The following is a 57,671-nucleotide window of genomic DNA, read 5'->3' as shown; positions in this document are numbered from 1 at the left end:
TCATCACGATGGCGACCTGCACGGCAAACCAGAAAAGCCCCCAGGCATACACGATGGGAATGCCGCCCACGATGTACGTGGCGTTCGGGTCGTTGATATCCGGATTGATGAGGCGCAGGCCCGGACCGGGGCCCATCAGCATGGCAAACACCATGGCCACGGTGAGGATCAATCCGAGCCGTTTCCTTTTTTCGGCGCCGGCTTGTTGTTGCGGCATGTCTTATTCCGTTCGGTTGAGCGAAGCGCTGTTCCAGGCTTCGAGCGGTGTGTACGGGGCGGGATCGAAGACGGGGCGGTACCCAAAGGGCGCGGACATCACGCTTTCGGTATAGATACGCCCTTCCTGGATGCGCAGCGTGGGGAATCCATCCTCATGCCGCGCGTACAGCGTCGAGTGGTGGGTTAATACGTCGTCCCAGACCTCCGGCGGATACATGCTCAGGCCTGTAAAGTAGTGGTGACCGTTGCGCTCCACGTGCCGGATGCCGAGGGTGCATGATACGGCCATATCCTGCAGCATCGCAATCGGGCCGACGCTGGCAAGATCCTCGCCGGTGAGCAGGAAGGGGTGATCCGGGTCGTTTTTACGCAGGCGGGCGAGCAGGCACGCGTTCGCGATCCCCTTGATGACGCCCTTGCAGTTCTTGTGGCTGGTGCCGGCGTAGCCGGCGTCGAGGGCGCGGCTGAGGCTGGTCAACTCGCCGTCCGACTCGTCCATGACGATCGGCAGCGACTCCAGGCCCGAGGGCAGCGCCATGGACAGATCCTGGAACGCGACATCCCGGTGCAGCGGCTGTTCGAGATAGAGGACGTGGTCGAAGAGGGCCTGCACATGCATGTCCTGCAGGAGCGTCGCGAAATAGTCCCGCATGTCGAGCGTCGTGCGGAAGCGCTCGTTGGCGTCGAGTGAGAGGTGGAACGTGCCGTCGACCGTGCGGCTGAGCACGTCCCACAGGGCGCCGAGCCGGGCGATGTCCTGCTTGACGTCGCCGGCGAGCTTCACCTTGAAATACCGCAGCCGGTAGGTCTCGATGGCGGCCTCGAGCGACTGCGGCAGGCCGTCCGTCACGCAGGTCTCCGGTTTGATTTCCCGCTCGCGAATGGGGTCGGCGATGCCCACGGTGTGGCGGATGTACTGGTGCGGCATCGCCTCGAAGGGGAGCAGATCGGCGGGCTCCAGGCCGGACAGCCAGGTGTGGATGCTCCCGAGGTCGATATCGAAGGCGTTTTCGTAGAGCGCGCGCGCAAACGGGAGGTCGAGCAGCCGGCAAAACGCATCGATCACGCCGCGCTCGATCATGCTGATCCCGAACGACTTCAGCAGGGACGGCGCATCGGAGGCTGCCTGCATCCCCATGTAAAGCCGCATCCACAGGGCAAAAACCGACGAGAACCGTTGCCCCTCGATCAGCCGGCTCGCGAGCCGAATCGACTCGATCATCCGCTTGATCTCGGTATCGTAGGTCAATCCGGGCGTTTTTTCGAACCATCCCGGCGGCAGCCCCTCCGAGGTGACGCCGAGCTGGCGGTAGCCATCGACCTCCAGATCCACCTGCAAAAAGAGATGCGGCACGACCGTCAGCGTCGATTGGCCATACTGAAACGGCATGCGGGTGTGCATGTTGAGGATGAAACCCCGGATATCGCGAACGGAAAGCTGCACGAAACGGCCGACCAGGAGAATGATGGGAACGGGCTGTCAAAGATCCGCCCGCGGGGGCAGATAATCAACCGGCAAGGAGCCTGTGGGGGTGTGGGAGTAATTCGTGCTCGTACTCGAGATAGATCGATCGAATACGAGTACGAACCGGATGGGCGATCATGCCATCGTCCAGGCATCCGCAAACGACGCGTGTTGCCGCTAGTGGATCACCCTCAGCATGCTGGTCTTCCGCTGGCCAGCATGTTCGATCCAAACGAGGTAGATGCCGGCGGACAGCGGGCTTACGTCGATGGGCATCCGGTGCGAGCCGGCCGGCAGCCAGGCATCGAGCGGTGTTGCGACGTGCCGGCCGAGGAGATCGTAGAGGAGAACGCGCACCGGACCGGACTCGGATACGTCCAGCCCCACCGTAAAACGGCTATCTGCGGGATTCGGAAAGAGGCTGAACCTATCGCCTGGCGCGGGATCGACCTCCTCCGTCCCTACCGGCGCCACGATGCCGACCGCGTGCCAGCGTTCGCCGTCCCATCGGGCGAGTTGCGAGACCGGGACGCCGCCGGCCTCGGTGAAAAAGCCGGCCGCGTAGAGCGAACCGTCCGGTCCCACCCGGAGCACGTCGACTCTCGAATTTAGTCCACCCCCCAGCGGCTCCCAGGACTGACCGTCCCACCGGGCGATGTTGTTCGCCGGAATCCCCCCAGCGGATTCAAAATCACCGGCGGCATAAACGTATTCGGCATCGGCAGCCAACGCGGATACCCCCGATCCGAACAGAATCTCTCCATCGATACCCGCGCCAAGCGGCTCCCAGGCCGTTCCATCCCATCGTGCGATCCGATTGATTTCCTTTCCATCGATATCGGTAAAACCGCCACCCGCGTACAATGACCCTTCAGGCCCGAAGACGAGCACATAGACGCTCTCCGGACCTGTCGCAAGACCCTCCCAGGCACTACCGGTCCACTTCGCCAGGCCGCCCGTCTCCAGCGTCCCCACGCGATCAAAGAGTCCGGCGATGTACACGTTCTGGCTATCGGTCAGCACGCCAAGTACCGCGTCCATAGCATCGTCCACGATGATGGTCCCCTCGATACGCGCCCCAATGGTTTCCCACTGCGCGTCGCGCCACCGCGCCAGGCTGTTCGCCTCAAAAAAGGTGTCGACCTCGGTAAAATTGCCAGCCACGATCAGGCCCCCGTTGGGATCGGCTTCGATTGCGTAGATGGTTGGGCTTCCACAGCATCGGTGCCGAAACGTCCCAAACGGTTCGAAGCCTTCCGGAGTCCACCGGGCCACCTGTTCATGGTTCGCATGCGGGTCGAGATTTTCGCCCCCGACGTACAGGGTATCCCCTACGAAACGCATGGCGCCGACGTCCATGGTTCCATCCCCAAGCGGCTCCCAGGCGGCGCCATCCCAGCGGACGAGTCCAACAGCAGGCATGCCGGCGACTTCGCTGAAGAAACCACCGACATAGAGTCGCCCTTCCGCGTCGAATTCGAGCGCCGTGATCACGCTATTGAATTGCGGCGGGCCGCCCTGCGCAATAACAGTGCTCACTTGAAAAATAAGCAGGGTGGCCAGGAAGGTGGTTTTCATGGATTCGTAGAAAGACGAACGCGTTCAGGACAGATACTTCGCCAGGCTCAGCTGACGTGGTGGGCGCTCCTAACAGTACGACGCAGCGCCCTATCCGGCAAGGCGGTTCAGGATCTCCGACAGCCGTTCGACGCCGCGCCGCAGTGCTGCCGGCGAGACGGCCGCGAAACCCAACTGCAGCCCCTCACGCCCCAGTGGGCGCAGGCAGGCACCGGAAACCGGGTACACGTCGATCCCGGCCGCTCGCGCCGCGTCCGCCACGGCCCGCGCATCAAGACCATCGCCCAGCCAACCGACCGTCTGCAGCCCCGCCTCGACGCGGACGACCTCCAGCCGGCCGGCGAGCATCCGCTCCGCAGCCTCGGCCAGCGCGCCGAGCCGTTCGGCATAGACCCCGCGCATCCGGCGGACGTGCCGACTGAAATGGCCTTCCGTCATAAAATCGCACAACACCGTCTGATCGAGGATGGACGCATGCCGCTGCGTCAGTGAGCGCGCCGCCGCAACCGGGTCGACCAGCGCGGCCGGCAGGGCGAGGTACCCCAGCCGCAAGCCGGGGAACAGCACCTTGCTAAAGCTGCCGGCATAAATCACGGTGCCGTGCCGATCCAGCCCCTGGAGCGCCGGCAGCGGCCGGCCGGCGTAGCGGTATTCGCTGTCGTAGTCGTCTTCGATAAGCCATGTGTCGGTCGCACGGGCCCACTCGAGCAGGGCGAGCCGGCGGGCGAGGCTCATGCTCATGCCCAGCGGGGCCTGGTGGCCGGGCGTCAGGTAGACCATGCGCACGTCCGGAGCGCCGGCCGGGACGGTCATCCCGTCGGCATCGACCGGGATCGGGACCATCGCCACGTGCTGCGCCTCGAACACCCGCCGCGCGCCCACGTACCCCGGATTTTCAAGCCCCACCCGCCCGCCCGGGTCGACGAGCAGGCGCGTCAGCAGATCCAGCGCTTCCTGGACGCCGGACAGGATGGCGATGCGCTCGGGCTCCGCCTCGACGCCCCGGGAGGTGTGCAGGTATTCGGCTACGGCTTCGCGGAGCGGCAGATACCCCAGCGGCGCACAGCCTTCGAGCAGCGCATGCGGCATCTGGCGCAGGCGGCGGTTCGCGACCCGCGCCCAGCGCTTCATCGGAAAGAGATCGATCGCCGGCAGGTTGGTCCGGAAGGCGCGCGGCGAATGGGGCTCGACGGGAGGAATCAGCACGACGCGCCGGCTGAACGCGGCATTGCCCGGGGTGGCCGTTGCCGGCGTTGCCTTACCCAAAGGTCGTTCCTCCACCTGCAGCAGCGCGTCCGGCAGCGTTCGGGAAACATAGGTGCCCGCGCCGACGCGCCCTTCGAGATACCCCTCGGCCTGAAGCAGCTCGAACGCCGTGACGACGGTCCCGCGCGACAGACCGTACGTCCGCGCAAGCTCGCGCGAGGCGGGCAGCCGCACGCCCGGCCGCAGCCGGCCGCCCAGGATGGCGCCCCGGAGCGCGTCGCAGAGCCATCGATAGGCCGGCTCGTCGGGCGAGCGCGGCGTCAGCACAAGATCGGGGGTCGCGGTTGAAGGCATAATTGGTCCAGTGTATCCATCCATTATTGGTCTTCTATACAGACCAATTCCTTCCTACGTTTGGACCGTTCACGCGTTCTGCCAACGGCCGAACTCACCGATGGCACCTCGCCTCGACCACGCACACCACGCCGCCAGCCAGACGGAATTCATGATGCTCGATAGGATGGAGATAACCGACCGCCTTGACGCCTTCGCCCGCGCCGGACGGGCGCTCGAGGCCGATGCGTCCACCCGCGACGCGCTCTGGGCGATGACGCACGCGGTAGCCCGCCGCTATGTGGAAGACGTCGACACCCTGCCGGCGTTCACCACGCATACCGGTCGCGAGCCGGTTCCACCGATAGGCCCCGGCGCGATGTCCATCCACGCCGTCCGGCGCTATCTGGAGGGGGAGATCTTCCACGGCGGGGCTTCCCCGTCGGCGCCGGGCCATTTCGCGTACCTGACCGGCGGCGGACTCTTCCATGCCGCCCTGGGCGATTACCTGGCCGCGGCGACAAACGCTTATTCCGGGATGGCGCAGACGGGGCCGGGGCTGGTGCAGCTCGAAAACGCGATGGTCCGGTGGACGGCCGATCTGGTCGGCTACCCGGACACCGCCGGCGGCTACTTGGCCTCGGGAGGAAGCCTCGCCATACTGAGCGCGATCGCCGCGGCCCGGGAGGCGCACGGCTTGCGCGCCGCGGACTACCACCGCGCCGTCGTCTACCTCACCGAGCAGACCAATCCGGTGATGGACAAGGCGCTTCGGGTCGCCGGCATGGCCGAGGCGATCATCCGCCGCGTGGCGATGGACGAGCGGCACCGCATGCGGCCTGATGCCCTTTCACAGGCGATCCAGGCCGACCGCGAGGCCGGTCTGCTTCCGTGGATGGTCGCCCCTACCGCCGGCACCACCGACACCGGCGCGATCGACCCGATCGCCCCCCTCTCCGATATCGCCCGCGAGGCAGGCTGCTGGCTGCATGTCGACGCGGCGTATGGCGGCTTCTTTCTGTTGACGGATGAAGGCCGGCGTCGGATGTCCGGCATCGAGCGGTCGGACTCGGTCATCCTCAATCCGCATAAAAGCCTCTTCCTCCCCTGGGGTCTCGGCATTCTGCTGGTTCGGGAGACGCGGTTTCTGCTGCCGCCCCACGATCTGACGGGGGCGTGCCTCCAGGATGCCGCAAACCAGGCGTCGCTCTCGCCGGGAGAGCTGTCGCCGGAGCTGAGCCGACCGTTCCGGGCGCTGCGGATGTGGCTACCGCTCGCCTTGCTCGGCACGGATCCGTTTCGGGCCGCTCTGGAAGAGAAGCTGCTGCTGGCCCGGTATTTCCACCAACGGATCGCCGAAGCCGGCTTCGAAGTGGGTCCTGCGCCGGATCTTTCGGTCGTCGCGTTTCGCCGGGCGCCGGCTGGGGCGTCGGCGGAAGAAGCGGACCGGCTCAATGAGGCCATCGTGGACCGGCTACAACGGGATGGCCGCGTCTTTCTGTCTTCGACCCGCATCGACGGCCGTTTTACGATCCGCCTCGCCGTCCTCGGCTACCGGACGCATCGCGCGCAGGTGGATCTGGCGATCCAGCTACTCCGGGATGCCGCCGATGCCCTTGAACCAGGCACGCGCGCACCCACGTCCGCAGCCAATCCCCCCTGATCGGCGAGGATGCCGGCCGGATTGATGACAGGCCCCGGGCATCCTCACGAGCCGCAATCGCCTTCGCGGAAGGTGCGCACTTCAAGCACATCCTGGAGCGAAAACTCGCGTTCGTAGGCGCCCGTGTTACCATATTGGCCGCTCGGTCCCGGTTTGCCCTGCAGGCGGACGAACACCGGCGCGTTGGCGCGGGTCGAGTCGGCGGCCCGGACGGCCAGGGTCTGGTCCACAAGCCGATCGACGGCGCTGTTGGGGCCGACGACCCACCATGTCTCCGTCTCGTCGCACGGCTGAAAGGCATTGACCTCGAACCCGACATCGTAGGTGCCCTCGTAGACATCGAGATCGCCATCGAGGACGGCACAGCCGGCGATCCACGCGGCGACAAGAATCGGAATGACGTAACGCGTGTATCGCATACAGCGGCCTCGGTTTGATGGGATGGTGCTGGCAACACGCACGGGGGTCCCGCGATGTTACAGCACGGCGTCAGGCCGCGCGTTCCAGATAATCCTGAAGCCAGAGCCGGGCCGCCTCCCAGCGCCGGCGGGCGGTGCTATAGGTCGTGTTGAGCGCAACGGCCGCTTCCTCGAGGGTCAGGCCGGCGAAAAGCCGCATTTCCACCAGCCGGGCGCGGGGTTCGTCGATCTGCTCCAGCCGCTCGACCGCCTCGTCGAGCAGCAGCACGTATTCGGGCTTCGCGACCTCCGGGACATCGATGCGCGCATCGAGCGAGAGGATCTGCACGTCGCCGCCGCGTTTTTGTGCGTTGCGGGCGCGGGCATGGTCGACGAGAATCTGGCGCATGCACCGGCCGCAGATCCCAAAAAAATGGGCGCGATTGCGGGCGGTCGCTTTGTCCTGGTGCACCAGCCGCATGTAGGCCTCGTGGAGGAGGTCGGTGGGTTGCAGCGTGTGGTCGCCGCGCTCCCGTTCGAGCGCGCGCGCGGCGGCGTTGCGCAGATACGGATAAACGAGGCTGAACAGCGCATCCCAGGCCCCCGCCTCGCCGGCTTCCGCCTGGAGCAGGAGCACGGTCACCGTCCCGGGGTCGGCCTCGTCAGAAAAAGCGGATGGAAGCGTGGGCATAGGTGCGAAATCAGGAGTCCGAACAGGTCCGGCGCAATCGGTCGATGGCGGCCTGCTCGCTGCCCGAGTCTTCGAGCGCCTCCCGATAGCGGGCAAACAGCGCTAACACGTCCGGGCACCGGCGCCGGGCCTGGAGCGCTTCGCCGAGGACGCGCAGCGTCGTGCGTTGCGCCTCAATGTCCGGCGTGTCGAGGCGATCGAACTGGTCGAGGGCGAGGGTGGCGTACGCTTCGGCGGAGTCCGGCCGGCCGGCGGCCGCATGCGCGAGCGCCAGCGAGGAGTAGGAACGGCCGATGTCGCGATTGGGTTCACGGAGCTGCGCGGTTCGCGCGGCCAGCGCCTGGCGCGACTTCGCGAGGGCCTCTCCATACCGGCCCACCTCCCGGTACGCCTCGGCGAGCTGATGCCGGCTGGTCGCGACGCGGAGATCGTTGGGCTTCGTCGCCGCGACGAGCCGCCGCTCCGCATCTTCCAGCAACGGAATGGCGCGGGCCGGGTCGCCATCGCAGCGCTGGACGGCGACGCCCAGGTTGTAGACCGTCATGGCCAGACTCGGGTGGCCGGCGCCGAGCACCTGCTCCCGAATCGAGCGCGCCTCTTCGAAGAGGCTGCGTACGTCCGTGCCGCAGCCGCCGTCGAGCAGCGCCACGCCGAGATTGCTCGCCATGGTCGCCGTGGTGGCATGGCGCCCGAGGAGCGCCCGCGACATGTCGAGCGCCTGCTCGAATTCCCGTATCGCGGCGTCCAGCGAATCCGTGAGCCGGTACGCGTTGCCGAGGGAATTGTGGATGACGATGAGATCGGTGTGCGGGGTGTCGCCGTGGATGGCCTCATAGAGGGAGCGCGCGCGGTTGAGGGCCTCGAGCGAGGACGCCAGCTCGCGGCGCATGAACAGCACGCCGCCGAGGTTGTTGAGCGCCGAAGCCAGCCCCCGCCGCAGCGCGGCCTGATCCGCATCGACCGGCGCCGCATCGAACGCCCCGATCGCGGCCCGGAAGAGCGAATCCGCATCGTCGTACCGCGCCTGGGCGAAGGCCGTGTGCCCGAGGAGGTCCAGCACGCCGCCCACCTCCACCCCGCCGGCCCCGTGCGCCTTCACGGTGAGGGCATAGGCCTCCTCCAGATGGACACGGGCCGAATCGACCACGTTGCCGATGAGTTCGACCTCCGCGAGGTGAGCGAGACTCTCGCCGAGCTCTTCGGGGCGCTCGTCCGCCCAGGCGCGCCGTAGCCTGACGGAGCGTTCGAGGAGCGGCGTCGCGTCGGCCGGACGGCCGAGGCCGCCATAGATCCCCCCCACCACATCCAGCATCTCCGCGAGCACCTCGGGCTCATCCCGCAGCGCCGGCAGCAGCCGCTCGCTGCTGCGATCCAGAATTTCGATGGCCGTCAGCGTATCGCCCTGCGCCACGTTGGGATCGGCGGGACGAAAAAGGTCCAGCGTAAAGCTGGCGACCCGCTCGGCGCGTGCGCGGGCCTGCTCCGCCTCATCCCGGGCGCGCGTGACGTTGACGGCGTAGAGCACCCCCATCGCGGCGAGGATGCCCACGACGACCGCCGCTGCGGCGATGCCGGCGCGATGCCGGCGCACGAACTTGCCGGCGCGGTACCCGACCGAATCCGGCCGCGCGAGCACGGGCCGGCCGGCCAGGTAGCGGTCGAGGTCTTCCGCCATCTCCCGGGCCGAGCGGTACCGCCGGGACGGTTCTTTCTGGAGCGCCTTGAGGACGATGGTATCCAGATCGCCTTGCAGCGTCTGGCGGAGCCGGGCCGGCGTGGCGTGACGCGGTGCGCCGGCCTCGTCGGAGACGATCGTCGACGGGCGCGCGGGTTCGGTTTCCAGGATGGCGCGGAGCCATTCGCTCCGAGAGCCTGCCTGCAGGAAGGGCCGGCGCCCCGCGAGCAGTTCATACAGCACCACGCCAAGCGCATAGACGTCGGTCGCCACCGTCACCGGCCCGCCCTCGATCTGCTCGGGGGCTGCATAATCCGGCGTCATGATGCGGGTGCCCGCCGCCGCCGAGGCGTCGTCGTCGGCGTCGAGCAGCTTGGCGATACCGAAATCCAGCAGTTTGGGCGTCCCGTCCGGCAGGACGAGCACATTGCCCGGCTTGAGGTCGCGATGGACGATCAGGCGGTCGTGCGCGTGCTGGACCGCATCGCAGATCTGGATGAACAGGGCGATACGCCGGCGTATCGAGAGCTGGTGCGCGTCGCAATAGGCGCCGAGCGGCATCCCCTCGACATACTCCATCGCGAAGTACGGCTGGTTGTCGTCCAGAAAACCGCTGTCGAAGATCGTCACGATATGCGGATGCGCGAGTTGCGAGAGGCTGCGCTGCTCCGTCGTGAAGCGCCGGCGCTCGGCCTCGGTTGCAAACCGGCCGAACCGGATGAACTTGACGGCGACCTGCCTGTCCAGCCGGTTATGACGGGCCCGGTACACCGTCCCCATCCCCCCTTCGCCCATTTTTTCGAGCAGCGTAAACGGGCCAGCCTCGGCGCCGGCGCGCGTATCCTCGGTCGCGGCATCGAAGGCGGCGAGGTCGTGCGTCCGGGCCTCGGCGTGATCCTCATCCAGCAGCCGCTCGAGGCGACGTCTCAACTCCGGCTCGTCGGCGCAGTGGGTATCCAGAAACGCCGATCGGCCTGCAGGATCCAGGTCGGACAGTGCATCCAGCAGGTCGAGCAAACGGCGGTCGTGCGAGAGGTCGCTCATAAAAAAATGCGGTCACTGATCCGGCAGGTGAACAATCGACCTGCCGTATTCCGCATCTAGGAGTGAAGGGCGGGATCGGGCGTTCGGACGGATACAATCGGACAGATTCGATCTGAGAGATTCGATCTGACAGGGCGTCATCCCGGCCCATTCGTCATCAGGCAAACTAGTATCCGGCATGCACATGAACAACCACGCGCTACCTTCGTTTCTGCGCCGTCTGCTTCCATCAGTGGTCGGCCTATCGCTCTTTCTGCTCATCGTACTGCCCCGGGCCTCTTATGCCCAGGCCGGCGACACGGCAATCCCCGACGACGACGCGACGGTCGGCGTCCAGGGCGGCCGGTTCGGTATCGGGTTCGCCTCGGCGTGGCCGGCGTACGGGCTCAGCGGCACCCTGCAGATGAGCCCTACCCTGACGGCCGAGGCCGTGCTGGGCTTTTTCGGCCCGGTCACCAACGTCGGCGGGCGGATCTGGTACCGGTTCAATCGGAACGAGAACTACGACCTCTACGGGTATGGCGGCGCGAGCATCTACCGCTACAGTACGAATCTAGGGATTCTGGGCGGCAAGGTATCCGAAAGCGTCATCGGCGCCGGCGTGGGCGCCGGCATCGAGACCGGCCTGCCCAAGCTGTTCAAGGATGAGGAATTCCCCCCCATCTTCGTGAACGCCGAACTCGGACTGGCGCTGGCCACGTTCGACTATTACGGAGGATTTTCCACAATTTCGCTCGGTCTGGGCATCCACTACCGTTTCGGGGAGAAAAAATGACGCATCGCACGCCGCCATGGCTCCCTTTCCTGCTCGTCGGCCTCGTCGCGTTCGCGGGGGGATGCGACTCGAACGATCCGGAAGCGCCGCTCGACGAGACGCCGGCCCACGCCGTCAACGGCTCGTGGATGCGCATGAAGATCGACGGGCGTGACTGGACCAACTTCACGGAGGTCACCTCGACGCTCTTCACGACCAGCGACGGCCGGGCGTTCTGGCTGAGCGTGGCCTCGGCCGGCCTCCCCAACTTTCCGGTCAGCGCAAGCGCCGTGCTGCTGACGACGACGATCGACGAGGGCTTCCTGGCCCCCGAAGACTATTCGACGCAGGTCCGTTTTGTCGAGGCCGTCGCGGGTCAGGATGACACGGTGTACATCGGAGCAGGAGCTGCCGTGCGGATCACGGTCGTCGAGAAGACGGATGCGATCGTGAAAGGCACGTTCACGGGGACGCTGACGCTCGAAGATGGCACCACGACGGTCAACGTCACCGAGGGCGCGTTTGTGGCCAACATCGACGACATCACGGTGGTGCCGTTGCCGCAGTAGGCGCAAGAAACGGGGCGCCGCCTGATCTTTTTTGCAGGTCAGGCGGCCGGCTCCCCTGCGCCCGGTTTTTACGGAACGGATTTCTGGTCGATACCCGCTGCTGACAGCGTACGCGCCGGCGTGACGGATTGCGTACTTCATTTCAGCATTCCGTTTCGTTTGCCATGCGCCGCATCGCTCTCCTCGTCGTCATTCTGGTTTCGCTGGCCGCCATGCCGGCTTCGATCCATGCCCAGTCCTATGCCCAGCAGGTCTGGGACCAGCTCCAGCGTCATTACTCGGTCGTGAGCGACCTGGGCGATTACCAGCTACGCAACTACGTGATGGGCACGATCCGCGAGGGAGAAACCGATACGTGGACGTTCACCTTCAGCAGCGACGATGAATACGTCGTTACGGCGGCCTGCGACAACGACTGCAGCGACATCGACGTGAAGGTCCTGACCGAGTCCGGCAAAGTCATCAAGGAAGACACGAGCGACGACGACCAGCCCATCGTCAAGTTCGAGCCCTCCTCGACGGATGCGTATCAGATCGAGGTGAAGATGTACAAGTGCAGTGACAACCCCTGCTACTTCGGCTTCGGCATCTTCCGCAAATAACGCTCTCCGCACCAGCCCCAGAGGGGGCGCCCCGCGCCGATTTACGTACGTCAGCCCCGCAGGGGCGTCCTTCGATGAACCCCGGACACCGTCCGGGGACGATCGTCACACCGCCGCGTGGAGCTGGATCTCGCGGGCGTCGAGTTCCATGACGGACTCGGCGGCCTGCCAGTCGTGGCAGGTGAAGAGGAAGACCTGCCGGCTCTCGGACATCTGCTTGAGGATGCCGTAGACGTTTTTCCGCCGGCCGAGGTCCCAGTTTACGAAGACCTCGTCCAGGAACACCGGGAGCCGTTCCTTGCCGTCATCGAGGTGGTCGATGATGGCGAGGCGGATCGAGAGGTAGATCTGATCGACGGTGCCCTGGCTGAGCGGGGGCCCGACGGGGATGCCCGTCTCGGCGCCTTTTTCAAACACCACGAGGCGGCCCGTGTTTTCGTCCATCCCCAGCCGGTCGTACCGCCCGTCGGTGACGCGCGCGAGGTAGTCTCCGGCGAGGCGAATAACCTCCGGCTGATGCTTCATGCGGAACTGGTGGTCCGCCTGCTTGATGAGGTTGGATAGCAGGAAGAGGCGGTCGCGCCGGCGACGCAGCTCGGCGTGGCGGAGCTGGATGTGCCGGATTTCGGACTCGATGAGCGGGACCGACTGGTCGATCCGGGCGCCCTCGATGTCTTTCTTGAGTTCGGCACGCTCGGTCGACATGTCCCGCAGCTCGTTCTCGAGCTGTTCGATGCGGGCGTCGATCCGGACGACGTCCTCGTCGGTGAACGACCAGGAGCCCTCGTTTTTCTTGACCTCCTCGATCTCGGCCTTGAGTTCGGCCCAGTCCGGGTGCTCCTGCTCCAGCGTCTCACGGTACTGTGCGAGCTGCCGGGCGGACTGCCGGCGCTCCTTCAGTTCGTGCACGCCTTCGTCCAGATCGCCTTCGCCGAGCGCGCGAAGCGGCTCTTCGATGGCGCTGAGTTTCTTGAGGGCCGTCTGGTTGCGGGATTTGAATTCCTGCTCCAGTTCGTGGGTGCGGTGGATCAGCTCGTCGTATTCGAGCAGGGCCGAGCGGAGCCCCTCCATGTCCGACACCAGCTCCAGATCCGGATTCGCCAGGCGAACGGCCGGCACAGGGATGCCGCGCAGCAGTTCGGTGATGGCGGCGCGATGCTCCTCGGCTTCGACCTCGAAGTCATCGACCACGGGCATCTCCTCGCCTTCGTCGACGCCGACATTGCGGTTGTGCACCGCCACCTCGAACGCCTTCAGGCCGGCGAACACAAACAGGCCGGCGCCCACCCACAGGATGGGGCTGTCCTTCATGATGCCGAACACGATGAACATCGCCGCCGCGATGAGCGCGATGATCCACGGAATGAGCGACTTCCCGATCGAGACGCGCACCGCCAGCATCTTGGCGTACATCTTCACCTCGCGCAGGCTCCCGAGGGCTTCCTGGCAGGCGTAGACGTGCTGGCGGAACTCGATCTCCGGGAAGGCGCGGATGGCCTCGATGATTTCCTTGTTGAGCGGCCGGGTGAGCACCTCGGACGCCACCTTCTGGACCTGGTCGCGCGCGAACCGGATGTCGCGGCGGGCATAGTCCAGCTGGGCGCGCTCGTTGTTGATCTGCTCGTTGAGCGTGTCCATGATGGCGCGCGGATCCTCAGGGATCGACTTGAACGGCGCGATGTCGCCGGCGCGCGCTTCGAGCGTATCGATCTTGTCGAGGAGGCGATGGACCGGCAGGAGCCGGCGGATCCGACGGCGTTCGGCCTTCAGGACGATCTGCTCCTCCTCGAGGTCCTCGATCTTGCGTTCGAGCGTCACCAGCTCGGTCATCTGCCGGCGGAGACGTTCCTCTTTCTGGCGGATCTGCTGGGCGCGTTTCTGGAGTTCGCGTTCGCGCGCCTCGAGGCGCGACGCCTGGGACTGGCTCTGCAATTCGCCCTGCCACAACGTGCCGGCTTCCTTCTCCAGCGCCTGCAGGACTTCGCGCGCCGGCCGGATATGTTTCATGCTCAATCCGCCCAGCAGCCGGTCCTGGATCTGCTCCCACGTCTCGCCGCTGAACTGGACGAGGTCGTACAGGCCGAGCGTGTACACCGACTCGAACACCCGGCGCGGGATGTGCGAGATGAACGGAAGCATGTTATTTCCGAGGGTGTCGCGGACCCCGTTGAGCAGGTGGCCGCGCGGCTGCTCGTCGAACGTGCGGGTGACGACGATGTCGGACCGGTCGTCCATCTTGAGCCGCATCTCGCCTTCGATGGGCGAACCGTCGCGGGGGGCATAGAGGAGCTGCTGCGGGTCGGTGCCCTCGAAGCCGTACAGCATCGACCGCATGAAGTGGAAGAACGTGCTTTTGCCGGCCTCGTTCGCGCCGTGGACCACCACGAACGGAAAATCGAGGTCGTTGAACTCCTCGTCCTTGAAATGACCGAATGCCTTGATGGAGCAGCGATTAATGCGCATGGCGATTGTCTTGCAGGAGGCGTACGACCGCTTCGCTTTCGATATCGCGGAGCAGCGACATGACGTACTGGCGCCGTTCGGCCGATTCGCCCTGGAGGCCGGCCAGCGATGCCGGCGCCAGCCCTTCCAGAGATTCCGGCGCTTCGCGCAATTGATTGATCATCCCGATGAGCTCTCCCAGCAGGTGCGGCTCGTCGCGATACGAATCGACATCGACCGACGGGGAAACCCATTCGGTCAGCATCTCGACTTCATTGACATTGAGGTACCGGGCCAGCTTCTCCTCGATCATTTCGCGCTGCGACTCGTTGCGCAGGGCGTCGGCCATCGGGCAGGGGCCTTCGAGGCGCACCTGGACGAGGCGCATGTGGATCGACTCGTCGGCGGCGATGGCCGCGTTGAACGCTTTTTCGACGCGCTGCGCCAGGGTATTAAAATCCTGCACATCCACGAGGGCGTCGATCGTGAGCTGGACCCATTCGACGCGGGAGAACGACTTGAAGGCCACCTGGATCTCACCGTCCTCGTCGAGCGACACCAGGAGTCCGCCATGCAATCCGGTTTCTTCGGCGCTCCGGCCCATCAGGCTGCCCGGGTACCAGGCATTTGGCACGTCCTTGACTTGCTGGCTGGCATTCATGTGCCCCAGTGCCCAGTACGCGTAGTTGAGGCGCTTGAGCGAGGCGGCGGCGGTCTGGGCCGTGCGGGGTTCGCTACCGGTGCCGCGGGCGCCTTCGACCGTGCCGTGCAACAGCCCGAACGTCGGAATCTCGCTTTTGGCGGCCGGGTAGGCCGAGATCAGGTTGGCGCCTTCGGATCCGGCCTCGTGGCCGGCGCCGACGAGCCGCACGATGGGCGTCCCGTCGACGTCCTGCAATTCGATCACGCGCGGTTGGTTGGCGCTGATGTAGATGAAGCTCTCCGGCCAGGCCATGGCGTAGGCCCGGGCGAGGTGGCTGCCGGGGTCGCGGTCGCCGGCGACATAGACACAGGGAATGTGCGCTTCGTCCAACCGGCGGCATTGTTCGAGCAGGAATTGCTCCGTCTCCACCGAAAGGTGCTCCGCCTCCAGCAGATCGCCTACGATGAACACGGCCAGGACGCGTTCCCGGATGGCGTAATCGACGGCGCGCTGTAACGAAGCAAGCAGTTCGCTGCGCAATTGTTCGCGCATCGAATGAGACCGGCAAATAAAACTGGCGTCGAGATGAATGTCCGCCAGATGAAGAAAGGTATGCATGGTCGTGTATCCTTCAGATCGAAGGTCCCCTCCCCGACAGGCGCTGCTCCACGATACAATCCGTCAAGGCAATCAAAATAGGCCGCCGAACACGTCTACCAACCGTGTTAAACAGGTCCCAACTACGAGAACGAAACGGAATACATCTCGGCGTCAATGCGGCGTGCTGGAATCAGAAACGCGAATGTCGTACGAAGGGAGGCCGGAGGAGATCGTAGTCAAGAGGGCAACAGAAAATACCGCTTATCATCTATGCATTCAAGCCCTTAAGGATCCCATGCGGCCGTTTGTTCGATCTATAATTATTCAGGGTTCGAGCCATCCGTCTGGACGCCTCGAACCCTGAACAACAAACATCGAACCAAAAATACGATCAGCCGGCGACCGCCAGAAGCGGCTTGATGCTTTCGGCCTTGAGCTTCGCGCGGGTATAACTCGGGTCGTAGTCGAGCGCCTCCAGGAATTTCTCATAGGCGGCGCGCAGATCGTCCGTCTCCAGGAGATCGAGGCCTTCGGAGTAGGACATCATGGCGTCGAGCGAGCGGGTTTCGCTGCGGGCCCCGACCGGCGTCTCCTCGAGAGCGACGTTGATGCCTTTCGCCACCTTCAAGCTCAGGTTCTGGGCGATATCCAGAAAGTCCTCGGCGCGGCCCTGTTCCTGTTCAGTGGCGAGGATCTCGCCGGTTTCGACGCTGACTAGGCGGGCGCTTACCATGAGGTTCTTTCCGTGTTTGATATACGAGCCGAGGAGCACGGCATGGACGCCGAGCAGTTTGCCGGCGCGCACGGCCGTCTGCTGGTCGACCCGGCCGGCTTCCTGCTGCAGATCCAGCTCATCCAGCAACCACTGGATGCGCTCGCGTTCGACAACCTTGAGCTGCGAGGCGCCGTTGAGTTGGTTGATGAGCAGCGAAGCGAAGCCTTTCGACAGCGGCTCCATGCGCTCGAAGTCGTCGATGCTGCTGTTGGTGAAGTCGATCACGGCCAGGGTGGTCATCCCGGGGCTGACGTGTTCGAGCCCGTAGCCCCTGTTGCAGGCTTTCCGCACGTCGTAGTAGACGCGCATGAGTTGGGGCGACTCGATATCCGGGTCGAGTTCGATCTGGGGCGGCTCCAGATCCATCAGGCTGGTCAGGGCCTGGCGGGCGGCCTCGTCCTCCCGGCGGGCGACATAGGCGCGGCCCAGCAGCTGGAGCGCGTCGCGCCGCAGCATGCGGCCGGCCTCGGGGTTGTAGGACAGATCGGCCAGAATCTCGATCGCCTGGTTAAAATCCGCATCCTGATACGCCGTCATCGCCAGACGCAGCTGTTTCTTGAGGAGCGTCGAATCGGTCGCAGCGGTTGCCGCCGTCTGGTTGCCGATCCTGCCTGCGGGCTGGGCGAGCAGGATGCCGGCGATGAGCAGACTGAAAGTGAGCAGAAAGAGTTCGAGCGTGCGCATGACGTTTCCGGTTTGACCTCGTGAGTCCGTGGGGAGGCTTCGGATAGAATACGCACGCGTCCACTGCCGGCATGGCTACCGGAGATGGGTTTCAGGTAGTCTCGAGGAGCATTTGATTGGCGATCAAGGATTAGCGATCAAGGAGGTATGAGGGGGGGGCGAGGAAACGGTTATCCCCCTCGCCAATCACAAATCCTTGATCGCTAATCGCTAATCACCAATCCTTGATCGCTAATCGCTACTCCTCACCCGTTCACGGCCAGGAGCGGACGCAGGCTTTCGGCCTTGGTTTTCGCGCGGGTGTAGCCCGGGTCGAACTCGAGCGCCTCCAAGAACTTGGCGTAGGCGCGCTGGTAGTCGTCGCTATCGAGCAGTTGGAGTCCTTCGGAATACGACATCATGGCATCGAGCGAGCGCGTCTCGGTGCGGGCGCCGACGGGCGTCTCTTCGAGCGATACGTTGATGCCCTGGGCCACCTTCAGGCTGAGCTGGTTGGCGAGGTCGAAGAAGTCGTCGGCGCGCCCCTCCACCTGATCGGTCATGAGGATTTCGCCGGTCTCAACCTTGACCAGGCGCGCGCTGAGGTGCAGGTTTTTTCCGTGTTTGATAAACGAGCCGAACAGGACGGCGTTGGCCCCGAGCAGCTTGCCGGTGCGCACGGCCGTCGCGGGATCGACCCGGCCGGCTTCCTGCTGCAGGTCCAGCTCGTCGAGCAGCCACTGGATGCGTTCGCGCTCGATGACCTTCAAGCCCGTCGCCCCGCTCAGCTGGTTCAGCATGAGCGAGGAGAGCCCCGTCGACAGCGCATCGTACCGCTCGGCGTCATCGATCGAGCTGTTGGTGAAGTCGACCACGGCGAGCGTCTGCATGCCGGGATCGGGGCGCTCGACCGCATACCCATCCGCGTGCTCCTTGCGGACGTTGTAATAGAGCCGGATGAGGGGCGGCGGCTCGACATCGGGGTCCAGTTCGATGATCGGCGGCTCCAGGTCGATCAGGTTCTCGAGCGTGGTGCGCGCTTCCCCTTCGCGGCGCTTCGCCACGTAACAGCGGCCCAGATACTGGAGCGCTTCCTTGCGCACTCCTTTGGCCAGGGCTTCGTTGTCCGCCACGTCGGCGAACAGGGTGATGGCCTTGTCGAAATCAGCGCGCTGATAGGCTGCCAGCGCGGCGTCGAACGACTCGGTCTGGGCGAGCGCGGTGCTCACGGTGAGCAGAGCGCCGAGGACGGCGAGAAAGAGAGGTCGTTTCATCCAAAAGAGAGGTTGCAGGTGACAGGGTGCCCATGAGGTAGCCGGCTTGCGGTTCACGCGCCATCGAGGAGCGGGCGAACAGCGGCAGTCCGGCATGAAACCCGGAAGGAATTCCATGTAGACGCCCGGCGCAGCACGTGGTGCGAAATGAGGAGCTGAAGAGGGGCCTTATGGATCGGGCGCTGAAAAGTTTCCGGTAGTCTGGCGTGTTCGGAGTGCGCCGCCCGTTTCCTCGATCAGGGTAAACTCGAGCGTATGCACTGTGTTCGGGCGTTCGAAGGTCGGGCGCAGCACCAGTTCCTGTTCGCCCTCCTCGATCCGATAGCCAAACTTCTGCACGCGGATACGATGGGTGCCGGACTCCATGGGATGGTCCGCCAGCGGCGTATTTTCTTCCGTGTCCACGCCATCGATCACAATGCGCGCCCACGGGCCGGCACTGCCGTCCTTGAGGCGTGTGACGATGGTTACCTCGTGCATCGTGTAGCAGGTCACGCTCGCCGGCTCGCCGGCGGAAACCACCACGTCCTTTTCGGCGCTGAGCCCGTTGGACGAGCACCGCACCCGGTGCGTGCCGGCGGGGAGGTCGACCGTCCCGCCGCCCAGGTATTCATGCCCGACCACCGCCATCGTCCCCGCCGGCTCGACGCGCATGCGCAGGCTGCCCATCGGCGTGGCCGGGACGGGATCGGTGGGGTTCGTGTTGTCCGGATTAGCGGGCGGGGGCGGGGTATTTCGGCGGGGCGTCACCGGCGTCCTGGAGGCCGTCGGCACCGCCGCGAGGACGAGATGGACGTCCACCTCGCCGCGGTCCACCACGACGGTGGTGTCCCGATCGGCATAGCCGTCGAGCCGGGCGGAAATCTTGACGGCGCCACTGGCCTTCTGGGGGTCGAGCGGTGTGATGCCCACGGGCGCATCGTCCACATAAACGAGGGCGCCTTCCGGATAGGTGGTCACGCGCACGCTGGCCGGCTCGACGATCGGCGGCGGATCCACCGGATACGTCGGCTTGTCGCTCAACGCGGAGCGCACGATGGGATACCCGATGGCGACGACGGCCACGACGAGGAGGCCGCCGAGGATCGACTTGAATGGCGGCTTGGGCCGGGGCGGGCGCGGCGGTTCGTATTCCGGTATCGGCGCGGCGGCGCGCTGTGCGGGCATCGGCGCCGGCTCCCGCTTCGGCAGCACGGGGTCCGGTCGCTGCGGGGGCACCGCGACGCGGCCGGCTTGCGAAGCGAAGAGTTTTTTTGCGCGCGCCTCCGGCGTCTCCCGCGGCGCCGGGCGTTCCTGCACATGGACGCTCGCCTCCGATTCGACGACCCGCGGCGGCGGGGACTGGGCCGGGGCGGACTCGTCGATGAGCGCTTCCACCGCATCGAGCATCTCTTCCGCGTTCTGGAACCGCTCCGCGGGGTCCTTGGCGATGGCGCGCTGCACGATCTCCACCCATCCGTCGGGGATGTTCGGATGAAACCGCGTGGGCGGCGGGACCGGGTCCTCCACGATGCGCTTGAGGATCGCGTAGGCGCCTTCTTCGGGGTCGAACGGCAGCACGCCGGCGAGCATCTCGTAGAGGGTCATGCCCAGCGCGTAGATATCCGCGCGGTGATCGATGTTCTGATTCTTGACCTGCTCCGGCGACATATACCGGATCGTGCCCGCCATCCCGCCCTGGGTGGCGGTGGTGGCATCGTCTTCGCGGCGAAGCTTGGCGAGGCCGAAATCGGTCACCTTCACCCGGCCCGCCGGCGTGAGCATGATGTTGCGCGGCTTGATGTCCCGGTGGATGACGCCGACGCGATGGGCGTTCGAAAACGCGAGGAGCATCTGCCGCACGATGGGGCCCACCGCATCGGGCGGCATGGGGCCGCCGGAAATCTCGTCGAAGAGCGTGCCGCCTTCGACGTATTCCATCACGATAAAAAACCGCTGTTCGGAATGGCGCATCGCGTGGATGCCCACGATGTACGGGCTGTCCACGCGCGCCAGCGCGCGGGCCTCGGCGCGAAAGCGTTTCAGGAACGTCTCGTTCTCCGCCAGTTCGGGGGTGATCATCTTGAGGGCGACGATGCGCGAGAGCGCGATATCCTCGGCCTTGTAGACAATCCCCATCCCCCCTTTCCCGATGATTTCGAGAATGCGGTACCCGTCAATAACGGTTCCTAGGATCGATTGATCGTCATGCATGGGTACGTGCGCCGATTCTCCGGGGACAGAAGCGGCGCGGTCGGTGTGGGCAAACCCGGTTCAGCGCGTCACTTTACATGAATGATCACAACGGTCACGTTGTCGTGCCCGCCGCGCTCGTTGGCCATCGCCACCAGTTTTTCGGTAGCCTGCTGCGGATCGCCGGCCAGCACGATCTGCATCAGCTCCTCGCTGGTCACGGCCGCGAGGCCGTCGGAGCAGAGCAGAAACCGATCGTTGGCGTTGAGGCCGCCTACATCGTACACATCGACTTCCAGCGACGGCTCTACGCCGAGCGCCCGCGTGAGGGTGTTGCGTCGGGGATGCACGCGCGCCTCGTCGGCCGTGATGACCCCTTCGCGGCGCATTTCCTCGACGAGGGTATGGTCGTTCGTGAGCTGTTCGATCGTGTCGTTCGTGATGCGATACGCGCGGGTATCGCCCACGTGTGCGATGCAGATCTGGCCTTCGATCACCGCCAGGGCCGTGCAGGTCGTGCCCATGCGTTCGAACCCTTCCTCCGAGTGCGCCTTGGTGTAGATGCGCTCGTTGGCGGTGATAAACGCCGCGCGGAGGCGGTCGTGGGCCGACTTGCCGCGCGCATCAAAAAAAGCGCCCGGCACCTCGTCGATGGCGATGCGGCTGGCTTCCTTGCCACCTGCATGTCCTCCCATCCCGTCGGCGACGATGAAAAGGCGGTCGCCGTGCCCGTTCGAGGCATGCTCGGGAAAGCAGCCGTACGCATCCTGGTTCTCGGAGCGCACACGGCCCACATGCGTCGAGGCACCGAACGCGATGTTGGTCGATCTTTTATGCTTCCACCAGGACATGAGCGATGCACAGAGCGGGATAGGTGAAAAAAACGGGGTCAGCGTGAGAGCCGGCCTTCATAGGCGGCCAGCGGGTTGGCGAAATCGAAGCCAAAGAGCGGTGGATCCTGGCCGATGACGGCCGCCGCGAAGATGCGCGCGATCTGCCGCTGAACGTCCGGATCGACACGTCCATCGCGCCGTGCCAGAAGGGTCCAGTAATTTCGATGCCCCGGGTCGTCCGGCTCCCCCTGAAAAAACGCCGCGTCGAGCGACGAAGCAAGCGTGTCACGAAGATTAATCGCGGCGCCGCGCGGATCGAGATAGCCGGCCAGCGTGACGAGGCCGGAGACTTCGCCGGGGCCGTAATAGAGGTCCCTCAGGAAGCGGACGGCGGCTTCGGTCGAGGCGTAGAAGTTGTGCCGATCGTCGGATGCGTCGAACTGATCCATGTCCGAAAACACGCCCAGATTCAACCCGTAGGCGGCGGCCGTTTCGCCGTCGAGCAACCACATCCCCCGCCGCATCTCGTCGCCCCTGGGCTGGACCGTTTCCATATCGAACAGGCTGATGGTGAGGGGGATGTAGAAAAACTCGGCCGGCAGCCCGTTCCGCGTGAGCAGGTCGACGACATACGATGTATAGCCGAGATTCGCGGCTTTTCGGAGCGCGAGTTCGTACTGAAGCCGATTTTCCTCCAGCCAGTAGCGATCGATCGCCTCCTGGACATCGTCCAGAAACGCATTCGGCATGCCGAATTCGCTCTCGTTAAAAAAGCGCGTCACGTTGTAGATGAGGCGTTCGACCTGGGTGAGATCCTTGTAGAGCCCTATTTCGATGATGTAGCCTTTGTACCGTTCGGCCATCTGGCGGCGCTGCTCCTGGAGCTCCATCAGATCGAGGACGTTGCTGCGGTCGCCGGCGGGATCGTCCTCGAACCGGATGGTCGCGATCGAGCGATCCTGCTCCTTGATCTTGTAAAACAGCTGCTCGGCCTCGTCGCGCCGCTGCAGTTTTTCTTCGGACTGCCGGTTGCCCCAGAACAGGCCGACCAGGGCGAGGACGACCACGCCGGCCGCGATGAGCGATGCCTTGCGTTTCATCCCCGTTTCGGTATCCGCCTGCGCCTCCTCGTACATCTCACCGCCCGGATTGAAGCCCGAGCCGTCCGGCTGTACGTACCGGAACTGGATCTGCGGCCCCTCCTTCCCGAGCATCAGGACGTCCTGGTCGTTGATCGGCGCGTGCTGCACCTTTCGGTCGTTCAGGGCGATGCCGTTCGTGCTGTCCAGATCGTGGATCCACCAGCACTGGTTCGTATAGTTGATCTCGGCGTGGGTGCGGCTGACGTGTTTGAGGGGGAGATGGATATCGCACTCACGGTCCCTGCCGATGCGGAACGGGTGCGTGAAGACGCGCTCGACCGGGGCAGCGTCTTCCTGCACAATGCGCACCTGGATGGGCGGAAAGCCGGCCCGTTTGGCGTCGTTCGTCCGTTTCATGAACAGGGTTATTTCGCGGTACTAACTACAGGGCGCTGCACACCGGCAGCAGCCGTCAGCTTTGCGGCTTTTTGGGTCCCCCCGACATCCGGGCGAGGTACGCACGGATGAACGAAGGCCGGTAGGCGCGCCGCTCGGTAACCGACCAGTCTTCGCCACGGAGTTCGCGAAATTTGTCTTCCAGCTGCCACGATGCCACCAGGCGCGCCAGCTTGGGGAAGGTGCGGTAGAGTCCGCCATCGTTGGCGAGCTGCTCGATCGCGACATTCGGGTCGATCTCGCGCAGCATCATGTGCATGCCCTGCTGGACGACCGCCTTGTACCCGTCGAGCATCGCGAGCTGGTGGAGGACAACATCGTCGCCGCCTTCCTCGACGAGCGCGAGCCGGCGATCGATCTCGTCGTCGGTCAGGGTCTCATCGAGCAGGAAGCGGCGGAGTCGTTCCTTGTCGTTGCCGAACAGCATCTCGGTTTCGGTAGACTGTGCGATCGTATGGCCGACAAATTCGTGTCGGAACTCCCACGGGATGCTGAGCAGCTTGGCCATGACGTGCAGGAAGACCTCGAGCACACGCGAGGAATGGTCGCTCATCACCGTGCCTCCGCTCACGCGGGCCAGCGCCTTCTCGCGCGGGACCGGCGTCGCCGTATGGCCGTTGAGGGCGGTGGAACCCGCCCCATGGGCCGGGTTGCGGTCCGTGGCATCGGGGTCGCGGAAGACGGACAGGATATCGGCGATGGTCGCCTTGGCGTCGTGGGGACGGGCGTCGAGCGCATCGGCGAAGGCCTCGCGGAGGGCGTCGTCGCGCCGGTTGGGGGTCTCGCGGTCGTAGGCTTCGCTGATTTTGGCGAGGGCCTGGCTGAGCAGTTCGGCGCCTTCGGCAAACGGGTTGACGAAGCCGCTGTCGAACATCGTTTTGTCGAACTCGAAGGGCGCCGGCGCCGGCGTTTCCTCCGGTTCGGGCTCCGGCTCGGGGGCGAGAACGACGAATTGCACCTCGTAATCGCCCAGCCGGAACGAGTCGCCATCGTCGATGGCGTACCCGCGGCCGGATTCGATCCGGGTGTTGTTCAGATACGTAAAGTTCTTGCTACCGAGATCGGCGAGCAGAAATCCTTCCGCTGCGCGGGATATTTCCGCGTGGCGCTTGCTGACGACACGGGTGGGGTCCACGATGTGGACGTCGTTTCCCTGGTCCCGGCCTATCGTGATCTGCTCCTGGTCGAAGACGTACTCTTCGCTTAAGGAGGGATCCGCGCTATTTGAGAGTATGAGCTTTACCGCCATAGATCACCGCAAAACGAGCGTTCGCTGCAAGAAGTGGCAACGCCGAGCGTCACCCGTAGCTCATGCCGAGCCGCTGGGGGGCTTACGATCCGCAGACCGCGCGATTCGCGTCGTCAAAACCGAACCGGAGGTTAAAAAGGTAGCGATGCAAAATTACAGAAATCAAGTCAACTCCAGGAGTAGCGAGCTACTTCTCGGGTGGGGGGTTTTCGTGCCTGCCGTGTCCTTTTATCAATGAACACGGCCGAATGTTCTTTTGTCACATTTTGTCGTATTTTGCGCGCCGTACGGTATGGGTCGATGCACGCCGGCTTGCGGATGTAGCAGCGTCGATCGAACCGTGCGCACACCGGCAGCCCACTTCGATCCCCCGCGCCTACTGTGCGCCAACGTTCCGTCCGGTCCGTACCATGTTGGTCAGCCCGATCTCCGACAGCCCGCCGCCTTTTCTCCTACTCCTCACGTTTGTGCTCCTTCTCGGAACGTGGGGATCCAGGCCGGCGACGGCGCAATACCTCGAACTCAAATCCTACGCCGGCGACCCCAACGTGCGGGACCGCCTCGGTGAATCGGTAGCGATTGACGGCACGCTGGCGCTCGTGGGGGCCTTCCGTGACGACCAGCAGGGGCTCGATGCCGGCGCAGCCTATGTCTTCCGGCTCGAAAACGGGGAATGGAAACAGGAGGCCAAGCTGGTCGCGACCGGGAGCTTCCTGGACGGCGACCTGCCCGCCGGCGACCTCTTCGGCAGCGTCGTCGCGCTCTCCGGTACAGTGGCCGTGATCGGCGCGCCCGAAGCCCGCCAGCGGGGCAGCCGGTTCGGCGCCGCGTACGTATTCGAGCGCATCAGCCCCGGAAACTGGGTCCAGACGGCCCGTTTTACGCCGCCGGAGAGCTCGCTGGACGACAATTACGCCACGGCCGTCGCCACCAATGGGGAATACGTGATGGTGGGCGCGCTCGACGACGACGACCTCGGCATCAACGCGGGCTCCGTTTACGTCTATCGCCGCAACGGCAACAACTGGAACTTCCGGGAAAAACTGCTCGCGTCGGACGGCCTCCAGGGCGACAGCTTCGGCTGGTATCTGGCCATGGACGGCAATCGCGCCGTGGTTGGGGCGCGGGATGTGGACGCCGTCGCCGTGAACGCCGGCGCCGCCTACGTATTCGAACTCGAGAACGGAAACTGGATCGAAAAAAAACGTCTCCTTCCCTCCGACGGCGCCACGGACGACAGCTTCGGCGAGGTCGTTTCGCTTCACGGCGACCGCATCGTCGTCGGCGCGCGCGATGTCAACGACGGGACAGGCGCGGCGTACGTGTACGAGTTCGCGCAGGGGGGTTGGACCGAGGCGGCGAAGCTGACGGCGAGCGACGGCGCGGCCGGCGATCTGTACGGCCACGCGGTGGCCATCCGGGGAGATCGGCTCATCGTGACCACGCGCAACAACAACGAACGCCGCGGGGCCGCCTACGTCTACGAACGGATCGACGGCGCCTGGCAGGAGGTGACGAAGCTGGCGCCCGGCGACCTCGACCCGGACGATCAGTACGGCCAGGGCGTGGGGCTCGGCGACCGCTATGCCGTCGTGACGTCGAAGCACGACGACGACCAGGCGGAAGACGCCGGCGCCGTCTATTTCTACGACCTCGCCAATACCGACCGCGGCGCGCTGATGGCGCTGTACAACGCCACGAACGGTCCGGGATGGAAGAACGACGCGAACTGGGGGACGCCGACGCCGCTGTCGACCTGGGCCGGCGTGAAGACCGATGGCGAAGGCTTCGTCACCGAGCTGGCGCTGAACGACAACGGCCTCGACGGCCCGCTGCCGGCGGCGATCGGCACGCTGCAGCGCGTCACGTTGATCGATCTGTACGAAAACGCGCTCACCGGTGCGCTGCCGCCGGCGCTCGGCAACCTGTCGACCCTCCAGATCCTCCGGCTCTATACCAACCAGTTCACCGGAACGCTGCCGACGGAACTCGGCGCGCTCAGCAACCTGGAGATCCTGGCACTCGGCGCAAACGGGTTCACCGGATCCATCCCCGCGGCCTATGGCGGAATGACCGCCCTGCGCGAGTTCTATATCCCGAGCAACCAGCTCGACGGCGCCGTCCCTCCCGAGATCGCGCTCCTCCCCAACCTGGAAATCCTGCGCGTCCAGTTCAACAGCCTGACCGAGCTGCCGAGCTTCGCCGCGCGGGCCGGCCAGATGACGAGCCTCCGGGTGCACACCAACCGGTTCACCTTCGAGGACATCGAGCCGAATATCGGGGTGAGCGGGATCGAGTACATCCCGCAGCTGCCCTTCGGTGAGTCGCGCTCGATTTCGATCAACGAGGGCGAGCCACTCACGATCGACATCCCTATCGGCGGGGCGAACAATGTGTACCGGTGGTTCAAGGACGGCGAGGCGATCGACGGCGCGACGAACCGGGTCTTCTCCCGCGCCATGGCCAGCACGGCGGACGCCGGCGTGTATACGCTGGAGGCCACGAACACCGCCGTCGCCGGCCTCACGCTGACCAGCCAGCCGGTCGTCGTCGAGGTGAGCAACGCCGAACGGTTCGACGCCCACCTGCGCAGCGCCAACGTGTTGCCGCCGTTTATCTCGCCGGCATCCGGCGATCTTACCGCCGTGCTCTCCGAGAGCCGCCTGATCGTCACCGGGTCTTTCCAGGACATGAACAACCCGTACACGGGGGCGGCGCTGTACATCGGCAACCCCGACGCCAACGGCATCCAGGTGGCGACGCTCAACGCGACGCTCGCCGGCAGCGGCGGCACGTTCGATCCGGAGCGGAACAGCTTCAGCTTCGCATCGACCCAGCTCGACGCGCTGCGCAACGGCCGGCTCTATGCGGTGATCTTCACGACCCGCCCCGACGCCCAGGATGCGGTCCAGGAAGAGCTGCGCGGCCAGTTTTATGTCCGCCCCAACCAGGCTCCGAGCGCGTCGACCGTGACCGCGCCGACCGATGGCGCCCTTGTGGACCTCTCGCAGGCCGGCGCGTCGCTCACGGTTTCGTGGACGGCCGCGACTGACCCGGACGGCCACCCGACCTACTACCTCTGGACGTTCTCCCGCGAAGCCAATTTCGGGACCGTCGACGCCCTCTACCGCACCGACCAGACCCCGTCCTTCACGATCCCGCTCGCGACGCTGGACGCGTTTCTCGCCTCCAAGGGCGTGCCTCCCGGCGGCACGATCACCATCTACCACCGGGTCGTCACGACGGACGGCAGTCTGCTCACGCTGGGCGACCCGCGTGCGCTGACGCTCAAACGGAGCGTGAACAACGCGCCCCCGTTCGTCGCTTCCGCCATCCCCGACCGGGTGCATACGCTGGGCAATCCGGACGTGACGATCGCGCTCAAGCGGGTGTTCAGCGATCCCGAATCCGACCCGCTCCTTTTCGGCGCCGTATCCGACACGCCGGCCGTCGCCGGCGTGCTGGTGGAGCGCGACACCCTGTTCATTTCCTCCGAGACCATCGGGCGGACGCAAATCACCGTCTCCGCCCAGGATCCGCGCGGCGGCATCGCGCAGGACGTCTTCACCTTCACGGTGAACGCCGCGCCGGAACTCGTGTCGACGATTTCCAACCAGGCGTTCGTCGAAGGCGACGCGGCGTTCACGACGTCGCTGGCGCCGATCTTTTCGGATGCCGATCCGCTGACCTACTCGGCATCCTCCAATCAACCGCTGGTCGCCACGGCCGCCATCGAGGTGGACGGGATGACGCTGCGCGTCCAGCCCGCCGGCGCCGGCACGGCGGTGATCACGGTGACGGCGACGGACGACAAGCTGGCCACGGCGACGACGTCCTTCACCGTGCAGGTCCAGCCCAACCGGATCGAACCGCCGCAAAGCGTCGCCGAAACGGTCAGCCTCACGTTCGGCGACCCGACGCGCTCGACGAGCTACCGGCTGGTCGGGCTGCCCGGCAACGTCGCGCTTCCCATGAACCAGGCCATCCCGGGCGTGCCGGACGTCGACTGGGTCGCCTACCGCGAACGGGGCAATCCGGACGCCGTGGAGGGCGACGTCTACCAGAAATACGACGGATCCGCACTGTTCGACTTCAAGCCCGGCCGGGGCTTCTGGCTCCTCTCGAAGCTGGCCTGGACCCGTTCCGATTCGCGCAGCACCGTGCCGCTGAACAGCGAGGACGCCTTTGAAATCCCCCTGCAGAACGGCTGGAACATCCTCTCCAATCCGTTCGACATCGATGTGCCCTGGAGCGCGGTGCAGGCGTTGAACGGCATCAGCCAGACGCTTTTCGCGTGGAACGGCGCGTTTGCGTCCGCCACGACATTCGCCTCGGCACGGACCGGGCAGGCGTATTATTTCTTCAATGCCGAGAATCGGGCGACGCTCACGCTCCCCTATCAGCCCGCGGCAGTGGCCGGCGAGGCGCCGGCGCGCGGGCTCACGCTCTCCGCCCTCAGTGACGCGGGGCCGGCGAGCCGTGTCGTCGTTGGCCGGCACCCCGATGCGCGGGAAGGCATCGACACGATCGACCAGATGGCTCCGCCCGCCGGCTTCGAGGTGACGAGCCTCCGCCTCGTGCAGACCGATGCGGACGAGCGGCGACGCCTGTTGATGGAGGAGTTCCGGCCGGAGCAGCTCCCGGGCTATCGGTACGATCTCACCCTGCGGCGTGAAGCCGGTACGCCCGTTACGCTCGAGGCCACCGGCATCGAGCGCGTCGCCGGCGAGCAGGTCGTGCTGGTGGATCGCACGCTGGGTAAAACGTACGCGCTGGACCGGCAACCGACGATTCTTTTGCCGGCGGGGGCTGATCACACCGAATTCGTGCTCCTCATCGGTTCCGATGCGTATATTTCAGACGCCCTCTCCGAACTCGCGCCAGCCCAGGTCGTCTTGACGCAAAACTACCCGAACCCCTTTTCGAGTGGCACCATTATTGAGTATGCGCTGCCGGAACCCGCCCGCGTAAAACTCGTCGTTTATGATGCCCTTGGTCGGCTCGTTCAGGTACTGGTCGATGCCGATCTAGACGCCGGTTTTCACACAATTCGCTGGGACGGGACCCACGCAGGGCACTACCCCGTACGCAGTGGTATCTATCTGTACCGACTTGAAGCCGGAGACACGCAGGTCGTCCGAACCATGACGGTGATTCGATAACGACGCGACGGGCCTGGCCCGCCGCCCTTTTTTCATTGCCTGCAGGGCTCCGAGCCCGTATCAGACGCTCCCGACACGCTACCATGTATCCGCGCCCGGAATCTTTCATAGGGAAAGAAGTGGACGGACACCGCATCGACGCGGTGCTCGGGCGTGGCGGTATGGGCATCGTATTCAAGGCGGAGAATGTCGAGCTGTCGCGGACGGTCGCGCTCAAGATCATCAACCCCGCCCTCGCCCAGGACGACTCCTTCATCCGCCGCTTCCGGCTCGAAGCGCGCGCCCTGGCCCAGATCCATCATCCGAATATCGTACTCGTGTATGCGTTTCGGCCGTTCGATCTGGGTTATTACATCTCGATGGAGTACGTGCATGGCCCGACGCTGGCGGAGTACCTCGAAACGCACGGCGCCCTTTCGTGGAACGAGTCGGTCTATCTGTTGAAACAGATGTTGTCCGCGTTTCACTTCGCGCACAGCGCCGGTGTGATCCATCGGGACATCAAACCGCGCAATATTCTCCTCGCGCCGAACAACGTGGTGAAGATCACGGACTTCGGCCTGGCGAAGGTGCTGCAAGAAGGCGGTGGCCTCGGTCACGACACCACGGTGACTGTGGCCACCGGCGGCACCATCCATTACATGCCGCCCGAGCAGATCCGTGGCCTGAAGAACGTCGATCACCGCGGCGACATCTTCTCACTCGGGATGTCGATGTACGAGTCGCTCGCCGGCACGCTTCCGTTCGACAAAAACGCGAGCGGATACACGATCCAGAAAATCATCGTCGAGGAGCCCTTCCCCGATATCCGCAAGAACAACCCGGAAATTCCACGGGCGCTGGCGCGGATCATCATGAAGGCGCTCGAGAAAGATCCGGACAAGCGGTATCAGTCGGCCGCCGAAATGAAGGCGGCGCTGGAAGAGTTCGAGAAAGAGCAGCATACCAGCGGCGCGACCACGATCTACGCGAATGGGTCGCAGGCGCCGGGCGTGACGCTGCAGACGTCGCGCGGCAAGGTGTACAGCCTGGTCGCCGCGACGGTGGTGTGCATCCTGCTGGCCTTCGCCATCTTCTACCGTCCGGGCCGCCCGGCGCCGCCGGCCACCGGCAACAGTCAGCCCCAGCAGCCGCCGACCGCCTCGGCCGCGTCGAACCAGGGTCCGTACCCGGTCACCCCGGGCATCCTGTCCGACGATTCGACCGACATCCTCCCTGGCAGCGGCGACTCGACGTTCCTCGCGACGAATGCGTCCGACACGACCCGGTTGCCGGACGAGCCCGTGGAGCCCCCGGCAGCGCCGCTTGTGGGCAGTCTGTGGGTGGAATCGACGCCGCCCGGCGCGCAGGTGCGCATCAACGGCCGGAATTACGGCTTCACGCCGACGACGGTGCGCGGCCTCAGCCCGGGCGACGTGCAGGTCTCGCTCTTCAAGGAATCCTACTTGCCGGCCACGATGGACGCCACGGTTGACGCCGGCGAAGTGCGCGCCGTGCTGGCCACCCTGTTGCGGATCCAGGGGTCGGTCCAGCTCTCCGTCCGCCCCTCAGGCGATCTGTACGTCGACGACGAGTTGATCCTGGAGGGCATCACGGAGGAGGTGGAGGTCAAACTGCCGGCGGATACCCTGCTGGTATCGATCCGCAATCCGCAATACGGTGAGTGGCGGCAGACGCTCATCGTGACGCCCGGCGATCCCAAAATCGTCAGCGTCGATTTTACGCAGACCGTCCGTCTGCGCGTTACTGCTTTCGAGGAAGATGGCATCAGCTTCCCTCCGTCCGCGGAGATCTTCCTCGATGGCAAATCGACCGGTCTGTTCACGCCGTGGCAGCTGGAGGTGCCGGTAGGCCTCCACACGCTGGACGTGCGGGCCGAGGGCTACGAACTGGTGGATCCCCCCGAACCCATCAACTTCGACGGTTCGACGTCTAACCTCTTTCGTTTCACCCTACGCAAATTGCCAGACGACGGGCGTCGCTGACGCCCGCACCGCCCATGCGCAAACCCAGACACAACGCCTCGCGTCTCCTCCTCGTGATCGCCGTCCTCGCGCTCGGTGCGCCCGCCGCGGCGCTGGCGCAGGATGCCTCCACCTGTTTGACCCAGCGGCTGAACGCCGAACGCGCCTATTATAACGGGGAATTCGATCGGGCCATCGCGCTGTTTTCGCCGTGCATCGAAGCCGGCATGTTCCGCGGCGACGACGCCGTCATGGCGCATACGCTGGCCGCCCGCTCGTACATCGCCCTGGGCGAGCAGGAAAAGGCGCGCGAACTCATCGCATCGCTGTTTCTCCTGAACCCGGACTATACGCCCGACCAGCGGCTTCCGCCTCCGTTCCGCGTGTTGATCGCGGAAGTCAAAACGGAGATGCTCGCGGACGGGAGGCTCCTGCCTCCGGGCGCCCCGGTGGCTCCGGTCCCGGACACGACGCTCGTCGCGGTCGACTCCCTCGTCGTTCCGACGCCTGTCGCCACCTCGAATGGTTCACGCCGGCGCTTTCTGCTGATCGGCGGGGCCGGCGCCGCGGCGCTCGGCGTGACGACGGCAATCCTGCTCTCCGGCGGTGAAGGCGGAGAGCCCGGTGAATCCGGGTTTGCCGTACCTCCTGGCCGACCGACGGGTCAATAAACGGCCGCTGGATCTGCTTCGGTTTTTGCGTCCATGCCGGGATTTCAGCGTGTCCGGACATCGCGCCACGGTGCGTGAAAAAAACTGCCGGCCCGTACGCCATGACGCACGGTCAGCCCTTAAGACGCGATGCGCGCCGGCCGATACCAGCTTTGAGGTCACCTGCCTCGGCAGGTGTCAATAGCATGAGAACACCCCGCAAGGGTGGACCTCTTTCTGTGGTGGGTCAAAGCCCGGTCTTCGGACCGGGCTTTGTTTTTTACGTCGTTTCGATGCGGTCTAGAGCGCGGCGTAGTCGTCCAGCATGACTTTGAGCCGGATGAGCAGCCGCATGGCGCGCATGGCGCCTTCGGCGAAATCTTCCTGAGTGATCGTTGGGTCCTGCAGACCGTTTTCCAGGTACTCCTTCGTATCCTCGTAGAGCCGATTCAACGCATCGATCTCGGCGATGAGTCGATCGCGGTCTTGCTGTGAAACCATGGTATGTGACATGAAGATCGGCGTCAGTAAACAGAGCACCAGAACATACGAACAACGGCGTCAGATTAAAACTGATCTTACGCAGCCGTGTGCCTGGTAATCTGATGCAGGATGCAAGGTGCGGGATTTTGTACCGGGCAACAGGCTTTTCGGTCGAAATCCTGCATCCTTCATCTTGCATCCACAGATGGACACGATGCCTTGCGTAACACGAGATTAAAAGACAAGCGATGCAGGCGGTCGGCCCATCAATCGTCGACCCTCACATCGATCTGGCTCGCTGCAACGATGTGCAGGGTGCCTGGATCCCGAACCAGGACGGCCAGACCGATCCGGTCGCGCGGCACCGCCGGCGGCCATGCCAGTAGCGCCTCGGCGGATGCGCCCGCTGATCGGGCGGGCAGCGAAACGAGGCTTCGCACCACATAGTCGTTCTCCAGTCGTTTCCCTTTGTTCTCGCCGCGGGTTACCTCGGTGGCCAATCCCCGCTGAAAGAGCACAAACTGGACCTGAACGGGCGATGGGCTGTCGACGCGGGTGGATACCGCGAGCGTGTCGCCCCGGACCGTCCATTCGACGGGCCCAATGCGCGCCTCCGCCGGCTCGCCGGCCGCCTTGCGGATGGCGTCTTCAATGGCGACAGCCCGGGATCCCACGAAAGACTCCCGCCCCTGCACCACCAGCTGCGGGGTGTAGAGCGTGGCGGCGCCCATCGCCGCGGCGTAATCCGACTGCCGGTCGGTCCATCGCGCATCGGAATACGGATCGCGCCATCCCAGATCGTTCCAGTAGTCGACATGAAAAGCCAGCGGGACGACCGTTTTCCCGAAGGCATCGGAAGCGGCGATGCGTCGCAGCAGCGCATCCGCCGGCGGGCAGCTGGAGCATCCTTGCGAGGTAAACAGCTCCAGCACGACCGCCCGCTCGCCGGCCGGCGGGCCGTCTTCCCCCTCGCCGCTGCGATCCATGAAGCCGTCAAACGCCAGCAGTGCAGCGACTGAAGCGATCAACACGATGCCGATTGCCGTTCGATTCACGTTCCCTCCGGAGCCGGCGCAACGCAAGGCGCGTGCCGCCGTATGGCTTGTTGGTTGCACACCCAGACCGACGAAGGCGTCCGCCCCGGGCGCAGATACTTGCTATGTCCGCCGAGACCCACGACCCGTTACTGCTCGCCGTTGTCCGCCTGGTTGAACACGGGTACACGTTCACGGCCACGGTGACGGTCGGCGGCGCCGTCATTTCCGGCCGCATCGTGAGTGAACGGCGCTTTATGAAGGGCATGCGCCATCAATTCAACGCGCAGGTCCACGAAGAGAACATGCCCGGCCTCGATGAGATCCTGTCGCTTTTCGAGGACGTGTCGGAAACGAGCCGGCGGACGTATCTGCACATGGAGCAGGCGCAGGTCCACGACGGCACCCCGCGCCCCCACCGGCCCCTGGGCTACTGGCGCATCCGGATGGACGATATCAGCGGCTTCAGCTTCGGCGCCTGAGCGCCGGCACACCTTTCGCCTCAACGCGGGTTGGCCGGCCATATCCGCCTTTTATGCTCCGTGGCGGCACATTTTTCTTCAGAACCCGAACGCTGTTGCCACCACGCCGCAGGCAGGCGCACCCAGCCCCGGCGGCAACGCCAATGCATGAGCGAATCCGAAAAGATATCGCAGCATCCTGAACACCATCCCGTGGATCGTGCAGGCATGCCCCGCAACGAAGCATCCGATCCGCTCGACGCGGTCCGGGCTTCCGTGGATGCGTTGCAGCAAAAAGCCGACGCGCTCGCGCGGCAGCTCGATGCCGTCCAGGCGGCGCTGGACGCCGAACGCATCCAAAACCAGTCGCTGACGGACCGTCTCGCGCGGTACGAAGCCGGCGGGAAATCCGGGAACGACGCCAAGCAGGATTTTCTGGGGATCATGAGCCACGAGTTGCGCACGCCCCTGAACGGCATCCTGGGGATGGCCGAATTGCTGGCGAGTACGCCGCTCAACGACGAACAGACCGACTATGTGGAGACCGTTCGCGTGAGTGGTGCCAACCTGCTTTCGATCATCCAGAACGTGCTCGAGTACAGTCAGCTGAACGCCGAGGACGTGATGCTCTCGCCGACGCCGATCTCGCTCGAACAGACCATCGAAAAGGTCGCCAGCGAACCCTTCCGGCAGGCCTTCGAGAAAGGACTCCGGGTGGCGCTGGACGTAGCGGCGGACATGCCGGCGACGGTAGAAATCGATGCCCCGCGCTTCAACAAGATTCTGGAATGTCTCCTCAGCAACGCGGTCAAGTTCACCCACGAAGGTACGATCGGCCTCGGTCTGCGCGTGGTGAACAAAACCGATCGCAGGTACCGGCTCTACCTGGAGGTCTGGGATACCGGCATCGGGATCGCCCCGGACGATCAGTCGCAGATATTCGATCTGTTTTACCAGGTGGATTCGTCCGACACGCGCGCCTATGGCGGCACCGGACTCGGCCTGGCGCTGGCGCGTCAACTGGTGCGGACGCTGGGCGGCGAGCTCGGCGTTGAAAGCAACACGGGCGCGGGCTCGCGCTTTTATTTCGAGCTCGATGTGACCGGTACGCCGCTCGTCCGCGAAGAGACGTTCCCCCTGCGCGAGGCAGGACCCGTGCTGGTCCTCTCCGAGGATCCCGCGGTCCGGTCGCGCCTCGATACGCTCGGCGAACGGTGGTCCGTGCCGACACAGACGTACGCATCGCCCGAGGCCCTTGCGACCGAACTCCGCAGCCGGCGTGAGGCGCCGATCATCCTGATCGACGTGCCGGAAGACGAGTCGGAGCTGGCCGGCTATCTCAACGTGCTGTCCAAATGCGGTCATGTCGCCCTGGCGGCGCTGACGCGCCCGGGCACACCGATCCCGTCGATCTACCGGGGCCGCTTCATCGCGACGATCATGCAACCGATCTGGTCCACCGCCTGGAAGGACGCCCTGCTCTTCGTGCGCGCACTCGAAGCCGAGCGCAAAAAGAGGGATATTACGCCACCGGCTCCGCCCGAGGCGCGTGTCGAACTACTCGATGGGCCCTCGATCCTGCTGGTAGACCAGCAACCGGTCAACCAGCGCATCGCGCGCCAGATGCTTCGGCGCCTCGGATGCCGTGTGGACCTGGCCGACAGCGGCGCCGGCCTGGCCGGCCGCGTGGCCGGAGCCGGCTACGAAGCCATCCTGATCAACGTCAACATCGAAGATCCGGACGGCTGCTCGACGGCGATGCAGCTCCGCGCGTCGCTTGGACCGGATACCCCACCGCTTTTCGCGCTCGGCGTCGGAAAAACCATTGGCCACACCGCCCGGTTCAAGCAGGCCGCCTTCGACGGGGCCTTTTCAGCGCCCTTCACCCTCTCCCAGATGCGGCAAATCCTCGAACAGATCGGGGTGAATACGTAGGCCGGTTCACGGATCGAGGTTCGCGGTTTAAGGAAAGTGTACCTTTGCTATCCTTAGCCCACGCGCTTCTATCCACCCAGACCCGCCGCGTCCATGCGTTTTCGGCTCGCCTCGTTCGGTCCCGCCCTGTTCATGATCGGCGCCACCATTGGCACCGGCAGTGTATCCTCCCTCGTCATCGCCGGCGCGGACCACGGCACGGCGCTGCTGTGGGCGCTGGCGCCATCCTGCCTCTTCCTATGGGTGTTGATGAGCACGATGAGCCGCCTGACGTTCGCCTCCGGGGAGACCTTCGTGGCCGCGGTGCGCCGGCATATCGGAAAGCTGGCGGCTTTTTACATCGTGCTGGCGATCGTCATCGGGCAGTTTTCCTCGAACATCGGCGTCCTCGGCATCCTGTCCGAGGCGTTTGCCTCGTGGCTCGGCGTCAGCTTCCTCGGTTCGGCGGTTTTCTGGTCGAGCCTGGTGTTCGTCTTCATCTGGCTCGGCTCCTACCAGCGTTTCGAAACCGTGCTCATCGTGCTGGTCGCGCTGCTGGCGACGAGTTTTATCGTCGAGCTGTTTCTCGTCCGCCCCTCGCCCGGGGAGATTGCGGCCGGCCTCATCCCCAGCGTTCCCGAGGGCGGCGCCGTCGTCGTGGCCGCGATGGTGGGCACGACGCTGGCCGGCAGCATCGTCGTGATGCGTTCGTTCGTGGTGGCCGACAAGGGGTGGACGCTGGCTGAACTGAAGCACGAGCAGAAGGATGCCGTTGTCTCGGCCGTGCTGGTTTTCGTCGTTTCGGGGATCGTGATGATCTGCGCGGCGGCGACGTTGCATGCGCAGGGATTGCGGGTCGACAGGGCGATCGACATGGCCTACACGCTGGAGCCGCTCGCCGGCCGGTTCGCCGGCTCGTTATTCGTGGTAGGGCTCGTGGCCGCCGGTCTCTCGTCGGCCTTCCCGAACGCGCTGGTCTCGATCTGGACGGTGTCCGACTACTTCCAGCTGTCCCGCAACCCCAGGCAGCTGCATTTCAGGCTGATCGCTCTGGCCTACTGTGCTGCCGGCCTGATCGCCCCGCTCACCGGGGGCCGGCCGGTTTTCATCCAGATCGCCTCGCTGGCCGTCCAGGCCTTGTTCATGCCCCTCCTGATCGTGTTCATGCTGATCCTGCTCAACCGGAAGGACAGCGTGGGTGAACACACCAACTCGACCGCCATGAATGTGTTGAGCGGTATCGCCCTGGTTTTTTCGAGCTATATGGCATACCAGGCGGTGGTGGGTTTGATCGGGATGGTGGGATGACCCCGTCATCCCGAGCAGCGCGAGCAAGCGAGCGCTTGACGAGGGACCTCCCGGCATGGCAACACGCTGTGCAAGGCCCCGTCATCCCGAGCAGCGCGAGCAAGCGAGCGCTTGACGAGGGACCGCCCGGCATGGCAACACGCTATGCAAGGCCGGGGGGGCCCTCGGTTCTCCGCGATTTCATCGCGGCTCGGGACGACTTGTTTTGTACCGAATGCATGGTCATGGATGCTAGGCCGGGAGGTCCCTCGGGATTCCGCGATTTCATCGCGGCTTGGGGTGACGGGGTGGTGTTTCGGGGTGCATGCAATCGAACCAGATCCTATATTTGCGGCGCTCCATAGATCTAGCATTGTGTTACCATCGTCTCATGGCTCAACCGATTGAAGTACCGGACGGCCGTCTGTATCTCGGCGGCTCACCGGAAGGCGGAGTTTCGGCTCCGGTGTTTATCAAAAGCAGCGACCTGACCACGCATGGGGTTATCGTGGGCATGACGGGGTCGGGCAAGACGGGCCTCGGCATTGTGCTGCTGGAAGAGATCCTGCTCTCCGGCCGGCCGGCGCTCATTCTCGATCCGAAAGGCGACATGGGCAACCTGCTGCTCGCCTTTCCCGAGTTGTCGGGCAAGGATTTTCTGCCCTGGGTCAGCAAGGAAGACGCGGAGAAAGCCGGCAAATCCCCCGATGCGTTTGCCGACGACACGGCAAAAACCTGGCGCGACGGCCTCGCCTCGTGGGGCATCACGCCCGAGCGGGTGAAGGCATTGCGCGAGCGCGCCGCGTTTACGCTGTACACGCCCGGTTCGACCGCCGGCGTCCCGATGAACATCGTCGGTTCGTTGCAGGCTCCGGAATCCGCCGGCGCCATCGAGCCGATGCGCGACGAAATCGAGGGGTTCGTCACCAGCCTCCTCGCGCTGGTAGGCGTCACCGGCGACCCGATCAGCAGCCGCGAGCACATCCTGCTGGCCAACCTGATTGAATACGCCTGGAACCAGGGCCAGAACCTCGACCTTGCCATGCTCGTCGGCCAGATCATGAATCCGCCGATCCGAAAGCTCGGCGTCATCGAACTGGACTCGTTTTTCCCCGAGAAGGACCGCCGGCAACTCGCCATGCGGATCAACGGCCTGCTCGCCTCGCCGTCGTTCAGCGCGTGGATGGAAGGGCCGCCGCTGGACATCGACGAACTGCTCTTCACGGCCGACCGGAAGCCGCGCGCCGCCATCCTGTCGCTCGGGCACCTGTCCGACGACGAGCGGCAGTTCGTCGTCACCCTCATCCTCTCGAAACTCATCACGTGGATGCGCGGCCAGCCGGGCTCGGACGACCTGCGCGCCATCGTGTATATGGACGAGGTCTTCGGCTTTGTCCCCCCTACGGCCGCCCCGCCGAGCAAAAAGCCGATCCTGACGATCCTCAAACAGGCCCGCGCGTTCGGCGTCGGGATGGTGCTGGCGACGCAGAACCCGGTCGACATCGACTACAAGGCGCTCTCGAACACCGGCACATGGATGATCGGCCGGCTGCAGACCGAGCGCGACAAGGCCCGCCTCATGGATGGCCTCTCGTCCGCCAGCGGCGGCGTCGATACCCGGGCGATCGAGCGACAGATCAGCGGGCTGCAAAAACGGCAATTCGTTTTGCATTCCACCAAAAGCGCCGGCCCCTCCCTCTTCAGCACGCGCTGGGCGATGTCGTACCTGCGGGGCCCGATGACCCGCGAGGAAATCGGCCGGCTCACCCAACAGGACCCGGAGCGCCACGCACAACCCGTCGCGGCGGCCGCGCCGACCCATTCCGGCTCGGTGGCCTTTTCTTCGATCGCCAGCACCGTCGCGCCGGATGTCGCCTCGGGCATCCCGACGTCTTACCTCCACCCCGCCGCCGCCTGGGGCGTGATCGGTGCCATCAAGCCGACCAGCGCCACCTATGCCGCCGCCGTCGCCGCCCGCGTGCACCTGCTGTACGACGACACCAAGGCCGGCTTGCGCCATACGGAGGAGTGGGAGGCCGTCTTCTATCCGCTCACAAATCGCTTGTCGGGCGAGGACGCCATCGCCATCGATTACGACGACCGCGACCTCCTGCCCGACCCGCCCGACGGCGCGCAATTCGTGTTGCCCGAGGCGGATATCCACAAGCCGGCGTTTTTTAAGCACCTGACGGACTCCCTGACCGATCACCTGTTCAGAAACCAGGCGCTCACCATCTACGGGAACCCCAAACTCAAACTCTATTCGCGACCGGGCGAGTCGAAAGGCGAATTCGAGGCGCGATGCGAAACGGCGGCACAGGCCCAGGCCGACGCCGAGGCGGCCAAACTGCGCGATCAATACGACAAAAAAATCGCGCGGGTCAGCGAACTCGTCGACAAGGCCAAGGATCAACTCGAACAGTTGCGCGAGGACCACAGCGCCCGAAAGACCGACGAGATGTTGTCGGGCGTGGGCTCGCTGCTCTCCGTTTTTCTGGGCGGCCGCAAATCCTCCCGGAGCATCGCGACCGACCTGCGCAGGGCCTCGTCGAAGCGGACGCAGACGCGCAAAGTGTCCTCGCGGATGGAGCTGGCCGAGGACAAGGTCTCCGACAAGCTCGCCGAGCTGGAATCGCTGGAAGAGGAACTGGGAGATGCGCTCCTGAAACTCGACGAACAGTGGGACGATATCTCCCGCGAGATCGAAGAGATCGAAGTCAGCCTCGAAAAGTCGGATATCCGCGTGGCGAGCGTCTCGCTGGTCTGGATTCCGGTTTGAGCGGGCTCAACGTTTCCGGATCAGGACTAACGCAAGGAAAAAGGGGCCCCGATCGTTTTGCCTGCCGGAGACGTGTGGTGCATCCCTTGCATCGTGCCTGCCATGAATTCGTTATGCCCCTGATCGTACCATGAATCCATCTTTCCTCCCGCTGCTTCTTCTCGTGCTCACCGCCTCGCGGTGCGGAGCACAGCCGGCCGAGACGCCCGCGCCCACGGGCGGGCCCGTCACGATTTCGGGCGAACTCATGCAGTGGCACCGCGTGACGCTGACGTTCGAGGGTCCGGAGACCTCAGAGGGCGCCTCGCCGAATCCGTTTCTCGACTACCGCCTGGATGTGACGTTCACACACGGCAATACGCGTTTCACCGTCCCGGGCTATTACGCGGCCGACGGCGACGCAGGGGAGAGCGGCGCCAAAGCAGGGGGCGCGTGGCGAGCCCATTTTGCCCCCGATTCCACCGGCACCTGGCGGTACGCCGTATCCTTTCGCACGGGCCCCGGCATAGCGGTTTCGGATGACCCGTCGGTCGGCGCGGCGACAGCGTTCGACGGCCTGACGGGGACCTTCGAGGTGCTTCCGACCGACAAAACCGGGCGAGACTTCCGGGGCCAGGGCCGGCTGGTCTATGCCGGCGAGCGGTACTACCGGTTTGCCGGCACCGGGGCGTATTTCATCAAAGGAGGCGCGGACAGTCCGGAAAACCTGCTGGCCTTCACCGACTTCGACAATACGGCCGCTGGGAAAACCATCCTCCATGCCTATGGGCCGCACGTGGACGACTGGCGGGAAGGCGATCCGTCATGGCGGGGCGGCAAGGGGAAAGGCCTCATCGGCGCGTTGAACTACCTCGCCAGCGAAGGCCTGAACAGCGTGTATTTCCTCACGATGAACGTGGAGGGGGACGGCGACGACGTCTTCCCGTGGACTACCAAGCAGGAACGGATGCGGTTCGATGCCAGCAAACTGGACCAGTGGGAGATCGCGTTCAGCCATATGGATCGGCAGGGGCTCATGCTCCACGTGATCACGCAGGAGACCGAAAACGACCAGCTGCTCGACGGCGGCGAACTGGGGCCGGAACGCCGGCTCTATTACCGCGAACTCGTCGCCCGTTTCGCCCACCACCCCGCCATCGTGTGGAACCTGGGCGAGGAGAACACCAATACCGATGCCCAGCGAAAAGCGTTTGCGGAGTACCTCCGGGCGCTCGACCCGTACGACCACCCGATCGTCATCCACACGTTTCCCAACCAGTACGACCAGGTCTACACCCCGCTGCTGGGTTTCGAGGCGTTCGAAGGCCCGTCGCTCCAGATGGGGGACATGACGAGGACCTACGCCGAAACCTACACCTGGATTGCCCGCAGCGTCGAAGCCGGTCGTCCGTGGGTCGTGATGCTGGACGAGATCGGTCCGCATACCGACGGCGTCAAACCGGATGGCGTCGGCAACAACCACGACGAAGTGCGCCGGCATGCGCTCTGGGGCAACCTGATGGCCGGCGGGGCCGGCGTGGAGTGGTATTTTGGCTACCAGCACCCTCACTCCGACCTTAATCTGGAGGATTTCCGGTCGCGCGACGCGTTCTGGGACTACACCCGGTACGCGCTGGCCTTCTTCCACGAACAGCTCCCCTTCGACCGGATGATCCCCCGAAACGAGCTCCTCGAACCAGGGTCGGACGCGTGGGTGCTGGCGGCGCCGGGCGAAGTGTACGCGGTGTATGCCCCGCAGGGCGGGACGATCAAGATCGACCTGAACGAGAAAGAAGGCATGTTGCGCATCCGCTGGTTCAACCCGCGGACGGGCACGTTTGCGCCGGCGGTTGCCCGGCTTGTAGGCAAGGGCGATCCGGCGCAGCCTTTTGGCCAGTACCGGACCATCAGGGCGCCGGATTCCGAAGGCGACTGGGTCGCGCTCATCCAGTAGCGCCGGGATCGCGCATCATTCCATGTTCAGTACGGATCACCCATGGCAACCATCTACAACGTAGGCATTCTCGGGTTGGGTCACTGGTATTCAGCCTACGGCATGGCGCGCGGGCTGGTGGAATATCCGAAGGCGCGCCTCGTGGCCGTGGCGAGTCCGGACGAACGCAAGGCCCGCGAGTTTGCCGGCACGTTCGGCATTCAGGCGTACACGCGGTACGAAGAGCTGCTTGAAAAGGCCGACGTGGACATCGTCCTGATCGCGGCGCCCGTCTCCGAGATCCCCGAATGCACGATCATGGCGGCGCGCGCCGGCAAGCACATCGTCCTGGGCAAGCCGATGGCGATGACCCTGGAGCAGGCGGGCCAGATGGTGCGGGATGTCGAGAATGCCGGCGTGGTATGCGTCCCGTTCCAGGTGATCACCCGGATGGGGGCGATGGGCGTGAAGCAGCGGATCGATCGGGGGGTAATCGGCGAGGTGCTGGTTATGCATCAGACGAGCCGGTGGTCCATCGCCGAGGACTGGCCTCGTTCCGGCAAGCCGGGCTGGTTCGTCGATCCGAAACACGTCCCGGGTGGCGCGCTGATCGACGAGGGGATTTACGCGATCGAGCTGTTCAGCTGGCTGGCCGGCAGCGACATCGTTGAGGTGGAGGCGCGGATGGCGAACCTGGTGCATAAAGACATCGAGGTCGAGGATTGGGGGATGGCGACGTTTACGCTGGCCAACGGCGTCGTGGCGACGCTGGAGGGTAGCTGGACCATCAACGCGCCGCGGGTGACGGGGCCGTCGCCCAAACAGAACGCGGTCGTCCGGCTGGAGGTGGTCGGTGCGCGGGGCGAAATCATGACCCAGTTTTTCCGGGACCCCGGGGTGGCCGTACTGGCCGCGGGGGCCGAGAACTGGGTGTTCGAACGAAAGGCCGGCGAGCCTTTCGGGCCGGCTCAGCCGGTTCCAATCGCGCATCTGATCGACTGCCTGGAGCAAGGGACGCAGCCCATATCAACGATTCAGGAAGCATATCGCTCGTTTGCCGCGGCGATGGCGGCGTATGTGTCGGTCAGAGAGGGTCGGAGGGTACGCGTCGGGTCGTGAACCTGGCCTGGCCGACTCAGCGGATGGCCGCGCCGAGCTCGAACAAGGGCAGATACATCGCCACGAGGACGGTGCCGAGCACGACGCCCAGCACGACGATCAGGAGCGGCTCGATGATCGCCGTGAGCGTATCGACGGCCGCATCCACTTCCACTTCGAAATGACCGGCCGCGTGCAGCAGCATATCGCCGAGGTTGGCTGTTTCTTCCCCTACAGCCACCATCTGAACGACAAAATCCGGAAACACGTCGCCGCCACGCAAGGGTGCAACCAGGCGGCCGCCACGTTCGACGTGCGCCGCCATGCGCTTGACGATCTCCTCCACGGACACATGACCGCTCGTGCTCGCCAGAATGTGCAGTGCGTTGGTCAGGTGCACACCGCTTTCAAGCAAGGTGCCGAGTGTGCGGCAAAAGCGGGCCGAGAGGTTTTTTCGCAGTAGCGGACCGACGAGGGGAAGTCGCAGCGATGCGCGTTCCAGATGCCGTCGTCCCCACGACGTGCGGACGGTCCGGCGGGCGATGGCGCCCAGAACCATGCCGGCGATGAGCACAGCCGCTCCGTGCGCGCGAAGCCCCTCGCTCACGCCCAGGAGGGCGCGGGTCGGCGCGGGAAGCTCCGCCCCGAAGTCGGCGAACATCTCGGCGAAGGTGGGCACGATCGCCATCATCAGAAACGCCACGGCGCTCGCCGCCACGGCGACAATGACGCCCGGATAGACCATCGCCAGACGCACCGTGCGGCGCAGCGCATGTGCCTTTTCGAGGTATGCGGAAAGACGGAGCAGCATGTCGGCCAGTCGGCCGGTCATTTCGCCGACGCGAACGAGCTGCACGTAGAGCGCATCGAACGTTTCCGGATGACGCGCCAGACTATCGGAGAGGCTCCGGCCGCGCCGAACGTCCTCCCTAACGGCCGCCGCCAGTTCCTGCATGCGCTTCGCCGGCGACTGCCGGCCAGCCGTCGCCAGCGCGTCGAGCAGCGGCAACCGCGCGGCGACGAGGACGGCGAGGCTGCGCGTAAACTCGGCCAGCGCCTTGCGGGAGACGAGGCGCGCCGGCCAGTGCGAGACTCGGGTTGAGGCGGGAGCGGCAGGGACGAGCGGTTTCACAAAGCCAGGGGTTCGGACGTTCAGGGGCGAAGCGAGCGCCACGGATCGGGGTGGCGCTGCACGATGCGCACTGTCGAGGCCAGTGCCCGCCGCCGACTTGAAAGGGTGAGGCGAAATTCGAACGCCGCTGGAGCATCCGGCTTCGCCGTGACAGAAAAAACGACTCCAGCCATGAGGGTGGAATCAGTCAGTATGCGGCCGTTTCGATACAGGGCGCGGTTTCGCAGGGCATAACGGATCGTATCGCCGGCCGCGCGAACCAGTGCATAGGTCGAGTCGGGCAGGCGGTCGATGTCGGTCGTCTCGTACAGATCCTCGGTAAGTCGCGTCAGGGTCGCGTGAAGCGTATTCTCCAGATGCACCCCTTCCTGCCATACGCTGACGGTCCGCGCCAGGAACAGGTAGGTCGATGAGGCCAGCGTCGTCACGACGATCGCGAGTGTCATGGCGACGAGCAGTTCGACGAGTGTGAAGCCGGCGTCGTCGATCATGGCACGAACCGCCAGGTAGACAGCGTCAACAGAGGCTGCCCGGCCTCGCGTTCAAACACCACCACACTGCACAGCACGCGGCGTCCCTCGCGCCGCACCCGACGCACAACGCGCCAGCGATCCACCTCCACCGTGGCGGAGTCAGGCCACGCGGCGGGCTCCGCAAGCAGGCTTTCCAGCTGCCGGCGGCCGGCGGCCAGCGCCAGCGCCTCCCGACTCGCCAGATGTTGGCCCGTGAAATAGGCCAGCGAGCCGACCAGAGGAGCCAGCACACTGAGCAAGAGCGATAGTGCCACGATGGATTCGACAAGGGTATAGCCCGCTTCCGAGCCATGCTCATGCATCGGGCCGGGCAATCCACATGGGTTGCTGAGTTGGGTCATCGGGGTTTCAGAAGCGGGGAGCGGCTAAAACCGGGTCAACGGGGCGAACAGGGAGCGGACGCGTTTCGACGAAAGCCATCTACCAGAACGGCCGCGAACGCAGGGTGACCACCTCGGGAATCGACGCGTGCTCAAAACCGATGGGCAGGTGAAACGCGTCGGGGCGGGCGCGCACATCGATCCGCGCATCAATCAGCCAGTTGACATAGTCCGTCGGAGAGGCATACCGATAGAATCGGGTGGTGGCCACGGTGCCCAGTACGGCACCCTCGATGAGGGTCTGATTGGCGCTCCAGATGAGGCCGCGGACGGTCGCCCCGCTTTTCACCACGATGCGGCCGCGATCTACGCCGGCGGCGGCCGGCGGCAGGATAGCGATCCCATCCAGCATCGCGCGATCCGCCAGACGTAGCTCGCCGGAGCGTTCGCGCCCAGCGAGCCGGCCGTAGAGATACAGCAGCGAAGGGTACGCTAGGGTCGCCCTACCCGACAGTTCGATGTCCTCCTCGGCAAAAACCTGGGCCGTCAGGCGAGCGCGATCCTTGATCCGAACCCCCTTGACGGCATACAGCAACAGGCCGTCACCCCGCACCTCGTCTTCAACGACGATCGATCCACCCGCCACCAGCCGCGTGCCGGATGCGATGCGTAGCGACCCGGAGAGCCGTATGTCGCCGGCGGCAATCAGCGTTCGAGGCGTCTCAAACCCCGCACTGTCCGCCGCGCCGAACCGCAACACCTCGCTACCCAACGAACCCAGCCTACGCCCGCGCGCCGCCGACGCGATGCGCTCCCGAAGGGAGTCGCGCAGGATCTCGGCCCATCCCGACTCCAACGAAGGCAGCACCGGTGCGGCCATGCGCGCCGTTTCTCCATCGACCTTACCCGAAAACGGCCGACCCTCGAAGACAGCCAGGTTGATCCCTGGCACGCCCACGCGGATGTCGCCGCGTACGACCGTCTCGCCGGCCAGTTGGAGGGGGGAAGACGGATCACCGAGCAGGATCGCAAAACGAAAGGCATCCGGCGGTCTGAACCCGACGAGTGCATCGATGTGATGGCGGGCCGTGCCGGCGCGCGCGGCGACACGCACCTGCACATAGCCTCCCAAAAGCGACGCGAAAAGCCGGCATCCACGATGGGCATCGTCGTCGAATGCCAGCGAGTCTGCACGCCAGCCGGGATCGACGGCGAGGGAAGCCAGTGCGCGATGGAGACACGACTCGGCCAGATATCGGGCCTGCGCGCGAAGTACATCGCGCCCTACGAACCGTCTTTGCGCCACGTGCACGGCCATCACCGTCCCGACCAGCACGCTCAGGATCGCCATCAAAGCAAGCACCCACGCGAAGGCGGAGCCTTCGTCGGCACGGACCTTCATACACCCCACCATGAGGAGAACGGAAGGGCGATGCCGGCTAGCGCGCCGATCACCAGAAACGGGGCGAACGGCACGTGCGTCTCGCGTGACAGCCAGCCTCCGACCAGTCCAACGCCCGCCCACGATCCACCGATCAGCATCGCGAGGTACAGCATCCACAGGGCAGGCCATCCTGCGAGCAGTCCCATCGCCCCTGCCATTTTGACGTCTCCCATGCCCATCCCTGCCCTTCCGAACAGTACCCGGCCCAGCCCCCGCATCAGCCACGCCAGGCCGGCAGCGGAGACGCCGGCCAAAAGGTGCGCCATCAACCCATCGAAGACTGCGAGCAGGATGCCGACAGCGGCCGTGCAGCGCACGAGCGGGTCCGGAATACGGCGGGTACGGAGGTCGATGCCGGCGGCGGCCAGCAACGCGCCCAGGAGCACGCCGTATCGCGTCAGTTCGATGGTGGACAGGGAGGTAAGCATTCGCGGTAAACCGTTTTCCTCAATCCGGCGTCCGCAGGCGAATTTCGCCGGCGGCGTCCGTTTCCCATACATTTAAGACACCATCCCGGTCGAAATCGACGACCGCCGTGGCCGTGGCGACGAAACCGCCGGCATCGGCCTGCTCGATGGCGATCCGGTATCTCGCCGTGCCGCCCTCCGTCTGCAGGGCGACCTGCTCGAACCCGAGCTCCGACAATCCGTCGGCATACCGGTCGTGGGCGTACCGATAGGCCTGTTGAAGCGTTTGCACCTGCCGAAGCATCATTCTGGCCTCGGTCATCTTGGCTTCGGTGGTCACCGTGATAAAACGCGGTATCGCGAGCATGGCGAGGATGCCGACGACGACCACCACCACCATCAGTTCGGTGAGGGAAAAGCCGTCGTCTTGCGACAGCGCGAGGGGCATGGCGAGGAGACTCTTCATGGCGATCCGGGCTGGGTAAATTGCGTGGTCATGGTGGGTAATCAACGGGGCTCTTGAGGTCTAGACATGTCGTTCAGATACAGGCGTTGGGTTGCGCGCGCCCTTCGCAATACCACCTGATCGCCGTGCACCGACAGGATGCGAAGCGTGCCGAGCGCGCCGCCGGCCGACGCCACGTGCGTCGAGTCATCCGGCGACTGGATGATGACCGTGGCGCCAATGATGCCGCGTAATCGGTACCCTGCCAGGTCGACCATCGGCGCCGAATCCGGATGCGATGACGGCCTCAAGAGCCATCGATCGTCCTCGAAAGGATCCCTGAAGTCGCCCCGGTAGATCGGCAGGGAGTCTACCGGAATCGATACCGCCGGCGCCGCGCTATCCGCGGGCGTGGCCACCACGATGCGTTCACTCGCCGCCGGCCACATCGCCTCTGCGATCCGAAAGCCGTTGTAGCCCCAGATCGACACCGCGGCCAGTCCGAGCAGCGCCGGCATCCACCGTGTTTTTTGTGCACGCGGCATACTCATCCCGTGCCCCTCTCGCCTGACGCGAACGCCACCACCAGAATGAGGGCGAGACGCAGTTCGCCGGATGATGCGGGCGTCCGCTGGATAGAGCCGGACACAACGCGTATCAGCAGGTGTGCCCGTTCGATCCCATCCACGAACCTTCCAATCTCATGAAAACGCCCCGATGCCGTGAGCGAAATCTCGCGTTCGGCGTAGGTCTCGAGGCGTCGCACGCCTGCCGGCCGCCACCGCGTGATGCGCACGCCTGTCGAAGCAGCCGTCTGCTCGACAAACCGGAGCAGGATCGCTTCCTCTTCGAGTGTCGGAAGAGCCACCAGCCGGGTATCGGTATCTTCTGCAAGCCGCATGCGCTCGGCGTCCATACGGGAGGCTTCTGCATCCCAGTCAGCCGCTTCTCGGATACGGGCGTCCAGGGCCTCAGCCTCTCTGTAGAGCTTGAGCGTCTGATACAGATGGGGGGCGACGCCGAACACGATCAGCCCGAGCGCCACCGTGACACCGACGATCGCGCCGGCCAACCAGGGCCTGTTGCGCAGCGTATTCAACCCTGCTCCCATGTCATTCGCCCCGCCGGTCGCACCCGTTGATCCCAGCCTCGATTGCGAATTGCACCGAGCGTTCGGCCCCCACGCCGACAGCTTCGGCCGAGCGCAACTGCACCTGCCGGCCTGCCTCCGCTTGCTCCAGCGTCTCGATCAATCCAGCCACCTCCGCCGCGTCCGCCGCGCGCCCCTGAATCGAAACGACGCAAGCGACCTCGCCGCCCTCCCAGGACACGGCATCGAGCTTGACCCGCGCCGGCACGCCGCGCCCGATGCGATCGAGCACGCCGGCTAACCGCGACCGACCGGCGATCAGGGCAAGCCCCTGCGCCGTGCGCTGCCGCTCGACCTCCAGCGCTTCCGCTGCGCGTGCGCGACGCCGCGCGGCGGGTTCCAGCGAGACAGCGGTATGCGCACGGGCCGCCAGATGTCGCTCGACCGCGACGCGTAAGATCAGGGCGCCAGCAAGCAGCACCAGCAGCAGCGCTCCAACGCAAATCCCCAGTTGCAAGGCATCGCGCCGATCGATCCGATTGGTGACTTGCTGCACCTGGATCGGCTCCAGCAGGTTGACGGAAGGCAGACCGGGACACAGCCCTGCCACCGCGAGGGCTGCCGCCGGCGTCGCCTCCATGTCGAGCAACCCATGCCCGATCAACGGTTCGAGCGGCTGCCCCGGGGAAGTGGGCATTCCGTTCGGCATCGGGCGTCCAATCGCCACACCCGCTATCGGATGAGGCTTCCCGTTCCGGGCGCCGACGAGGCGCTCCAACTGCTCGTCATCGAACACCTCATCGACGCCGATCGGTGCGCCACACTCGAACCATGTTACCGTGTCTCCCCCTGCAGCCCTCCGAATGACCACGGAATAGCCCGCGACCCAGACGGGACTGAACGCGAAGGCATTGCCGATCTCCAGAGGCAGGCTTCCGATAGACCAGGGGTCTAGTCCAGCCTCCCGCAGCAGGTCCACGCGTTCGGCAATAGCCTCTGGACGCGCAGCGACCACCGCTATACATGGCGCTCCGCCGGCGTCCTGGAGCCGGGTCCAGCGGAGAACCAGCGCATCGAGCACAAGACCTTCAGGAAGCCGTGCGTCCGCCTCCGCCTGCACCCATGTGTCGAGCGAGGAAGTGTCCAACCCCGGTGGCGGATATACTAAGGCATGCCACAGATAGGCGTCTTCGAGGTGGGTTATCAACCGATCCGGCGTGGCGTCCATGCGCTCGCACAGCCTTCGCAGCGCCGAAGTAAGGTCTCCCTCGGCTACCAGCTCCTTCTCGTAGCCGCAACCCCGGAGTCCGCCCGGACCCCGCGCCAAATCCACACTGCATACAGCGGATTCCGAGATCCACAGGCCGGCACAGGTGCGATTCAGAAAGGGCCACGTCATGGTGTCGGTTCGATTTCATACACGTCGCCGAAGAAGACGTGCGGGGTGATGAAGATGACCAGCTCCGAGCGATGTGCGTCGCGACGGCGGTTGCGAAAGAGTCGGCCCAGAAGCGGGATGCGTCCCAGTACCGGCACCCGGTTGGATGCCTCGGATTCCCCGTCCTGGATGAGTCCGCCGATGGCAATCGTCTCGCCCTCGCGCAGCCTCACGGTGGTTTGAACCGTCCGGTTGTTGATCGTGGGCGGCACCCGGGGGTCCAGCACGCCGACCGGCGTGGCGAATGTGGGATGGATTTCGGCGGTGACCTCCCCTGACGCCCCCACCCACGGCGTTATCTCCAGCGTGACGTTGGCCTCCACCCGCTCGAAATGTTCGGCCTCGTTGACCTGGCCGGCTGCCGCGTACGGAATAAGCGTCTTGAGGATATAATATTGCGTGGTGCCCACGCTGATGCTCGCCTTGTGCCCGTTGAGCGTGGCGATGCGAGGCCGCGAGCGGATCTGGACCTTGCCCTGGCGCTCCAGAGCCTGCACGCGGAGGTAGAAGTCGGAGGGGAGCCGGCCGATGCTGCCGACACCGAGCAGTCCCGTTAGCGCGTCCACATAGCGCCCGGCGGCCTGTGGGCCGGCAATCAGGGTGATGCCGCCGGCCTGATCGCTACCTCCACCGAATGCGTAGGTCTCGCCGGCGGGCGCGTCCGTGCCATTCCGCTCAAGCGTCACTCCAAACTGGCTCAGCTCGCTGCGCTCAAAATCCACCACCAGCGCCTCGATCAGGATCTGCGGGGTGGGTGTGTCGATCTGAGCGATGACGGCGGCAATTTCGGCGATCAGGTCTTGCGGCGCCGTCACGAGCAGCGCGTTTTGTTCGTCGATCACTTCGAAGGTAGCGGCGCGGCGCAACGACTCGGGGAGGCGTTCGGCAACGCCGTTCGGGTGGATGTGCTGGAGCCGCAGGAGCCGGGTGCTGGCGATACCGGTCAGCTGCCGGCCGCCGACGACAAACACGTCGCCCTCCCGCCGGTAGGTCAGGTCCGTGGACTTGAGCAGGTAGCCGAGGGTCTGTTCCACGCTGAGTCCTGCGGCGCGCGCCGTGATGCGTCCTTCGGGAGCGGTATACAGGATAAGACCGACCCCCAGCCGGTCCGCCACTTCGCGAAGCACATCGCCGATCCCGGCGTCCCGAAGATCGAGATCCACCAGCCCCTCGCGGATGCTGACCCGGGCTTCGCCGCCCTCAACCGGCCTCGTCTCCGGCCGGCTTTCGACTACGGTGTAGATGCCGGCCGTCGCACGCACTTTAAAGCCGTTGCTCTCGAACAACGACTGGAGTCCGGACTCCAGCGGCACACCCTGGAGATACCCGGTCACCATACCCTTCGCGCCCTGGTGCACCAGCATCGCAACGCCGGCGGCGTCCGTGAGCGCCCGCGCCACGTCTTCCACCGGCGCGCCGGCCACGTCGGCGAAAAGAAGCCCCTGCGCTGCGCTAATCGTCAGACGAAAGGCAGGCGCATCCGTCGTACGCGGGCGGACGCGAAAGATCACCCCGTTGCACTCCAGCACGAGCCCATATTCGGCAGCCAGGAATTCGAGCACCTCGATGACCGGGAGATCCGCCAGGCGCAGCGTGACGGTCGCCTCGATCCGTTCGTCGACAGCCAGGTTGAGGCGATGCTGGCGCGCGATGGCCCGCAGCACATCGCGAAGATCGGCGTCCCGCACGTTGAGTTCACGCAGGCGCTCCAACGCCCCGGCCGGCACCTCGGCGCTGTCGGCCGGCGCCTGGACCGGCACGCGCTCCTGGGCCGAGACCGCGGCGGCCCCGGCGAGGAGCAGCACGATGAGCAGGGATCGACTGGTCATGCGCGCTCAGAGGCTGGTTTCGCGATGGGCTTCGGCGGCCGTCGTCACGCCGGCGGCAACCGCTGCCGTCGCGGCCTCCCGTAGCGTACGCATCCCCTCCGATCGCGCGAGCCGGCGTAGTTCCGCGGCGTCGGCCCCCGCCACGATCTGCCGTGCGATCGATTCCGTCACCCGCAGCGTTTCCACGATCGCGGTGCGGCCTCTAAAACCCGCCCCTTCGCATTCCGGACACGACCGGTCATCGGATGCATTCTTCGCCCCCGCTCTGGCGGGCGGATCGGCCCGATGGCCGGCAGCGATACACACCGGACACCGGCGGCGGACGAGCCGCTGCGCCAGCACGAGCCGGAGCGAGGAGGCGACGAGGAACGGGGCGACGCCGAGATCGACCAGGCGCGTCACACTGGCGGCGGCATCGTTGGTGTGCAGTGTCGACAGGACCAGATGCCCGGTCAGCGCGGCGCGCACGGAAAGCTCGGCCGTCTCAGCGTCGCGAATTTCGCCGACCAGCATGACGTTCGGATCCTGGCGCAGGAAGGCGCGCAGCGCGCGTGCGAAGGTGTAGCCGATCTCCGCGTGCACCTGCGTCTGGCTCACCCCGTCCAGCCGGTACTCGATCGGATCCTCCACCGTGACGATGTGCACGTCCGGCGTATTCAGGGTCCTCAACGCGGCGTACAGCGTCGTCGTCTTGCCGCTTCCGGTGGGCCCCGTCACCAGGATCAGTCCGTGAGGCAGGTGCAGCGCCTCGTCGAGGACGGCGAGGTCACGACCGGCGAATCCGAGTGCCGGCAGGTCGTGCGCGGCGCTCCGCCCATCGAGCAGGCGAAGGACGAGATGCTCACCGAGCGCCGTGGGAAGCGAGGATACCCGGATATCCATCTCCGTTGCACCGCGACCGAAACACCAACGCCCGTCCTGCGGCCGTCGTCGTTCGGCGATATCCAGGCCGGATAGAATCTTGATCCGGGATACGACTTCATCCTGCGCTGTGGCCGGAAACACCCGATCGACGTTCAGGCGTCCATCGATCCGATAGCGCACGCGCAGGCCGGCTTCCACCGGCTCCAGATGGATATCGCTCGCCTTCCGATCGATGGCGCGCTGCACGATGGCCTCGACGCGTTCGATAACCGTCCCGCTGTCTCGCACGGGAGGCCGCACCCTGTCGATTCGGTCGGCATGCGTCGGCCGATCGGGGGCGGGTTGGAGCCGCTGCAGCAAATCGTTCAGCGCCTCCCGCGGCAGGAAAACCGGGTGGATGGACTTCCCCGTGAACAGCATCAGCCGGCGCACCACGTCGGGTGGCGGCATGACGTCGACGCCCACTTCGAGGTATCTGCCTCGCAGAGCAAGCGGCACGACCCGGTGTCGCAGGGCGAGCGACGCCGGCAGCGTCGCCATGGCAGCGGGGTCGACGGAGGGGCTTATGACGATGGACGGAGAACCCATGGACGGCGGAACGATGACCGGGAATGACAACGGCCACAGTTTCGCACATCCGGACGGCTCGGACATGATCGGAACATGAAATGGGCAGCCTGGAGCGTTTTGTCCGCGATGTGCACCTAACATGCAACGTTCCTGTAACGAAGCACGGTACAGACGGTACGTCGGGCGGCCTCATCCTGTCTAGAACGAGAAAAGAGCTTCCCATCCACAAGCCCCAAACCCGCCATGCCGAACGCATCCCACTTATCTGCGGATTCCAGCCGTCTCCCCTCCCATGCGCCGACCACGCGCTATGCACACGGCGCGACCATTTCCACATTGGCGGCGTCAGGGCTCGTCCCGCGCGAGAAATCCCGTCGACACGCCCCGGGCGATTGGCTTCGTGCCGGCACGATCTGGCTGAATCGACGGTACCGGCAGGTCCTGGTAGATCATGTGCCGATCCGGCTCCGACGACGCGAATTCGAGTTGCTCGAGCACTTCATGCGGAGTCCGGGGCAGTGCTTTTCGCGCGACGAACTCCTCGCCGACGTATGGGGGATCCATTTCGACACCGGCACCAACGTCGTGGATGCCCAGGTCTATTCCCTCCGGCTGAAGCTGAAGACGGTGGGCGTATCCCAGGCGATAGAGACGGTGCGAGGCGTCGGGTACAAATTGAAGCCCGAGCTTCCGCCGCGTTGACCGGCTCGTCGTTCTTCACCGCGAAATGCCCTATGTTGTGGGCCTTTCGACTGTGTACTGGCATCCCGCGCCCATGACCCGACTTCCTCGCACGACCTTCCACCGGTTGACCTGCCGGGCGGCCGGTCTCCTCCTGGCCACGACCTTGCTGTGCCTGATTGGATGCCGGCCCGCTCCACCCGCAGCCGATCTTGTTCTGCGCAACGGTGTCGTGTATACGATGGCATCCCCCACCCCGCTGACCGCGATCGCGATTCGGGGCGACCGCATCGTCTATGCAGGTTCCGATGCCGGCGCCGACCCGTGGGTGGCTGTCGGCACGCGGGTGGTCGATCTCCGGGGACGTATGGTGCTCCCCGGCTTTCGCGACACGCATGCCCATCCCGCAACCGGCGGCATCGAACAGGCGGGTTGCCTGCTGGACGATCTGGAGACCGTGTCGGCCGTCGTGGAAGCCATTGCGGGCTGCGTGCAGCGCGCGAGGCCGGGGAGCTGGATCCGGGGGAGCGGATGGGCCTTGCCCCTCTTTCCGGAGGCCAATCCGCACAAAGACTTGCTGGATGCCGTCGCACCCGACCATCCGGTCATCCTAGTGGCGGCGGACGGGCATTCGGCGTGGGCGAACAGCCGGGCCTTGCAGGCCGCCGGCATCGACCGGAGCACGCCCGATCCGCCCAACGGCCGCATCATGCGCGAGGCCGGCTCGGGCGAGCCCTCGGGCACGTTGCGCGAATCCGCCGTGCGGTTGATCACCCGTCAGCTGCCGGCGTACACGCAGGACGAGTGGAAAGCGGGCATTCAGACCGCCCTGCGCATGGCGAATCGGTTTGGCATTACCACCATCCACGAGGCCGCGCTGCTGCCGGAAACGCTCGCGGCCTATGCCTCCCTGGATGCGCATGACGCGCTGACGGCCCGCGTTGTGGCTGCGCTGTTCGTCGACGCCGGCCTGGGCGTCGCGCAGGTCGACTCGTTTATCAGCGTCCGCGAGCAGTATCCGGCTACACCGTTCTTCCGGGTCAACTCGGCAAAGATCATGGCGGACGGAGTGATCGAATCCGGCACGGCCGCGCTCCTCGCGCCCTATGTGGGGACATCGAGTCTCGGCACGGCGAACTTCCGGCCGGGCCAACTGGACTCGCTCGCGGCCGCGCTCGACGCCGCTTCGTTCCGCATCCACATCCATACAATAGGAGACCGAGCCATCCGGATGAGCCTCGACGCGCTCGCCTATGCCCGCCGGCAGAACGGCCCTAGCGATGCACGCCCCATCCTGGCCCACATCCAGCTTTTCGACCCGGCGGACATCCCTCGTTTTGCGGCGGAAGGCATTATCGGAAGTTTCCAGTCGTTGTGGGCGTATGCCGACACGTACGTAACAGACCTCACAGAACCGGTACTGGGCCCGGAGCGATCGCGCTGGCTCTATCCGATCGCGTCGCTCGCCGCGACCGGGGCCACGGTAGTGGGCGGCAGCGACTGGAACGTGTCTTCGATGAACCCGCTCGACGCCATCCAGGTTGGCATGACCCGCACAGCCCTCAGCGACACGACGGGCCCCCCGTGGATCCCGGAAGAGCGGGTGGACCTGACAACCCTGCTACGCATGTACACGATCAACGCAGCGTATGCAGCCGGCGACGAACAGGAAAACGGCACCCTCGAAGTCGGCAAGCTCGCGGACATTGTCGTGCTGGAGCGCGACCTGTACCAGACCCCGCCGGCTGAGATCCACACCGTGCCGGTGGCGCTCACCATCGTGGGCGGCAAGGTGGTGTACGAGATGGAGTAATCAGTATTGGGCGAGGATGGCACGCAGAGCCGGCTCGTACGCATCCGCATACCGGACCATGCCCATGTCGTTCGGATGGGATCCGTCGGTGGCCGCTTCGCCGTCTTCGCCCAGGAGCTGCTCCCCTTCGAGGTAATACAGGCGATCGACGCCTTCATCCTGGAGCTGCGAGAACGCGCGGCGCAGGGCATCCCGATTGGTGCGGTGACGCTCTTCCCGCGCCGGGAAGAATCGCGTGTTGGTAAACGAACGGTCCTCTACCAGCAGGATTGGCGTCGACGGCCGGGCGGCGCGCAACTGGCGAACCAGGTTTGCGGCGCGCTCGTCCACCATGGCCTCGTCCATATTCGGCAGGCAGTCGATCGCAAAGACGCATGGGTCGAGTTCGGCGAGGAGGGCGCCGACTTCAGGCTCCATCCTCCCATTCCCAGAGAATCCGAGGTTCGTTACCGGCCGATTGAGCCGCCGCCCCAGGATGGCCGAGATCGACATCCCGGGACGCGACGCGCAGGCACCGTGCATGATCGAGGTGCCGTAGAACAGGACAGGGCGCTCCGAGCGGGGCGCGAGTGGCGTGAAGGTTGCTCCCTGCTCGACGGCGATTTCCAGGGATTCGACCCCATTATAGAGCGGTAAGTACACCGTATAGCGTCGCTGGCCGGCGCGCAGTCCTTCCGCAGCCGCTTTCTCGACCGTCATCTCGGTAGGTTGCACGACAGCGGCCCATCGATCGACCCCCTGGCCGCCCGTCGCATAAAAATCCAGTCCGCTCACCCCCGTCGCCGGCATGTGGGGCATCGCCAGCCTGTCTGACAGCAGCGTGTATCGCACGTGGATGGCCGGCGAATCGGTGACGAATCGCGTCACCATGCCGGCCGAGTGCCGGGACAGATCCCATACCGGCGGACGGACAACGCCTTCTGCTTTGCCCGGAAGGCGATCGAAATACCGTTTCGTATCGGCCCACCCTTTCCCCTCGACGCCCCAGTCCCGCACATCGTGCCATACGAGATCGGCCCGCTCGGCCCATACACTGCGAGGCAGCGCTGTGACGGCAGCAGCAGTGGTTACCAGTTGGAGAAAATGGCGGCGAGACGTTCTGGCGTGCGCATGCATGGCTGGAGGCATCCGGTTTGTGTATGGAATGCCGGCAGAATACATGCGATCCGGACACAAAAGCCAGCCCGCATACGCACAACCTCCGGATGGATATTGACTGCGAGTTCGTAAATGGCTACTTACCCAGTCATGCCCCACCGGCGACGCCTCGCCCCCCCGATGTGCCCGCTGACGACACCCTGCCGCACCACAGCGGCATCGCTACCATGCTCGAACAAAGCGATTTCATTAGAATCCTGTTGTTGTTGACGACGGCTCTGGGGCTGTCGTTCACGATCGAGCGCGTCCTGGAACTGCTCAACGGCCTGCTCAAGAAGCTGCTTTATTCCGAGTTGTCGCCTTTCTCGGACAACGACGCCTTACAGGAGCCGGATCTGTATGAGGCGGAGATCGCCGCCATCGACACGACGCTCGACCGCGACGCCGAGGCGATTGGCCGGCTCGTCTTTGAAATCAACCGGTCTGAAGCGGATGTTGCGGAGCTTGAAGCGTTGCTGGCCGAGAAGCGAGCTGCCTTCGATCGGTTGATCGAGACCCTTCGCCAGCGGGTTCGCGAGATTCGAGGGGCACACGACGAACCGATTACCGGCAAACATGAGGAGCGGCTCGCCGCGCTGCAACGCCGGCTGGACGCGTACCAGGTGCGCAACGAGTTGCACGGTTCGCTCGAGTTGGAGGAGAACTACCCGGAAGCGCTGTTCGTGCTGGAGCCGATTCCGCCGCGTCCTCCGGTGGAAACCGCCCAGGCTTTCTGGCTGCAATCGATCGGCGCGTTCGCCGGTGTCGCCGTCTGCTACTTTTCGCACTTCGGCCTCTTCCAGGGTATCGGAATTTTCGGGGATATCGCCCCGGTCAC

The 57,671-nt window shown here is 65.1% G+C and carries 45 protein-coding genes (2 of these 45 cut by a window edge); 16 read left to right on the top strand and 29 right to left on the bottom strand.

Going from position 1 to position 57,671, the window contains the following annotated elements; all coding sequences use genetic code 11:
* From R2834_17055 to R2834_17040, 4 genes are all read right to left on the bottom strand, one after another.
* Window positions 1-217, bottom strand: the 5' portion of a protein-coding gene (locus R2834_17055) for a hypothetical protein (GenBank protein MEZ4702045.1). It extends 53 nt beyond the left edge of the window; only the first 217 of its 270 coding nucleotides appear in the window; it begins with the start codon at window positions 215-217; the stop codon falls past the left edge of the window.
* Window positions 218-220: 3 nt separating this feature from the next.
* Window positions 221-1,609, bottom strand: a complete 1,389-nt coding sequence (locus R2834_17050; protein MEZ4702044.1) for a hypothetical protein — start codon at window positions 1,607-1,609, stop codon at window positions 221-223.
* Window positions 1,610-1,861: 252 nt separating this feature from the next.
* Window positions 1,862-3,262, bottom strand: a complete 1,401-nt coding sequence (locus R2834_17045) for a T9SS type A sorting domain-containing protein (GenBank protein ID MEZ4702043.1) — start codon at window positions 3,260-3,262, stop codon at window positions 1,862-1,864.
* Between the two features lie 90 nt (window positions 3,263-3,352).
* Entirely contained in the window at window positions 3,353-4,822 is a 1,470-nt protein-coding gene (locus tag R2834_17040; GenBank protein ID MEZ4702042.1) for a PLP-dependent aminotransferase family protein, read from the bottom strand.
* A gap of 100 nt (window positions 4,823-4,922) precedes the next feature.
* Between R2834_17040 and R2834_17035 the strand changes: the two genes are divergently transcribed.
* The gene (locus R2834_17035) at window positions 4,923-6,464 is read left to right on the top strand and encodes an aminotransferase class V-fold PLP-dependent enzyme (GenBank protein MEZ4702041.1); all 1,542 of its coding nucleotides are present in this window, start codon (window positions 4,923-4,925) and stop codon (window positions 6,462-6,464) included.
* A 44-nt stretch (window positions 6,465-6,508) separates the two neighbouring features.
* Here the strand turns inward: R2834_17035 and R2834_17030 are convergent, their stop codons facing one another.
* The 3 genes from R2834_17030 to R2834_17020 all read right to left on the bottom strand — a co-directional run bounded on the left by R2834_17030 (window position 6,509) and on the right by R2834_17020 (window position 10,272).
* A complete protein-coding gene (locus tag R2834_17030; protein ID MEZ4702040.1) occupies window positions 6,509-6,883 on the bottom strand; it encodes a hypothetical protein in 375 nt (124 codons plus the stop codon).
* Window positions 6,884-6,953: 70 nt separating this feature from the next.
* Window positions 6,954-7,553, bottom strand: a complete 600-nt coding sequence (locus R2834_17025) for an ECF-type sigma factor (GenBank protein MEZ4702039.1) — start codon at window positions 7,551-7,553, stop codon at window positions 6,954-6,956.
* A 10-nt stretch (window positions 7,554-7,563) separates the two neighbouring features.
* Window positions 7,564-10,272 (bottom strand): serine/threonine-protein kinase, encoded by a 2,709-nt coding sequence (locus tag R2834_17020; protein MEZ4702038.1) that lies wholly within the window; start codon window positions 10,270-10,272, stop codon window positions 7,564-7,566.
* Window positions 10,273-10,456: 184 nt separating this feature from the next.
* Between R2834_17020 and R2834_17015 the strand changes: the two genes are divergently transcribed.
* From R2834_17015 to R2834_17005, 3 genes are all read left to right on the top strand, one after another.
* Window positions 10,457-11,047, top strand: a complete 591-nt coding sequence (locus R2834_17015) for a hypothetical protein (protein MEZ4702037.1) — start codon at window positions 10,457-10,459, stop codon at window positions 11,045-11,047.
* The gene (locus R2834_17010; protein MEZ4702036.1) at window positions 11,044-11,595 is read left to right on the top strand and encodes a hypothetical protein; all 552 of its coding nucleotides are present in this window, start codon (window positions 11,044-11,046) and stop codon (window positions 11,593-11,595) included. Before R2834_17015 ends, R2834_17010 begins: the two co-directional genes overlap by 4 nt.
* 164 nt (window positions 11,596-11,759) lie before the next feature.
* Window positions 11,760-12,197 (top strand): hypothetical protein, encoded by a 438-nt coding sequence (locus R2834_17005; GenBank protein ID MEZ4702035.1) that lies wholly within the window; start codon window positions 11,760-11,762, stop codon window positions 12,195-12,197.
* A gap of 105 nt (window positions 12,198-12,302) precedes the next feature.
* Here the strand turns inward: R2834_17005 and R2834_17000 are convergent, their stop codons facing one another.
* The 8 genes from R2834_17000 to R2834_16965 form a co-directional block, all read right to left on the bottom strand.
* The gene (locus R2834_17000) at window positions 12,303-14,660 is read right to left on the bottom strand and encodes an AAA family ATPase (protein MEZ4702034.1); all 2,358 of its coding nucleotides are present in this window, start codon (window positions 14,658-14,660) and stop codon (window positions 12,303-12,305) included.
* The gene (locus tag R2834_16995) at window positions 14,650-15,900 is read right to left on the bottom strand and encodes a DNA repair exonuclease (protein MEZ4702033.1); all 1,251 of its coding nucleotides are present in this window, start codon (window positions 15,898-15,900) and stop codon (window positions 14,650-14,652) included. Before R2834_16995 ends, R2834_17000 begins: the two co-directional genes overlap by 11 nt.
* 373 nt (window positions 15,901-16,273) lie before the next feature.
* Complete coding sequence (locus R2834_16990; GenBank protein ID MEZ4702032.1) at window positions 16,274-17,341, bottom strand: FlgO family outer membrane protein; 1,068 nt, start codon at window positions 17,339-17,341, stop codon at window positions 16,274-16,276.
* 245 nt (window positions 17,342-17,586) lie between these two features.
* Window positions 17,587-18,594, bottom strand: coding sequence for a CsgG/HfaB family protein (locus tag R2834_16985; protein MEZ4702031.1), 1,008 nt, complete (start codon window positions 18,592-18,594; stop codon window positions 17,587-17,589).
* Window positions 18,595-18,762: 168 nt separating this feature from the next.
* Window positions 18,763-20,787, bottom strand: a complete 2,025-nt coding sequence (locus R2834_16980; protein MEZ4702030.1) for a serine/threonine-protein kinase — start codon at window positions 20,785-20,787, stop codon at window positions 18,763-18,765.
* A gap of 68 nt (window positions 20,788-20,855) precedes the next feature.
* Window positions 20,856-21,617, bottom strand: coding sequence for a Stp1/IreP family PP2C-type Ser/Thr phosphatase (locus tag R2834_16975; GenBank protein MEZ4702029.1), 762 nt, complete (start codon window positions 21,615-21,617; stop codon window positions 20,856-20,858).
* Window positions 21,618-21,655: 38 nt separating this feature from the next.
* Window positions 21,656-23,098, bottom strand: a complete 1,443-nt coding sequence (locus tag R2834_16970) for an FHA domain-containing protein (GenBank protein MEZ4702028.1) — start codon at window positions 23,096-23,098, stop codon at window positions 21,656-21,658.
* Between the two features lie 55 nt (window positions 23,099-23,153).
* Window positions 23,154-24,386 carry an FHA domain-containing protein gene (locus tag R2834_16965; protein MEZ4702027.1) on the bottom strand — a complete coding sequence of 411 codons (1,233 nt, stop codon included), beginning with the start codon at window positions 24,384-24,386 and terminating at the stop codon, window positions 23,154-23,156.
* Window positions 24,387-24,796: 410 nt separating this feature from the next.
* On the opposite strand from R2834_16965, the gene R2834_16960 reads away from it, so the two are divergent.
* The 3 genes from R2834_16960 (at window position 24,797) to R2834_16950 (ending at window position 32,183) form a co-directional block, all read left to right on the top strand.
* Entirely contained in the window at window positions 24,797-29,548 is a 4,752-nt protein-coding gene (locus R2834_16960) for a T9SS type A sorting domain-containing protein (protein MEZ4702026.1), read from the top strand.
* 119 nt (window positions 29,549-29,667) lie between these two features.
* Window positions 29,668-31,533: a serine/threonine-protein kinase gene (locus R2834_16955; protein ID MEZ4702025.1), complete on the top strand. Its 1,866-nt coding sequence runs from the start codon at window positions 29,668-29,670 to the stop codon at window positions 31,531-31,533.
* A 14-nt stretch (window positions 31,534-31,547) separates the two neighbouring features.
* Complete coding sequence (locus R2834_16950) at window positions 31,548-32,183, top strand: hypothetical protein (GenBank protein MEZ4702024.1); 636 nt, start codon at window positions 31,548-31,550, stop codon at window positions 32,181-32,183.
* A gap of 279 nt (window positions 32,184-32,462) precedes the next feature.
* Here the strand turns inward: R2834_16950 and R2834_16945 are convergent, their stop codons facing one another.
* Window positions 32,463-32,663, bottom strand: a complete 201-nt coding sequence (locus R2834_16945) for a hypothetical protein (protein ID MEZ4702023.1) — start codon at window positions 32,661-32,663, stop codon at window positions 32,463-32,465.
* A 248-nt stretch (window positions 32,664-32,911) separates the two neighbouring features.
* Complete coding sequence (locus R2834_16940) at window positions 32,912-33,676, bottom strand: DUF1223 domain-containing protein (GenBank protein MEZ4702022.1); 765 nt, start codon at window positions 33,674-33,676, stop codon at window positions 32,912-32,914.
* Between the two features lie 128 nt (window positions 33,677-33,804).
* Here R2834_16940 and R2834_16935 point away from each other — a divergent pair, with 128 nt between their 5' ends.
* The 6 genes from R2834_16935 to R2834_16910 all read left to right on the top strand — a co-directional run bounded on the left by R2834_16935 (window position 33,805) and on the right by R2834_16910 (window position 43,151).
* The gene (locus tag R2834_16935) at window positions 33,805-34,161 is read left to right on the top strand and encodes a hypothetical protein (GenBank protein MEZ4702021.1); all 357 of its coding nucleotides are present in this window, start codon (window positions 33,805-33,807) and stop codon (window positions 34,159-34,161) included.
* 192 nt (window positions 34,162-34,353) lie between these two features.
* Window positions 34,354-36,075, top strand: coding sequence for an ATP-binding protein (locus tag R2834_16930; GenBank protein ID MEZ4702020.1), 1,722 nt, complete (start codon window positions 34,354-34,356; stop codon window positions 36,073-36,075).
* 93 nt (window positions 36,076-36,168) lie between these two features.
* Window positions 36,169-37,362, top strand: coding sequence for an Nramp family divalent metal transporter (locus R2834_16925; GenBank protein ID MEZ4702019.1), 1,194 nt, complete (start codon window positions 36,169-36,171; stop codon window positions 37,360-37,362).
* Between the two features lie 370 nt (window positions 37,363-37,732).
* Window positions 37,733-40,120 (top strand): DUF87 domain-containing protein, encoded by a 2,388-nt coding sequence (locus R2834_16920; protein ID MEZ4702018.1) that lies wholly within the window; start codon window positions 37,733-37,735, stop codon window positions 40,118-40,120.
* Between the two features lie 130 nt (window positions 40,121-40,250).
* Window positions 40,251-42,053, top strand: a complete 1,803-nt coding sequence (locus R2834_16915; protein MEZ4702017.1) for a DUF5060 domain-containing protein — start codon at window positions 40,251-40,253, stop codon at window positions 42,051-42,053.
* Window positions 42,054-42,095: 42 nt separating this feature from the next.
* Entirely contained in the window at window positions 42,096-43,151 is a 1,056-nt protein-coding gene (locus R2834_16910; protein ID MEZ4702016.1) for a Gfo/Idh/MocA family oxidoreductase, read from the top strand.
* Between the two features lie 16 nt (window positions 43,152-43,167).
* On the opposite strand, the gene R2834_16905 is transcribed toward R2834_16910, so the two are convergent.
* The 11 genes from R2834_16905 to R2834_16855 form a co-directional block, all read right to left on the bottom strand.
* Window positions 43,168-44,262, bottom strand: coding sequence for a type II secretion system F family protein (locus R2834_16905; protein MEZ4702015.1), 1,095 nt, complete (start codon window positions 44,260-44,262; stop codon window positions 43,168-43,170).
* A 20-nt stretch (window positions 44,263-44,282) separates the two neighbouring features.
* Window positions 44,283-44,753 (bottom strand): prepilin-type N-terminal cleavage/methylation domain-containing protein, encoded by a 471-nt coding sequence (locus R2834_16900; GenBank protein MEZ4702014.1) that lies wholly within the window; start codon window positions 44,751-44,753, stop codon window positions 44,283-44,285.
* Window positions 44,750-45,049 carry a hypothetical protein gene (locus R2834_16895; GenBank protein MEZ4702013.1) on the bottom strand — a complete coding sequence of 100 codons (300 nt, stop codon included), beginning with the start codon at window positions 45,047-45,049 and terminating at the stop codon, window positions 44,750-44,752. The genes R2834_16900 and R2834_16895 overlap by 4 nt, the downstream gene beginning before the upstream one ends.
* Before the next feature lie 166 nt (window positions 45,050-45,215).
* Entirely contained in the window at window positions 45,216-46,517 is a 1,302-nt protein-coding gene (locus R2834_16890) for a hypothetical protein (GenBank protein MEZ4702012.1), read from the bottom strand.
* The gene (locus R2834_16885; protein ID MEZ4702011.1) at window positions 46,514-46,987 is read right to left on the bottom strand and encodes an A24 family peptidase; all 474 of its coding nucleotides are present in this window, start codon (window positions 46,985-46,987) and stop codon (window positions 46,514-46,516) included. Before R2834_16885 ends, R2834_16890 begins: the two co-directional genes overlap by 4 nt.
* A gap of 19 nt (window positions 46,988-47,006) precedes the next feature.
* Window positions 47,007-47,432, bottom strand: coding sequence for a prepilin-type N-terminal cleavage/methylation domain-containing protein (locus R2834_16880; protein MEZ4702010.1), 426 nt, complete (start codon window positions 47,430-47,432; stop codon window positions 47,007-47,009).
* A 41-nt stretch (window positions 47,433-47,473) separates the two neighbouring features.
* The gene (locus R2834_16875) at window positions 47,474-47,956 is read right to left on the bottom strand and encodes a hypothetical protein (protein MEZ4702009.1); all 483 of its coding nucleotides are present in this window, start codon (window positions 47,954-47,956) and stop codon (window positions 47,474-47,476) included.
* 2 nt (window positions 47,957-47,958) lie between these two features.
* Complete coding sequence (pilO, locus tag R2834_16870; GenBank protein MEZ4702008.1) at window positions 47,959-48,510, bottom strand: type 4a pilus biogenesis protein PilO; 552 nt, start codon at window positions 48,508-48,510, stop codon at window positions 47,959-47,961.
* A gap of 13 nt (window positions 48,511-48,523) precedes the next feature.
* Window positions 48,524-49,900 (bottom strand): PilN domain-containing protein, encoded by a 1,377-nt coding sequence (locus tag R2834_16865; protein ID MEZ4702007.1) that lies wholly within the window; start codon window positions 49,898-49,900, stop codon window positions 48,524-48,526.
* Window positions 49,897-51,768, bottom strand: a complete 1,872-nt coding sequence (locus tag R2834_16860; protein ID MEZ4702006.1) for a hypothetical protein — start codon at window positions 51,766-51,768, stop codon at window positions 49,897-49,899. The genes R2834_16865 and R2834_16860 overlap by 4 nt, the downstream gene beginning before the upstream one ends.
* A 6-nt stretch (window positions 51,769-51,774) precedes the next feature.
* A complete protein-coding gene (locus tag R2834_16855; protein MEZ4702005.1) occupies window positions 51,775-53,220 on the bottom strand; it encodes a GspE/PulE family protein in 1,446 nt (481 codons plus the stop codon).
* Window positions 53,221-53,445: 225 nt separating this feature from the next.
* Between R2834_16855 and R2834_16850 the strand changes: the two genes are divergently transcribed.
* Window positions 53,446-53,904, top strand: coding sequence for a winged helix-turn-helix domain-containing protein (locus R2834_16850; protein ID MEZ4702004.1), 459 nt, complete (start codon window positions 53,446-53,448; stop codon window positions 53,902-53,904).
* 220 nt (window positions 53,905-54,124) lie between these two features.
* Window positions 54,125-55,696 carry an amidohydrolase gene (locus R2834_16845; protein MEZ4702003.1) on the top strand — a complete coding sequence of 524 codons (1,572 nt, stop codon included), beginning with the start codon at window positions 54,125-54,127 and terminating at the stop codon, window positions 55,694-55,696.
* Here the strand turns inward: R2834_16845 and R2834_16840 are convergent, their stop codons facing one another.
* On the bottom strand, window positions 55,697-56,812 hold the full coding sequence (locus R2834_16840) for an SGNH/GDSL hydrolase family protein (protein MEZ4702002.1): 1,116 nt from the start codon (window positions 56,810-56,812) through the stop codon (window positions 55,697-55,699).
* 164 nt (window positions 56,813-56,976) lie between these two features.
* Here R2834_16840 and R2834_16835 point away from each other — a divergent pair, with 164 nt between their 5' ends.
* On the top strand, window positions 56,977-57,671 hold the 5' end (the start) of the coding sequence (locus R2834_16835; GenBank protein MEZ4702001.1) for an N-acetylmuramoyl-L-alanine amidase. It continues 781 nt past the right edge of the window; 695 of the gene's 1,476 nt are visible here — the first part of the coding sequence; the start codon lies at window positions 56,977-56,979; its stop codon lies off the right edge, out of view.

This window comes from Rhodothermales bacterium (assembly GCA_041391505.1).
Lineage (GTDB): Bacteria > Bacteroidota > Rhodothermia > Rhodothermales > JAHQVL01 > JAWKNW01.
This window is presented reverse-complemented; position numbering and strand designations above follow the sequence as displayed.

Coding starts and splice junctions, on each gene's coding strand:
- R2834_16925 (MEZ4702019.1), top strand. CDS start 36,169: ATGCGTTTTCGGCTCGCCTCGTTCGGTCCCGCCCTGTTCATGATCGGC.
- R2834_16995 (MEZ4702033.1), bottom strand. CDS start 15,900: ATGCATACCTTTCTTCATCTGGCGGACATTCATCTCGACGCCAGTTTT.
- R2834_17040 (MEZ4702042.1), bottom strand. CDS start 4,822: ATGCCTTCAACCGCGACCCCCGATCTTGTGCTGACGCCGCGCTCGCCC.
- R2834_17030 (MEZ4702040.1), bottom strand. CDS start 6,883: ATGCGATACACGCGTTACGTCATTCCGATTCTTGTCGCCGCGTGGATC.
- R2834_16840 (MEZ4702002.1), bottom strand. CDS start 56,812: ATGCATGCGCACGCCAGAACGTCTCGCCGCCATTTTCTCCAACTGGTA.
- R2834_17015 (MEZ4702037.1), top strand. CDS start 10,457: ATGAACAACCACGCGCTACCTTCGTTTCTGCGCCGTCTGCTTCCATCA.
- R2834_16950 (MEZ4702024.1), top strand. CDS start 31,548: ATGCGCAAACCCAGACACAACGCCTCGCGTCTCCTCCTCGTGATCGCC.
- R2834_16975 (MEZ4702029.1), bottom strand. CDS start 21,617: ATGTCCTGGTGGAAGCATAAAAGATCGACCAACATCGCGTTCGGTGCC.
- R2834_16865 (MEZ4702007.1), bottom strand. CDS start 49,900: ATGACGTGGCCCTTTCTGAATCGCACCTGTGCCGGCCTGTGGATCTCG.
- R2834_16945 (MEZ4702023.1), bottom strand. CDS start 32,663: ATGGTTTCACAGCAAGACCGCGATCGACTCATCGCCGAGATCGATGCG.
- R2834_17020 (MEZ4702038.1), bottom strand. CDS start 10,272: ATGAGCGACCTCTCGCACGACCGCCGTTTGCTCGACCTGCTGGATGCA.
- R2834_17045 (MEZ4702043.1), bottom strand. CDS start 3,262: ATGAAAACCACCTTCCTGGCCACCCTGCTTATTTTTCAAGTGAGCACT.
- R2834_17025 (MEZ4702039.1), bottom strand. CDS start 7,553: ATGCCCACGCTTCCATCCGCTTTTTCTGACGAGGCCGACCCCGGGACG.
- R2834_16850 (MEZ4702004.1), top strand. CDS start 53,446: ATGCCGAACGCATCCCACTTATCTGCGGATTCCAGCCGTCTCCCCTCC.
- R2834_17035 (MEZ4702041.1), top strand. CDS start 4,923: ATGGCACCTCGCCTCGACCACGCACACCACGCCGCCAGCCAGACGGAA.
- R2834_16965 (MEZ4702027.1), bottom strand. CDS start 24,386: ATGGCGGTAAAGCTCATACTCTCAAATAGCGCGGATCCCTCCTTAAGC.
- R2834_16970 (MEZ4702028.1), bottom strand. CDS start 23,098: ATGAAACGGACGAACGACGCCAAACGGGCCGGCTTTCCGCCCATCCAG.
- R2834_17050 (MEZ4702044.1), bottom strand. CDS start 1,609: ATGCCGTTTCAGTATGGCCAATCGACGCTGACGGTCGTGCCGCATCTC.
- R2834_16845 (MEZ4702003.1), top strand. CDS start 54,125: ATGGCATCCCCCACCCCGCTGACCGCGATCGCGATTCGGGGCGACCGC.
- R2834_16875 (MEZ4702009.1), bottom strand. CDS start 47,956: ATGCCGCGTGCACAAAAAACACGGTGGATGCCGGCGCTGCTCGGACTG.
- R2834_16920 (MEZ4702018.1), top strand. CDS start 37,733: ATGGCTCAACCGATTGAAGTACCGGACGGCCGTCTGTATCTCGGCGGC.
- R2834_16860 (MEZ4702006.1), bottom strand. CDS start 51,768: ATGACCAGTCGATCCCTGCTCATCGTGCTGCTCCTCGCCGGGGCCGCC.
- R2834_16855 (MEZ4702005.1), bottom strand. CDS start 53,220: ATGGGTTCTCCGTCCATCGTCATAAGCCCCTCCGTCGACCCCGCTGCC.
- R2834_16880 (MEZ4702010.1), bottom strand. CDS start 47,432: ATGAAGAGTCTCCTCGCCATGCCCCTCGCGCTGTCGCAAGACGACGGC.
- R2834_17005 (MEZ4702035.1), top strand. CDS start 11,760: ATGCGCCGCATCGCTCTCCTCGTCGTCATTCTGGTTTCGCTGGCCGCC.
- R2834_17010 (MEZ4702036.1), top strand. CDS start 11,044: ATGACGCATCGCACGCCGCCATGGCTCCCTTTCCTGCTCGTCGGCCTC.
- R2834_16900 (MEZ4702014.1), bottom strand. CDS start 44,753: ATGATCGACGACGCCGGCTTCACACTCGTCGAACTGCTCGTCGCCATG.
- R2834_16915 (MEZ4702017.1), top strand. CDS start 40,251: ATGAATCCATCTTTCCTCCCGCTGCTTCTTCTCGTGCTCACCGCCTCG.
- R2834_16985 (MEZ4702031.1), bottom strand. CDS start 18,594: ATGAAACGACCTCTCTTTCTCGCCGTCCTCGGCGCTCTGCTCACCGTG.
- R2834_16910 (MEZ4702016.1), top strand. CDS start 42,096: ATGGCAACCATCTACAACGTAGGCATTCTCGGGTTGGGTCACTGGTAT.
- R2834_16960 (MEZ4702026.1), top strand. CDS start 24,797: ATGTTGGTCAGCCCGATCTCCGACAGCCCGCCGCCTTTTCTCCTACTC.
- R2834_16990 (MEZ4702032.1), bottom strand. CDS start 17,341: ATGCGCACGCTCGAACTCTTTCTGCTCACTTTCAGTCTGCTCATCGCC.
- R2834_17000 (MEZ4702034.1), bottom strand. CDS start 14,660: ATGCGCATTAATCGCTGCTCCATCAAGGCATTCGGTCATTTCAAGGAC.
- R2834_16980 (MEZ4702030.1), bottom strand. CDS start 20,787: ATGCATGACGATCAATCGATCCTAGGAACCGTTATTGACGGGTACCGC.
- R2834_16935 (MEZ4702021.1), top strand. CDS start 33,805: ATGTCCGCCGAGACCCACGACCCGTTACTGCTCGCCGTTGTCCGCCTG.
- R2834_16885 (MEZ4702011.1), bottom strand. CDS start 46,987: ATGCTTACCTCCCTGTCCACCATCGAACTGACGCGATACGGCGTGCTC.
- R2834_16890 (MEZ4702012.1), bottom strand. CDS start 46,517: ATGAAGGTCCGTGCCGACGAAGGCTCCGCCTTCGCGTGGGTGCTTGCT.